This is a genomic window from Streptomyces sp. NPDC042638 (genome assembly GCF_040647235.1).
In the GTDB taxonomy this organism is placed as follows: Bacteria; Actinomycetota; Actinomycetes; order Streptomycetales; family Streptomycetaceae; genus Streptomyces; species Streptomyces rameus.
This window is the reverse complement of sequence record NZ_JBEZBT010000045.1, coordinates 28969-75138: the sequence shown is the minus strand read 5'-3', so window position 1 is coordinate 75138 and position 46170 is coordinate 28969. Positions and strand designations below refer to the sequence as shown.

Below are 46170 nucleotides of genomic sequence, written 5' to 3'. Positions count from 1 at the left end.
AGCGCACCGAGGAGCGGCCCTCGAACTTGTCGTAGCTCCGCCAGGCCCGCACCAGCGTGAGGGCCGCCAGTCGTCCCGGGCGCGGGTCCGCGCGTCGTGCGTGCCCGCGTCGCGGGCGGCCCGGAAGGCGGCCACGGCGCTGCGCTCGGCCTCGGGATCGACGCCCGCGGCACGCAGTGCGGTGCCGAACCGTGTCTCCAGCCCCCGGAGCCCGTGCAGGGCGTCGGCCGGTCCGGGCGCGGCGACGGTGCCGCCAGGGTGCGCGCTCCTGCCACCGGACGACCCGTCGCCGCTGTGCCGTTCACCCATGTCCGTTCCCGTCCTCCTCCGGCTCCGGCCCGCCCGGAATCCCGTCCGCCCGTCCGCCGCCCGCCGCCTGGGCGCCCGCCGCCTGCCGTCCGCCGCGCTCACGCCCCGCCGCCCGCCGCCTGGGCGCCGTACGCCCCTGTACGCGTCCCGCCCCGGTGCCGTTCAGCTCGGTTCGTCGGGCGTCGGCGGGTCGCCGTCCCTCTCGACCGCCTCGCCGGGAGTGCCGAGCCGGCGGGCCAGGCGGCGCAGCCCCCGGTGCGAGGCGGTGCGGACGGCGCCGGGGCGCTTGCCGAGGACGCGGGCGGCGGCCGGGCCGTCGAGGCCGACGACCACCCGCAGCAGGACCGCCTCGGCCTGGTCCCGGGGCAGCGCGCGCACCAGCTCCAGCGCGCGTGCGGTGGACAGGGACTCCAGCGCCTGGTCGTGGGTGCTGTGCCGGTCGGGCAGCTCCAGGGCGTCCTCCTCCAGCCGCATCGCCCGCGGCCGTACCCGTTGCCGGCGCAGATGGTCCAGCGCGCGGTGCCGGGCGATGGTCGCGGTCCAGCCGCGGAACCCCGCGCCGTCGCCCCGGAACCGGCCGAGGTCCCGGGCGATCTCCAGCCAGGCGTCGGAGGCGACGTCCTCCGCGTCCTCGCCGACCAGGCCCCGCAGATAGCCCAGCAGGCCGGGCTGCACGATCCGGTAGGCCACCGCGAAGGCGGTCTCGTCCCCCTCCTGGGCCCGCGCGACGGCCTCGCCCAGCTCCCCGTCCCGCGACTGCGGGCGGCGGGGCTCCCCTCCCTGGCCCAAGACCGTCCTCGCTCATGCCGAGTTCCTGGCCACCGCGTGGCGCTTCCCTCCCGGTGCGACCCGCTCCGGTCCTGCCCGTCGCCCTCCACGATCACCAGCGTCGGCCCAGGCGGAAGTGTCACAGCCGGCCGGCTCGCCCGGCCGGCGGCGGTCAGCCGGCGGCGGTCGCGTCCCGGCAGAGCAGGCGGAGCGAGCCGTGGCCGCCGTAGCAGCGGCGGGCCTCGTCGATCGGGTCCCACAGTCGGCCGTCGGGGGTACGCAGCCAGTGCTCGCCGCCGGTCGCCCACCACTCGGCGCCGGTCCGCCGGGCGATCACCTCGCCGGCGTAGGCGCCGAAGCCGCGCAGCACGCTCTGGACGGCCGCGTACGGGGGGCCTTCACGGCGTATCTCCTCGATCATCCGGTCCACCCGCCACAGACTCTGCGCCGAGTAGTCGAGCCGCACCCGCGCACCCTCCCGCATCGTCGCCACCGCGTCCGCCGCCCACCGCACGGGCTTCGCCGCGGCGGGCGGCCTGGTGTCCTGCTGCGCTGTCACGTACCGAGCTGTCACATGGGCTGTCACATGGGCTGTCACATAGAGGAGAGCGGGGCTGGGAGAGGTTCTGTCACTGCATTTCGAAACGTTTCTCCGACGTTCGGCCAACCGTCGCAGGACCGTCCCGCCTCCCCCGCAGAAAGGTCACAGGTCCCCCTCAAGCGCCCGGTTCCGCGGCGCTGCGCGCCCGGCGGGAGACCACCGCCCGCAGCACCCGGCGGCCCTCCACCGACACCTCAAGCGCCCCGCGCACTCCCTGCGCGCCGTGACCCGCGAGGAGTTCCAGGACCGCTGCCTGGCGGCGCAGCTCGGCGGCGACCAGCGGGGGCAGACCCGCCGTGTCCCCCGCGCGCCCGGCGTCCGGGCCGTCCGGGCCGTCCGGGGCCGGACTGCCGTCGGCGGCCGGGTCGAGCAGCCGGTGGACGCGCAGCGAGGCGACCGAGCAGGCGTCCGCCCAGGGCCGCACCGCGGCGGCGGTGCGCTCGGCCGGGGCCGACTCCAGCATGCGGCGGGTGAGCCGCACGGCCTCGTCCTCGTCGCCGGCGGGTTCCGCGGAGCCGAGCGCGGCACGGGCCAGTGTCAGGCCGCCGGCCCAGTCGGAGCCGTCGGCGAGGCTCGCCCACAGGGGTCGCAACAGCTCGTCGTCACCGCCGAGCAGCGGCAGACACCGATCCAAACAAGCCAAGCCGCTGGCGGCCAGTCCGCGTTCGTCGGCCTGCGCGATCAGGTCCACCAGGCTCATGAATGCCTCCCTCGCCAGGGCGCCGACCGGTACGGAGCCCGCACTTCCCCTTACTGCGTGCGACGGCGCGGGAGTGTCACAGCCACGGGTTTTCAGCCAAGGGCCGGGGTCAGTGGCGTCGGCAGTTCACCGGAGAGGACCTTGCGTTCCTGCATGCGGGTCAGGCGCAGGACCACCACGATGGCGAGGACGGCCGCCGCGATGTCGACCGCGTCGGAGACCAGCATCGCCTTGGCGGCCTCGCGCAGCTCGTCCGCCGTCTCCGCGTGCCGGGAACTGCTGAAGGCGAACCGGCCCACGAACAGGCCGACGAGCCACACCGTCCACCACGCGTTGACCACGCCGTGTCCGCCCCGGGCGCCCCAGGGAGCGCTGGCCTCCCAGGTGTCCGCGACGATCCGGCGCGGGAACCACAGGTTCACGATCGGGCAGAACCAGCCGCCGATCGTCCAGCCGCGGCCCATCCGGTGCCGGGAGGCGTCGAACACCTCGGCGTTCACCCGGACCCGCCACAGCCAGCACAGGTAGACGACGGCCGTGGCCACCAGGACGGTCCCCTGCGCGATGCCGGACGCGCCGTAGAGCGTGTCGGCACGGTCGGCCCGGCCGAGCAGGTCGGAGCCGACGACGCCGTCGGCGATGTCGCCGGTGACGTTCACCTCCAGCACGTCCGCGAAGCAGGCGAACACGTCGGCGGCGACGACCAGGCCGAGCAGCACGGCGGTGGCCCGGGCGAGCCCGGCCGGTGAGCGCAGCCGCGGGCCGCCGGGCGGGCCGGCATACGGCGGCGCGGGCATGGGCGCGGGCATGGGCGCGGGCATGGAGCGGTCCCCCCGGGACAGATGAGAGCTGAGACGGCGCGCGCGGCTCTCCCCGAACCGGACGCGCGAGTAGCCGAACATACGGTCGGGCACCGCCCCGCGTCCATCCGGTTCTCAGCCCAGCCGGTCCGCCAGCTTCCGGAAGTCGGCCCAGGACAGCGCGGGTGTGCCCGGGTCCCAGAGCTTCTGCACGGTGGCCCGCAGCGGCATCCGCACTCCGGCGGCGACCTGGTCCTGGGTCTGCGCGTGCGGGAAGTCACCCCACACCGCGAACGTGCCGCCGAGGACCTGCCCGTCGTAACGCGCCGGTACGGCGGTCGTGCCGCGCACCACCCGCGGGTTCCACTGCTCGTAGATGCGCTGCCCCGTCGGGTACACGAACGTCTGCGGCTGTCCGAGGACGTAGTAGAGGAACTCGTCGTTGTAGTTGACGACCTTCCGTCCCGCGCTCAGGTACTCCGCCGGCTGCCGGGCGCCGATCTCCTTGCCGGTCCAGTAGGCGACCTGGAGGTCCTTGGCGGGCTGCGCGGAGGTGCCGCGGAGGAAGCCGTCGTTCCACGCCCGCATCGTCCTGCCGTGCGCCCGGACGGTGTCGGCGCGGTCGTTCAGCCAGCCGGTGGCCAGGTCGGCGACGGTGCCGCCGGAGCCGTACCGCTGCCGGGCGGCGGCGGCCAGCTGCGGATAGGAGGCCTGCGGGTCCTTCACGGTCAGCGCCTGGTACTCGTCGCCGCCGAGATTCCACTGACCACCGGTGAAGAGACCGGCGTACTCGTTCAGCAGATCGTCGACGATCTTCGCGGAGCCGGGCTTGGAGATGTCGATCGCGCCCCTGGTCGCCACCCCGTTCGCGTTGCGCAGCTGGAGGTCGGGGTGGGCGGCGATGACGGCGCCCAGATGCCCGGGCGAGTCGATCTCGGGCACGACGGTGATGTGCCGGCTGTTCGCCAGCTCCACGATCTTCCCGACCTGCGCCTTGGTCAGGTGGTCCGGGGAGACGATCTCGGGGTGGGTGCTGGACTGGATCCGGAAGGCCTGGTCGTCGGAGAAGTGCAGGCCCAGCTCGTTGAACTTCAGGTCGCCCAGCTCGCGTATCCGGTCCTCGATCCAGGACTCGCTGTACGGCTTGCGCGCGATGTCCAGCATGAAGCCGCGCACCGGCTTGGCCGGCTCGTCCCGTACGACGCCCTCCGGGGCCGTGCCCCCGCCGTGGACCTCCTGCTTCAGGGTGCGGGTGCCGTAGAAGACGCCCGCCTCGGCCGGGCCGCTGATGTCGACCCGCCCGTTCCGGACGGTCATCGTGTACGACTCGCCGTTCCCGCCCCCGCCGAGCGCGAGCCGCACATCGCCCGTGCGGACCTCGTCCGTCGCTCCCGCGTAGGTCAGCCCCAGCTCCCCGGCCACCAGCCGCCCCTCGTCGGCGAGCCCGGCGTCGCTCACGACCACCCGCTCGCCGCTGCGCGGCCGCCAGCCGGGCCCGCGCGCCGGGGTGTGGGAGCGCACCGCGGGTATCGTGCGCGGCGCCCGGGACAGCGGGTAGGACCGGCTCGGGCTGGGGCTCGCCGACGGCGCCCCCGGTTGCGCCGGGTCGGCGCCGGACACCCGGCCGGACGACGAGTGCCGCGCACCCTCCTGCGGCCGCGCGCCGCCGTCCGCCGAGGCCCACATGCCGACGCCCGTGCCGAGCGCGATCGTCCCGACGAAGGCGGCGGTCACCACCGTCCGCTTGCGTATCGCCTGCCGCGCCGGACCCCGGCGCCTGTGCTGGATCACCCTGCCAACGTACGACCACTTCCCGGCCCGGCGGTCACCTGAACGAAGCCAAACTCTCCCGTCCGAGTGAAAATCAGGTATCCCTCGGACACAGCATGACCACTCTCGATAACCTGACGACACACATTTCACAGCATCCCCTGCCACACCACATGTGACGCGAGGACCCACGCTGCCCGCCCACCATCTGCCGTATCTCCCCACGCCCCTCGACGCCTTCAACACCGCCCCCGTCGACGAGGCGCGCGCCCTTCTGCTGCACTGCCTGCACAGCCGGCGCTGGTCCGGCCGGGTCGCCGACCACCGGCCGTACCCCGATCCGGAGGCTCTGCTGGCGGCGGCGGACGAGGCGGCGTACGACCTCTCACCAGGCGATCTGGCCGAGGCACTGGCGGGCGAGTCGCTGCCGGAGCTGCCGGAGGACACCTACTCGGCGGCCCATATGGCCCTCAGCGCGGCACACGCCGCCTACGAGGCGAGATTCGGACATGCGTTCGTCATCTATCTGGGTGACGCCCCCCGGGGCGAGATCATCGACCGGATCCTGGAGGCCATCCGGTCACGATTGGCGAACGATCCGGAGGAAGAGCGGGTGACCGCGGCGGAGGAACTGCGCCGCCTGGCACGGGGGCGGCTGCTGGCCCTGCTGGACGGCGCGAGGAACTGCGCGACCAGGCACAACGCACCCACACCCGGCAGATAACGGGACACCTCACCCCAGAAGCCGCTCCGGCTAGCCCAACCGCGTGCCACTTTGATCACACCGGTAGGCCCGCCGTAAAGCACGGCGCGGCGCATCGCTACGATGCAGAGGGCCGGTGGACCGTACCCGGCCGGGCCCGACCGACAGTGAAGCCGGCGCGGCCCTAGTCCCCGCTCCCGGAGGGTTCTTCCGTGCCGGCTGGAACGCTGTACCGCGGCCGGGAAGGAATGTGGTCCTGGGTGGCTCACCGAGTCACCGGCGTCCTCATCTTCTTCTTCCTGTTCGTCCACGTCCTGGACACCGCACTCGTGCGTGTCTCCCCCGAGGACTACGACAAGGTCGTAGCCACGTACAAGACGCCGATCGTCGCGCTGCTGGAGTACGGCCTCACCGCCGCCATCCTCTTCCACGCGCTCAACGGCCTGCGCGTCATCGCCGTCGACTTCTGGTCGAAGGGCCCGCGCTACCAGAAGACGATGTTCTGGGCCGTCGGCGTCATCTGGGCCGTGCTCATGCTCGGAGCGATCTACCCGCTCCTGGGCCACGCCTACCGTGTCCTGTTTGGGAGCTGACGCCGATGTCCACGACTGAAACCGCCGCGTCCGGAGTCGGCCCCGTCGAGGGCGCCCCCGTCTACACCGTCGACAACCCGGCCCCGTTCATCGAGGCGCCGCGCAAGCGGACCAAGAAGACCCCGAAGTCCACTCGTGGCAACTTCGAGATGGCGGCCTGGCTGTTCATGCGCCTGTCCGGCATCGTGCTGGTCGTCCTCGTCCTCGGCCACCTGCTGATCCAGCTCTTCCTGGACGGCGGCGTCTCCAAGATCGGCTTCGCCTTCGTGGCCGGCCGCTGGGCGTCCCCGTTCTGGCAGGTCTGGGACCTGGTGATGCTGTGGCTGGCGATGCTGCACGGCTCCAACGGCCTGCGCACGATCATCAACGACTACGCGGAGCGCCCGAACAGCCGCCTGTGGCTGAAGGCACTGCTCTACACCGCCACGGTGTTCACCATCCTGCTGGGCACGCTGGTGATCTTCACCTTCGACCCGAACATCCGCTAGGCACGGGGCTGCGAGAAACATGAAGATCCACAAGTACGACACCGTCATCGTCGGCGCCGGCGGCGCGGGCATGCGCGCCGCCATCGAGGCGACGAAGCGCAGCCGCACCGCCGTGCTGACCAAGCTCTACCCCACCCGCTCCCACACGGGCGCCGCGCAGGGCGGCATGGCCGCCGCGCTCGCCAACGTGGAGGAGGACAACTGGGAGTGGCACACCTTCGACACGGTCAAGGGCGGTGACTACCTGGTCGACCAGGACGCCGCCGAGATCCTGGCGAAGGAGGCCATCGACGCCGTCCTCGACCTGGAGAAGATGGGCCTGCCGTTCAACCGGACCCCGAACGGCACCATCGACCAGCGCCGCTTCGGCGGTCACTCCCGCAACCACGGCGAGGCCCCGGTCCGCCGGTCCTGCTACGCCGCGGACCGCACCGGCCACATGATCCTCCAGACGCTGTACCAGAACTGCGTCAAGGAGGGCGTGGAGTTCTTCAACGAGTTCTACGTCCTGGACCAGCTGATCACCGAGGTCGACGGCGTCAAGAAGTCGGCCGGTGTCGTGGCGTACGAGCTGGCCACCGGCGAGATCCACGTCTTCCAGGCGAAGGCCGTGATCTACGCCTCCGGCGGCACCGGCAAGTTCTTCAAGGTGACGTCGAACGCGCACACCCTCACCGGTGACGGCCAGGCCGCCGTCTACCGCCGGGGCCTGCCGCTGGAGGACATGGAGTTCTTCCAGTTCCACCCGACCGGCATCTGGCGCATGGGCATCCTGCTCACCGAGGGCGCCCGCGGTGAGGGCGGCATCCTGCGCAACAAGGACGGCGAGCGCTTCATGGAGAAGTACGCTCCCGTCATGAAGGACCTGGCGTCCCGTGACGTCGTGTCCCGCTCCATCTACACGGAGATCCGTGAGGGCCGCGGCTGCGGTCCCGAGGGCGACCACGTCTACCTCGACCTCACCCACCTCCCGCCGGAGCAGCTGGACGCCAAGCTCCCGGACATCACCGAGTTCGCGCGGACCTACCTCGGTATCGAGCCGTACACGGACCCGATCCCGATCCAGCCGACCGCGCACTACGCCATGGGCGGCATCCCGACCAACGTCGAGGGTGAGGTCCTGGCGGACAACACCACCGTCGTCCCGGGTCTGTACGCGGCCGGCGAGGTCGCCTGCGTGTCGGTCCACGGCGCCAACCGCCTGGGCACCAACTCGCTGCTGGACATCAACGTCTTCGGCCGGCGCGCGGGCATCGCCGCCGCCGAGTACTCCCACAAGGCCGACTTCGTCGAGCTGCCGGAGAACCCGGAGTCGCTGGTCGTCGAGCAGATCGAGCGGCTGCGCACCTCCACCGGCAACGAGCGGGTGGCCACCCTGCGCCGCGAGCTGCAGGAGACCATGGACGCCAACGTCATGGTGTTCCGCACCGAGCAGACGATCAAGACGGCCGTCGAGAAGATCGCCGAGCTGCGCGAGCGGTACCGGAACGTGGCGATCCAGGACAAGGGCAGGCGGTTCAACACCGACCTGCTGGAGGCCATCGAGCTGGGCAACCTGCTGGACCTGGCCGAGGTCATGGCCGTCTCGGCGCTGGCCCGCAAGGAGTCCCGCGGCGGTCACTACCGCGAGGACTACCCCAACCGCGACGACGTCAACTTCATGCGCCACACCATGGCGTACCGCGAGGTCGGCGACGACGGCACCGAGTCCATCCGTCTCGACTACAAGCCGGTCGTCCAGACCCGCTACCAGCCGATGGAGCGTAAGTACTGATGGCTACCCCTGTTCTGGACAAGGCGGACGCGGCCGGCCAGCCCGAGCCCGGCTTCGCCGACTCCCCCTACATCACGGTCACCTTCCGCATCCGCCGGTTCAACCCGGAGGTCTCGGCGGAGGCCGTCTGGGAAGACTTCCAGCTGGAGATCGACCCCAAGGAGCGGGTCCTCGACGGCCTGCACAAGATCAAGTGGGACATCGACGGCACCCTCACGTTCCGCCGCTCGTGCGCGCACGGCATCTGCGGCTCGGACGCGATGCGGATCAACGGCAAGAACCGTCTCGCCTGCAAGACGCTGATCAAGGACATCAACCCCGAGAAGCCGATCACGGTCGAGCCCATAAAGGGCCTGACGGTCCTGAAGGACCTGGTCGTCGACATGGAGCCGTTCTTCCAGGCGTACCGCGACGTCATGCCGTTCCTGATCACCAACGACACCAACGAGCCGACGCGTGAGCGCCTCCAGTCCCCCGAGGACCGCGAGCGCTTCGACGACACGACGAAGTGCATCCTGTGCGCCGCGTGCACGTCCTCGTGCCCGGTGTTCTGGAACGACGGCCAGTACTTCGGGCCGGCCGCGATCGTGAACGCCCACCGCTTCATCTTCGACTCGCGTGACGAGGCCGGGGAGCAGCGCCTGGAGATCCTCAACGACCGCGACGGCGTGTGGCGCTGCCGTACGACCTTCAACTGCACGGACGCCTGCCCGCGCGGCATCGAGGTCACGAAGGCGATCCAGGAAGTGAAGCGCGCGCTGATCACGCGCCGCTACTGATCTTCCACGGCGCACGACGAGGGGCCTTGCCTTCCGGTCACCGGGAGGCAAGGCCCCTCGTCGTCGTGGCCCGACACGGTGGGGCTCCTCGCATCTGGACAGGTCGACTCCTAATCTGACGACATGTCAGACGAAGAGTCGTACGAACTGCTCGGTTTCGACAACGTGCTGCTCCCCGTCGGCGACCTCGGCGAGGCCGTCGCCTTCTACCGACGAGCCGGGTTCACCGTGGGGTACCGGTTCGACGAGGCCGGGATCGCGCAGCTGAGGGTCGGCGGGGAGACGCCCGGCCTCCTGCTGCGCGCGGAGGAGGGACTGGGGCACCGGCCGCCGCACTGGCCCGCGCCGCGGGTCTGGCTGGAGGTGCCGGACGCGCGGGCGGCGGCACGGGAACTGGCCGCCGCCGGCATCGCGCCGCTGGACGAGCTGTCCCAGGGGGTCACGGGCTGGTCCGTGGAGATCGCCGATCCCTGGGGCAACGTCCTGGGCCTCACGGACTACACCAAGCGCCCGGCACTGGGCCGCCGAAGCTGACCCGCCGACCCGGTCGACCGCGTCCGAGCACCGGATCCGCCGGCGGGGCGTGCAGGAGCACGGGAGCAGGTGCCCCCCGGTCCGCCCGCGGGAGCGGACCGCGCCGACGGCCGGGACGTGACCGGCACGACCGCCGCGCCCCCACGCGGGGCCGGGGCGCGGCGGGCCGGGGCATCCCCCGGACGACCCAGCCCGCGGACCGGCCGCCCTGCACACGGCCGAGTGCGCGCTGTGCGCCTTGTGCGCGCAGGGGCGCGCATCCGCGCCACCGGCCGGGGCGCCGGCCACGGCCGGTGCCGTCGGCGCTGCTGCCGGCCGGCTCGGCCGGGGCGCGTGGCCGCCTGCCGGGGCGCGTGGCCGCCTGCCGGGGCTCGGCCACGCCGGCACCCTCGACGAGGCCACCGTCGTCGGCGACCGCGGCGGGCCTACGGGGGCCCGCGCGCCCGGAGCGTCGTCCGGTGGGCGCTGCGCACGGCCGGCCCGGGGCGCGGTACTCGCGGCGGCGAAGTGGCGGGACGCGGCACGGCGGGGTGGCCGGCGGGGCGGGCAGGTGCACCGGCGGGCCGACGCTGGGCCCACCGCCCGGACGGGGGCCGGACCTACGAGCCGCCGAACCGCTCCGGCGTCACTCGTTAGGCTCTTCACCGTGCCCGCGAAGAACGACGGCCCCGAGGCGGCCGGCCCCCAGAGCAGCAAGTCCGAGCAGACCCGCGCACTGATCCTGGAGACCGCGATGCGGCTGTTCCAGGAGCACGGGTACGACAGGACGACGATGCGGGCCATCGCCAGGGAGGCCGGGGTCTCCGTCGGCAACGCCTACTACTACTTCGAGGGCAAGGAACACCTGATCCAGGGGTTCTACGACCGGATCGCCGCCGAGCACCGGGTGGCCGTCCGGGAGGTCCTGGACCGGGAGACCGACCTGGAGGCGCGGCTCGCGGGCGTGCTGACCGCGTGGCTGGACATCGCCCGGCCGTACCACGAGTTCGCGGTCCAGTTCTTCAAGAACGCCGCCGACCCGGACAGCCCGCTCAGCCCCTTCTCACCGGAGAGCGAGCACGCGCGCGAACTGGCCATCGGCGTGCACCGGGAGGTGCTGGCCGGCTCCAAGTCCAAGGTCGTCCCCGAACTGCGGAACGTCCTACCGGAGTTGCTGTGGCTCTCCCAGATGGGCCTGGTGCTGTACTGGGTCTTCGACCGCACGGAGGGGCGCGAGCGCAGTTACCGGCTGGCCCGGCGCGGGGCCCGGCTGACCGCCCGCGGTGTCTCCCTGGCCCGCTTCCGTACCCTGCGCCCACTGGTGCTGGAGGTCCACGAGCTGTTCACGGACTTCCTGCCGGGGATGACGAAGGCCCTGCCGGACCCTGCCCGGAAGAAGGCCGACTGATCAGATCCACCCCAGCCGCCACAGCCGGAACACGCCCGTGCCGTCCACCAGGTACTGGCTGCCGCCCACGTCCTCGGTGCTGACCACGTAGTCCTTGCGCTGCCACAGCGGGATCAGCGGGACGTCATGGGCCACGTCCGCCTGGATCTCCTCGAAGTCCTTCGCGGCCCGGCTGCGGTCGGCGAACTGCTGGCTGTCCAGGATGAGGTGGTCGACCAGCTTGTTGCTGTACCCGGTGCTCATCGCGGAGCCGGTGCCGACCAGCGGGGCACCGAAGGTGTCCGGATCGGGATAGTCGGCCACCCAGCCGACCGCCCACGCGTCCATCTTCCCGGCCGCCCAGCGCTTCTGGAAGTCGGTCCACTCGTAGCCCTTGACGTCCACCTTGAACAGGCCGCTCGCCTCCAGCTGCTTCTTCAGCTCCGCGGCCTCCGGCGCGCTCGCCTCCCGGTTGACGCCGTAGCCGAAGGTGAAGCGCACCGGCAGGCTCACCCCGGCCTCGGTGAGCAGCTCCCGCGCCTTCTGTGTGCTCGGCTTCGGGTAGTCGTCGAAGAACGAGGTGGTGTGGCCGGTGATGCCGGTCGGGATCAGCGAGTACAGCGGATCGACCGTGCCCTCGTAGACCGTCGAGGCCAGCTGTTCGCGGTTGACCAGCCAGGCCAGCGCCCGGCGCACGCGCGCGTCGTGCAGCGGGGAGCCGGGGCGGGTGTTGAGGTACAGGTTGCGGGTCTCGGCGCTGTCGGAGTCGGTGACCCGCTGGCTGGGGTCGCTCGGGTTCAGCGCGGAGAGCACGCGCGGCGGCAGGGTGCGGGTGGCGACGTCGATCTGACGGCTCTTCCACGCGCGCTGGAGCTTCCCGGAGTCGGCGTAGTAGCGCAGCGCGACCGGGCGGCCGGTGCCGCTCAGGTACCCGCGGTAGTTCCTGTTCGGCTCGAGGTCTGCCTCGCGGCCCTTGGTGTACGCCGTCAGCGTGTACGGACCGGTGCCGTCGACCCCGCTGTCCGTGCGCAGGGCGTCGGCCGGGTACTTGTCCTTGTCCACGATCACACCGGCGCCGGTGGCGACCTTCAGCGGGAAGGTGGCGTCCGAGGACGACAGGTGGAAGGTCACGGTGTGCTCGTCGTCGGCGCTGACCGAGCCGAGCGTGCCGAGCAGTGAGGCCGGACCGACATCGGAGTCGATCTTCTTCACCCGGTCGAAGGAGTACTTCACGTCCTCGGCCGACATGGCGCGCCCGCTCGGGAAGGTGATCCCGGAGCGCAGGGTGCACCGGTACGTCCTCAGACCACTGCCCTCGAACGCGCAGCTCTCCGCGGCGTCCGGGACCGGTTCCACGCCGCCGGGCTCGAACGTCAGCAGCGACTGGAAGACGTTGCTGAACAGCGCCCAGGATCCGGCGTCGTAGGCGCCGGCCGGGTCGAGTGCGGTGACCGCGTCCGTCGTACCGACGGTGATGGCCCTGTCCTTGTTCCCCCGCGACGGCAGCAGCTGCCAGCCTCCGACCCCCACGACTGCGAGCACGAGCAGCGTCAGAAGAATCCGCATGCGAACAGATCGCACGGTGGTGCCCTCCCCGGGGCCGTCAAGGCCCTACCCCTGGCCCAGCACGAATCGGCCACTCCCCCTCGAGTGACGCGGCTCACCTAACCACACGGGTTTCACCGCGCGGAAGGGCTTTCTGTCCAGTTGTGGAAGAACTTACCGAGGTCTTGTTCCGCCGGGTTCACAGCTGCTCCACAGCCATGGCAGGCGGCCGGCCGGCTCCCGGCTATGACGTCCGGCGCAGTGCGCGCAGACCGCGCAACCCGATGACGCCGATGACCGTCCCCCATACGAAGGACACGACCGCCAGCAGCAGATGCACCCAGAAGTACGCGGTCGGGTGACCGTCGTCGAAGGCGAGCCCGCTACCGTCCTTGACGAGATTCTTGACGAAAGTGATCCAGATGATCCAGCTCCACACCCCGAAGGCGAGCAGGAACCAGGAGACGGGGCGGCTGAGCTTCATACCCCCAGTATCGCCGTCCACCGCCGGGTTCCGTGTCGGGGGTGGGGCCGCCGGAACTTCACGGCGGGGTGCCGGTACGTTCTCGACCGTGCCCGCACCGAAGAAGACCGGCCGGCGATCCTCGCTGGTCACCTCCGCCACGCTGCTCCTCCTGTCCGTCACCACGCCCGCCGCCCTCGCCGCGCCGACGCCCGCCGCCACGACGAGTCCGACGGCCACGCCCCCGGCCCAGATGTCGACGCTCGGCGGCGCCCGGCTCGGCCGGCCGGGCACGCAGGTCAACCTGGCCCCGGGCGTCCCGGTGCTGCCCAAGGACCTGACCGCCCGCTCCTGGATCGTCTCCGACGCCGAGTCGGGCGAGGTCCTCGCCGCGCACAACGCGCACTGGCGGCTGCCCCCGGCCAGCACGCTGAAGATGCTGTTCGCGGACACCGTGCTGCCCCGGTTCCCCAAGGACACCCGGTACAAGGTGGCGCCCTCGGACCTCAAGGGGGTGGGCGTCGGCTCCAGCGTGGTCGGGATAAAGGAGGGCGGCACCTACTCGGTCCGCGACCTGTGGCTCGGCGTCTTCCTGCGCTCGGGCAACGACGCCGTGCACGTGCTGTCGTCGATGAACGGCGGTGTCGAACAGACCGTCAAGGACATGCAGGACCATGCCGGGGAACTCCAGGCGCTGGACACGCACGTGGTCTCCCCCGACGGCTACGACGCGCCGGGACAGGTGTCGTCGGCGTACGACCTGACGCTGTTCGCCCGCTCCGGGCTGCAGAAGAAGGACTTCCGCGACTACTGCTCGACCGTGAGCGCGAGGTTCGGCTCCGCCGAGATCCGCAACACCAACCGGCTGCTGAGCGGTGACAGCGACGTCCCCGTCTACCAGGGCATCGCGGGCGTGAAGAACGGCAACACCAGCCACGCGGGCGCCACCTTCACCGGGGTCGCCGAGCGGGGCGGCAAGGTGCTGCTGGTCACGGTGATGAACCCGGAGAAACACGAGCACAACGAGGTCTACAAGGAGACCGCGAAGCTCTTCGACTGGGGTTTCCAGGCGATCGGCAAGGTCGACGCGGTGGGCGAGCTGGTGCCGCCGAGGAGCGCCTCGTCGGCCACCGCACAGCCGGATGCCGGCGTGTCCCCCGGGCAGGGTGCGCAGCCGTCGTCCGGCGGCGGCGGGACGGGCGCGAAGCCCGCGGCGAGTGCCACCGCCCGGTCCGCGTCCAGCGGCGCCGGGATCGCCCTGGCCGTCGTGGGCGGGGTGCTGGTGCTGCTCGGCGGCGGGGCGTTCCTGGTCAACCGCCGGTGGCCACTGCCGGACCTGATGCGCCGCCGGACGCGTCCCTGAGGGCGTCCCCCTCGTCCTCCTTGCTCGGCGTCGCCGTCCAGGCGGCGCAGAACAGCACCAGTTTCGCGGTGAAGTTGATCCACAGCAGCAGGGCCACGGGGACTCCGAACGCCCCGTACATGCTTTTCGCGGCGATGCCCTGGATGTAGCCGCTGAGCAGCAGCTTCAGCAGTTCGAAGCCGATCGCGCCGAGCAGTGCGGCGACGAGCAGGCGGCGGCGCGACGGCTCGACCCCCGGCAGCAGGGTCAGGACGTAGAGCAGGACCAGGAAGTCGGCGAGGACGGCGACGACGAACGCGGCGATCTGGAGCAGCACGGTGCCCCAGCCGTGTTCGTCGAGCCCGACGTCCCGGGACAGCCGGCCGACGGCGGCCGAGGCGAGGGTGGACGCGGCGAGGGTGACCAGCAGGGCGCCGCCGAGACCGAGCAGGATGCCGGTGTCCTTCGCCTTGGTGAGCACCGGGTTCTCCTCGCGGTCCGGCAGTTCCCACACCGAGCGCAGGCAGTCGCGCACCTGGCCGACCCAGCCGATGCCGGTGAACAGCAGGGCCGCGCCCGCGATGATGCCGACGGTGCCGGCGTTGTCGACGAGCGACGTGAGGTCCAGCCGGCTGGAGACGACACCGGGGAACTGCTCGGCGATCTTCTGCTCGACCGCCTTCTGCCGGGCGGGGCTGAGCGTGGCGGCGCTGACGGCGGCGGCCACGGTCAGCAGCGGGAAGAGTGCCACGAAGCTGACGAACGTCATGGCGGCGGCCAGCCGGGCCCACTTCACCCGGTCCAGCCGCTCGTAGGACCGCCACGCGTGCGTGGCCGTCAGCCGGATGACGATCGGCCCGATACCGGGAAGCTTCTTCAGCCAGTCCATGGTCCGACTGTGCCCGCTGCACCGGAGCGTCAACACCGCGTTTCTTCGCCGAAACGGTCATATGCGGGCTATACGGTCAGCTGTCATGAAGGATGCCTGCGAACCGCCCACCGCACTGCCCCGGTCGTTGCTCGTCCTCGGCGGCACGTCCGAGATCGCGCTGGCCACCACGCGCCGGCTGATCGCCCGCCGCACCCGCACGGTGTGGCTGGCGGGCCGACCCTCCCTCGCCCTGGAACAGGCCGCCGAGAGCCTGCGCGCGCTCGGCGCGGACGCCCGTACCGTCGCCTTCGACGCGCTCGACCCCGAGTCCCACGAGACCGCCCTCGGCAAGGTCTTCGCCGAGGGCCCCGTCGACATGGTGCTGCTCGCGTTCGGCATCCTCGGCGACCAGGCGCACGACGAACGCGATCCGGTCCGCGCGGTGCAGGTCGTGCAGACCAACTACACCGGGGCCGTCTCGGCGGGGCTGGTGGCCGGCCGGGCCCTCCAGGCGCAGGGTCACGGCTCCCTCGTCGTGCTGTCCTCCGCCGCCGCCGAACGCGCCCGCCGCGCCGACTTCATCTACGGCTCCAGCAAGGCCGGCCTCGACGTGTTCGCCCAGGGCCTCGGCGACGCCCTGCACGGCACCGGCGTGCACGTCATGGTCGTACGGCCCGGGTTCGTCCGGACGCGGCGGACGGCGGGCCGGCCGGCGACACCGCTCGCCACCACGCCGGAGGCGGTCGCCACGGCCGTCGAACTCGGCCTGCGCCGGCGCTCGGAGACGGTCTGGGTGCCGGGCGCGCTGCGGCTGGTGATGTCGGCCCTGCGGCACGCACCGCGGGCACTGCTGCGCCGGCTCGGCTAGAGAGGTCCCGAGCCGCCCGGAGGGGCGCGGCCGGCTACGCCGGACCGGCGGCCGGACGGGCGCGCGTCACGGCGCGACCCGCGGGGCGTACAGGTCGGCGTGGCCGGGCTGGGGCGGTACGACGCAACCCCCGAAGGTGTACTCGCGCAGCTTGCGCCACACCCCGTCGGCGCCCTGCTCGTACAGCGCGAAACCGGTGCAGGACCACTCGGCGTCGTAGCCCGACAGCTCCTCGAAGGCGCGGTCCATCGCCGCGTCGTCGATGCCGTGCGCGACGGTGACGTGCGGGTGGTACGGGAACTGCAGCTCGCGCGCCATCGGCCCCGAGGCGTCCCGGACCTGCTGCTGGAGCCGGCCGCACTCCTCGGCGCCCTGGACGACGCGTACGTAGACCACCGGTGACAGGGGCCGGAAGGTGCCGGTGCCGGACAGCCGCATCGGGAACGGCCGGCCCGCCGTGGCGATCGAGGCCAGGTGCGCGTCGACGGCCGGCAGGTCGGCCTCGTCGACCTCGGTCGGCGGCAACAGCGTGACGTGCGTGGGGATTCCGTGGGCCGCGGGGTCGCCGAAGCCCGCGCGCCGCTCCTGGAGCAGGCTGCCGTGAGGCTCCGGGACCGCGATCGACACGCCGATCGTTACGGTCCCCACGTCGTCTCCTGTCGTCGCGTCTGTCGTCTTCTCGGCCGTCTCGTCCCGGCCGTCGGATATCGACTGTACGGCCACGGATGTCCTGTGGGCAGGCGCAGCGGAAGTGATGTGCAGCGCTCTGCCCGCGCGGGCCCCTGCGGTCGTACGCCTCAGTGCTTGGCCGGGAGGAAGCCCACGCGGTCGTACGCCTGCGCGAGGGTCTCGGCGGCGACGGCGCGCGCCTTCTCCGCGCCCTTGGCGAGGATCGAGTCCAGCGTCTCGGCGTCGTCCAGGTACTGCCGGGTGCGCTCGCGGAACGGGGTGACGAACTCGACCATGATGTCGGCGAGATCGGTCTTGAGCGCGCCGTACATCTTGCCCTCGTAGTCCCGCTCCAGCTCGGCGATCGTCCTGCCGGTGAGCGTGGAGTAGATGGTGAGCAGGTTGGAGATGCCCGGCTTGCTCTCGGTGTCGAAGCGGATCACCGTGTCGGTGTCGGTGACCGCGCTCTTGACCTTCTTGGCCGTGGTCTTCGGCTCGTCGAGGAGGTTGATCAGGCCCTTCGGCGTGGACGCCGACTTGCTCATCTTGATCGACGGGTCCTGGAGGTCGTAGATCTTCGCCGTCTCCTTGAGGATGTACGGCTTCGGGACGGTGAAGGTCTGGCCGAACCGGCCGTTGAACCGCTCGGCGAGGTCGCGGGTCAGCTCGATGTGCTGGCGCTGGTCCTCGCCGACGGGCACCTCGCCCGCCTGGTACAGCAGGATGTCCGCGACCTGGAGGACCGGGTACGTGAACAGGCCGACGGAGGCCCGGTCGGCGCCCTGCTTGGCGGACTTGTCCTTGAACTGGGTCATACGGCTGGCCTCGCCGAAGCCGGTGAGGCAGTTCATGACCCAGGCCAGCTGGGCGTGCTCGGGGACGTGGCTCTGCACGAAGAGCGTGCAGCGGTCCGGGTCGAGGCCGGCGGCCAGCAGCTGGGCGGCGGCGAGCCGGGTGTTGTCCCGCAGCTCCTTCGGGTCCTGCGGGACCGTGATCGCGTGCAGGTCGACGACCATGTAGAACGCGTCGTGGGACTCCTGCAGGGCCACCCACTGGCGGACGGCGCCGAGGTAGTTGCCGAGGTGGAACGAGCCTGCGGTCGGCTGGATTCCGGAGAGCACGCGGGGTCGGTCGTTGGCCATGGTCCCCATTCTCTCAGAGGGTGCGGGTGACTACGTCCGCCGAGGCGGGGGGGGCGGGGCGCGGCGGACCGCGGGCCGTCCATGGCCGCCCGCGCGGTCCCCCGCGCCCCCTGCGGGAAGCGTCAGCCCAGGTCGACTTCCGGGTACAGCGGGAAGCCCGCCACCAGGTCCGTCGCCCGCCGGGCGATCTCCTGGGACACCTTCTCGTCCAGGACGTGGGCCGCCTTCGAGGGGGCGCCCGACTTGGTGGTGCCCGGCTCGGTGGTGGTGAGGACGCGGTCGATGAGGCCGGCCACCTCGTCCATCTCCGCCGTGCCGAGACCGCGGGTGGTGAGCGCGGGGGTGCCGACGCGGATGCCGGAGGTGTACCAGGCGCCGTTCGGGTCGGCCGGGATGGCGTTGCGGTTGGTGACGATGCCCGAGTCGAGCAGGGCCGCCTCGGCCTGGCGGCCGGTGAGGCCGTAGGAGGTGGCGACGTCGATCAGGTTGAGGTGGTTGTCCGTGCCGCCGGTGACCAGGGTGGCGCCGCGGCGCATCAGGCCCTCGGCGAGGGCGCGGGAGTTGTCGACGATGCGCTGGGCGTAGTCCTGGAAGGCGGGCTGCCGGGCCTCGGCGAGGGCGACGGCCTTGGCGGCCATGACGTGCGGGAGCGGGCCGCCGAGGACCATCGGGCAGCCGCGGTCGACCTGGTCCTTGAGGGAGTCGTCGCACAGCACCATGCCGCCGCGCGGGCCGCGCAGGGACTTGTGGGTGGTGGTGGTGACGATCTGGGCGTGCGGGACCGGGTCGAAGTCGCCGGTGAGGACCTTGCCCGCGACCAGGCCGGCGAAGTGCGCCATGTCGACCATGAGGGTGGCGCCGACCTCGTCGGCGATCTCCCGCATGATCCGGAAGTTCACCAGGCGGGGGTAGGCGGAGTAGCCGGCGACGAGGATCAGCGGCTTGAAGTCGCGGGCCTGGGCGCGCAGGGCGTCGTAGTCGATGAGGCCGGTGGCCGGGTCGGTGCCGTAGGAGCGCTGGTCGAACATCTTGCCGGAGATGTTCGGGCGGAAGCCGTGGGTGAGGTGGCCGCCGGCGTCCAGGGACATGCCGAGCATGCGCTGGTTGCCGAAGGCCTGGCGCAGCTCGGCCCAGTCGGCGTCGGTGAGGTCGTTGACCTGGCGGACGCCGGCCTTCTCCAGGAAGGGGGCCTCGACGCGGTCGGCGAGGACGGCCCAGAAGGCGACGAGGTTGGCGTCGATGCCGGAGTGCGGCTGTACGTAGGCGTGGCGGGCGCCGAAGAGCTCGCGGGCGTGCTCGGCGGCGAGGGCCTCGACGGTGTCGACGTTGCGGCAGCCGGCGTAGAAGCGGCGGCCGACGGTGCCCTCGGCGTACTTGTCGCTGAACCAGTTGCCCATCGTGAGCAGGGTCGCCGGGGAGGCGTAGTTCTCGGAGGCGATCAGCTTGAGCATCTCGCGCTGGTCGGCGACCTCCTGGCCGATGGCGTCGGCGACGCGCGGCTCGACGGCGCGGATCACGTCGAGAGCGGCGCGGAAGGCCGTGGACTCGACGGAGAGAGGGGCGGAATTCTCGGGCATGGGGACCTCCGGACGGTGTGCGTACGGCATTCACGTTCGGCCCAGGCGCACGGCACTCTTCCCGCTCGGGCCGCTCCCTGATGGTCCGTCCCATCCCAGCGCGCCAGTCACGGCCCGCACGTCAGCCTACCGGCCACGCCGGTGGGCGCAGGTCCCGCGTCCATCATCCGGGCGGGGACGGGAGGGGGGGCACCGCCGCACCCGGGAGCGGCCGTGACCACGGGAGAAGACCTGATCAGCGCAGTGGGATGTCGGTGCCGTGCTCGTCGGCGGGCCGGGGTCCGAAGATGCGCCGGTCGCTCTCGCGGATGGGCACGTCGTTGATGCTCGCCTCGCGGCGGCGCATCAGGCCGTGCTCGTCGAACTCCCACAGTTCGTTGCCGTAGCTGCGCCACCACCGGCCGTCGGTGTCGCGGCACTCGTACTGGAAGCGGACGGCGATGCGGTTGCCGTGGAAGTCCCAGAGGCTCTTGCGCAGCGCGTAGTCCAGTTCGCGCTCCCACTTGTCGGTCAGGAAGGCGATGATCTCCTCCCGGCCGGTGACGAACCGGTCACGGTTGCGCCAGACGGAGTCGGGTGTGTAGGCCAGGGCGACCCGGTGGGGGTCGCGGGTGTTCCAGGCGTCCTCGGCCGCGCGCACCTTCTGGCGGGCGGTCTCCGGGGTGAACGGCGGGCAGGGCGGGCGGCCTTCGGGCACGGCGACCTCCTCAGGTCGAGAACGAGCGTTCTCTATCGCTGCGACTAAAGTAGAGAACGACCGTTCTCACGTCAAGGAGCCCGGATGCCCGCCCCGATCACCGAGGAACAGAACCGCCTGGACCGCGAAGCGCTCCTGGACGCGGCGGAGACGCTCTTCTACGCCCACGGCATCCAGGCGGTCGGCATGGACCGGGTCCGGGAGGCGTCCGGACTGCCGCTGAAGCGGATCTACCGGTTCTTCGCGACCAAGGAGGACCTCGTGGTCGCCATGCTGCGGCGGCGTGACCGGCGCTGGCGCGCGAGCCTGGCCGCCCACGTGGAGAGCGTCCCGGACCCGCGCGGACGGGTGCTCGCGGTCTTCGACTGGCTGGCCGCGTGGTTCGCGGAGCCCGGCTTCCGCGGCTGCGCCTGGATCAACGCCCATGGCGAACTCGGCCCGTCGTCCGAGCGGGTCCTGGCCGAGGTCCGGTCCCACAAGCGAGCCTTCCACGACCAGCTCTCGGCCTGGGTGCGCGCCACCGGCGTGCCGGTGGCCGACGGCGTGTGCCTGCTCGCCGAGGGAGCCATCGTCACGGCCGGCATCGACGCCGACCCGTCCCCCGCCGGCCTGGCCCGGGCGGCCGTCGAGAGGCTGCTCGGCGACTGACCCGGCGGGGGACGGGTCGCCGGGACGGGCCGGACGGACAGGCCCTAGAGGATCACGTGCGGCAGGAAGCGGGCGTACTCGTCGGTGATCAGGCCGGTGGACTCGCGGATGCCGAGGCCGGCCGGCTCGTCGCGGACCACCCAGGCGCCCAGGACGACGTGGTTGCCGTCGAAGGCGGGAAGGGGGGCGAGTTGCTGGTAGCAGCAGGGCTCGTCACGCAGGACGGGCGGCGATCCCGGCTCGTGCACCGTGATGCCTTCCCCCTCGCGGCCCAGCAGGGGCTTGGCGACGTAACCGGCCGCACCGGCCAGCTCGCGGGGGCCGTCCAGATAGGCGGGCAGGAGGTTCGGGTGGCCGGGGTACAGCTCCCAGAGGATCGCCAGCAGGGCCTTGTTGCTGAGCAGCATCTTCCAGGCGGGTTCGATCCACAGGGTGCTGCCGGTGCCGCCGCCGTTGTCCAGGGTGTCCAGGACGTGCCCGCCGAAGGCGTCGGTGGTCAGCCACTCCCAGGGGTAGAGCTTGAAGATGCCGCGGATGAAGCGCAGCCGGTTGTCGACGAAGCGGCCGGAGAGGGCGTCCCAGCCGATCTCCTCGACGGCCAGCCAGTCGGTGGCGAGGCCGGCCTGTTCGGCGGTCTCCTTCAGATAGGCGACCGTCATCAGATCCTCGCCGAGTTCGTCGGCGGCGGAGTGCGCGAAGTGCAGCGGGCTGCCGGGAGGCAGCAGGGCGGCCTGCGAGCGCCAGGCGTCGACCAGCCGTTCGTGCAGGGAGTTCCACTGGTCCGCGCCGGGGAAACGCTCCTCCATCCAGAACCACTGCGGGGAGGCGGCCTCGACCAGTGAGGTGGGGGTGTCGGCGTTGTACTCCAGGAGCTTCGCCGGTCCCGTGCCGTCGTAGCGCAGGTCGAAGCGGCCGTAGACGGACGGGAGTTCGCCGCGGCGCCGCCATGCCTCGGCGACCGCACCGGCCACCCGCGGGTCGGTGATGCCGAGGTCGGCGAGCCGGTCCTCGGTCACCAGGTGCCCGGCCGCCGCGAGGCACATGCGGTGCAGTTCCTCGACGGTCCCCTCCAGCGCCTCGACCTCGTCCAGGGAGAAGACGTAGTACGCGCTCTCGTCCCAGTAGGGGTGCAGGGAACCGTCGGGCCGGCGGGTGAGCGGATAGATCAGGCCCTGCTCCTCGACGGTCCGCTGCCAGCCGGGGCGGGGGGTGATGGTACGGCGTTCCATGTCGGTGCTCCGGTCAGCCGCCGGAGCTGCCCTTGCCGCCGCCGAAGCCGCCGCGGTGGACTCCGCTCCCGCCGTGGTGGTCGTCGTCGTCCGAGGATCCGCCGCCCGAGCCCCCGCCGGACTTGGTGAAGGAGCCGCCGTCGACCCAGCCGCCCTTCTCCTGGCCCCCGTAGTACCAGGCGCCGTCGGGCTGCTTCGCGCGGCCCTTCCGCACGGACCTCTTCTTCCCCGTCGACGTCCCGGACCCGCCGGTGGTCTTGCAGTTCTTGTCGGCGACGGCCTGGTAACCCTTGTCGAGGCGGTAGCTTTCGCGGTCGACGCAGCGCTTGTCCGGATCGGACGAGCAGGCGGTGAGCGCGGTGGCCAGCAGGCCCACGCTGCCGAGGACGACCGTGCCGGACCGGAGCTGCCTGCGTGCCTGCGCCATCGTGTGTCTCCCCCGTCGGATGCGCTGTTCCGGCGGCCAGCCTAGAGACCGCCTCCGGCCGAGACACCGGTGGCCCCCGCCATCTCCCCCTCGCCTAGAGTCGCTTCGTGCTTTTTGGAATGGTGTGCGCCCTGGGCGCTGCGGTCTGTTTCGGTACGGCGACGGTGTTGCAGGCGGTGGCCGCGCGGGCGGCCGGCGCCGGCGGGGAGGGCGGCGGCGACGCGGCGCTGCTGCTGCGGGCGCTGCGGCAGTGGCGGTATCTCGCCGGTCTGGCACTGGACGGGCTGGGCTTCCTGCTCCAGATCGCGGCCCTGCGGTCCGTGCCGATCTACGCCGTGGGCGCCGCGCTGGCGGCGAGCCTCGCGGTCACGGCGGTGGTGGCGGCGCGGCTGCTGCGGGTCCGGCTGAGCGGGCTGGAGTGGGGCGCGGTGGGGGTGGTGTGCGCGGGCCTGGCCATGCTGGGCGCGGCCTCGGGCACCGAGGGCGAGCGGACCGGGCCGGACTGGCTGGGATACGCGATGGTGGCGGTGGCGGTCGGGGTGCTGCTGCTCGGCGGGCTCGGCGGGCGGCTGTCCGGCCGGACCCGGGCACTGCTGCTGGGGCTCGGCGCCGGGTTCGGGTTCGGCGTGGTGGAGGTGTCGGTACGGCTGATCGGCTCGCTGCGGCCTGCGGATCTGCTGGCCAACCCGGCGGCGTACGCCCTGCTGATCGGCGGCGGCGCCGCGTTCCTGCTGCTCACCTCGGCCCTGCAACGGGGCTCGGTGACGACGGCCACGGCCGGCATAGTGATCGGCGAGACCCTCGGCCCGGCGGCGGTGGGCGTCATCTGGCTCGGCGACCGCACCCGGGAGGGCCTGACGTGGCTGGCGGCGCTGGGCTTCGCGGTGGCGGTGGCGGGGGCACTGCTACTGGCGCGGTTCGGGGAGGCGCCGGCGGAGGAACCGGCCGAGGAACCGGCCACCTAGGCTCACTGCCGGGGCGAAGCCGTCCGCCTCAGGGGGTCGGGCCTCCGTTCCGGTCGGCGGCCACAGGCCGTTCGGGTCGGGTCGCTGCCCCGCCCGGCCGCCACAGGCGTTCACGGACGCCCCAGACCGTTCGCAGCTGGCCGGCCGGTGCGTCGGGGTCCTGTTCGTGGGGCCTCTCGCTACGGCAGCACCCGGCACAGTGCCTCCAGTGCTCCCGCCCACGCGCTGTCCGGGGGTGTGCCGTAGCCGACCACCAGCGCGTCCAGGGGGCGGGTGGTGGCCTCGGGGTGCCGGTGGCAGGCCAGGCCGTGCAAGGCCAGGCCCTGCCAGGCCGCGGCCCGCACCACCGGCTCCTCGGTGCCCGGGGGCAGCCGCAGGACCGCGTGCAGGCCGGCCGCGATGCCGGTGACCCGTACCTCCGGTGCCCGCTCGACCACCGCCGCGGTGAGGGCGTCTCGGCGGCGCCGGTAGCGCAGGCGGGCCGAGCGGACGTGCCGGTCGTAGGCGCCGGAGGTGAGGAACTCGGCCAGCGTCAGCTGGTCGAGCACCCCGCAGGTGTCGATGTGCCCCTTGGCCGCGGTGGCCTCCTCCGCCAGGGACGGCGGCAGCACCATCCAGCCCAGCCTGAGGCCGGGCGCGAGGGACTTGCTCGCGGTCCCGAGGTAGACGACCCGGTCCGGGTCGAGGCCCTGGAGCGCGCCGACGGGCTGGCGGTCGTAGCGGAACTCGCCGTCGTAGTCGTCCTCCAGGACCAGCCCGCCGGTGCGCCGCGCCCAGTCCACGACGGCCGCCCGCCGGTCGGGACGCAGGGCCGTGCCCATCGGGAACTGGTGGGCGGGGGTGAGCAGGACGGCCCCCGCACCGCCCGGCGCGCCCGGGTCGGTGCCCAGGTCGTCGTACGGCAGGGCGGCGGTCGCGAGGCCCGCGTCCCTCAACAGGTTCCAGTGGACGTCCAGGCCGTACGACTCGACGGCCACCGTCCGCGTGCCGCGGGCCCGCAGGACGGTGCCGAGGACGCGCAGGGCGTGCGCGAAACCGGCGGTGATCACGACGGTCTCGGGGGTGGCGCGCACGCCACGGGCGCGGGCGAGGTAGCCAGCGAGGGCGGTGCGCAGTTCCAGGCGCCCGCGCGGGTCGCCGTAGCCGAGGGCGTCGAAGGGGGCGGCGGCCAGGGCGCGGCGGGCGGCCTTGAGCCACTCGGCGCGGGGGAAGGCGGCGAGGTCGGGGGTGCCGGGGATGAGGTCGTAGGTGGGCCGGCCGGGGACGCGACGGTGGCGCGCGGTGTCCGCGGGGCGGACGACGGCCCGTTCCGCGACCCGGGTGCCGGAGCCCTGCCGGGCGGTGAGCCAGCCCTCCGCCACCAGGTCGGCGTAGGCCTCGGCGACGGTGTTGCGGGCGATGCCGAGGTCGGCGGCGAAGGAGCGGGAGGACGGCAGCCGGGTGCCGGGGGCGAGCCGGCCGGAGCGCACCGCGTCCCGCAGGGCGTCCGTCAGGCCCCGGCGCAGGCCGCCCGGCGCGTGTGGTTCGAGGTGCAGGTCGACACCCGAAGTGGCCCACTGATTCGCCATGGAAATGGACCATACTCCTGGGCTGCCCGGCTCCTAGGGTCGAGTGCATGAGTACTGCACAGGACATCGCACAGGACACCGTCGAGTACGCACCCGAGCACGCGCCCCGGCTGAACTGGGCCGAGCACTCCCCCGAGGTCTATAAGGCGATGATCCGCCTGGACACCGCCGCCAGGCAGGGACTGGACCCCAAGCTGTACGAGCTGGTGAAGATCCGTGCCTCGCAGGTCAACCACTGCGCGTTCTGCCTCGACATGCACACCAAGGACGCCCTCGCGGCCGGCGAGAGCGTCGAGCGGATCGTCCAGCTCGGCGCGTGGGAGGAGTCGCGGCACTTCTACACCGAGAAGGAGCTGGCGGCGATCGAGCTGACCGAGGCGATCACCGTGCTCACCGACGGGTTCGTGCCTGACGAGGTGTACGAACGGGCCGCCAGGCACTTCGAGGAGGGCGAGCTGGCCCAGCTGATCGCCGCGATCACGGTGATCAACGCCTGGAACCGCTTCGGTGTGACCACGCGGATGGTCCCGGGCCACTACCGGCCGGGCCAGCACAAGTGAGCAGGGCGGAGGTGTTCCGCGCCCTGCACCAGGGGCGCGCCCCGGGCGACCCGCTGGTCCTGCCCGGCCCCTGGGACGCGGCCAGTGCGCGGGCCCTCGTGGCGGCCGGGTTCCCGGCGCTGGCCACGCCGAGCGCGGGCGTGGCCGCCTCCCTCGGGTACGAGGACGGGGACACCCCGGCCGACGAGATGTTCGCGGCCGTCGCCCGGATCACGCGGGCGGTGGACGTGCCGGTGTCGGCGGACGTCGAGGGCGGCTACGGACTGGCACCGAAGGAGCTGGTCGAGCGGCTGCTGGAGGCGGGGGCCGTCGGCTGCAACCTGGAGGACTCCGACGGGGGTGTCCTCAAGGACGCGCACGAGCAGGCCGCTTTCCTCGCCGAGGTGCGGGCCGCGGCCGGCGACGGGCTGTTCGTCAACGCCCGCGTCGACGTCTTCGTCCACGGTGACGGTGATCCGGAGCAGGCCGTCGAGCGGGCGGCGCTGTACCGCTCGGCGGGGGCCGACTGCGTGTACCCGATCCTCGCCCCGGCGGCCGTGGTGCCGCTGCTGCGGTCCGGGATCGAGGGCCCGCTGAACCTGCTGGCCCGGCTGGACGGGGAGGGCCCCTCGCCCGCCGCGCTCGGCGGGCTCGGGGCCACCCGGGTCACCTTCGGTCCGGGACTCCAGCGACGGGCGTCGGCCGCGCTGCGCGAGATCGCGGCCGGCCTGCTGCCGTGAGTCCGGTCAGGACAGCCACTCCTTCCACACGCCGGGGTGGCTGTCCACCCACTTCGCCGCCGCGTCCTGCGGGCTCAGCTTCTGGTCGGCGATCATCAGGGAGACCTCGTTCTGGTCCCGCGTCGTCCACTTGAACTTCCTCAGGAACTCCGCGGCCTTGCCGCCGGAGCGCGCGAAGTCGGCGTTGAGGTACTTCTGCAGCGGGGTGTGCGGGTAGGAGCAGGCGACCTTCGCCGCGTCCGCGTCGCAGCCCTCCTTGTACGGCGGCAGCTTCACCTCCGTCATGGGGACCTTCTCGAACAGCCACTGCGGCGAGTACCAGTACGTCAGGAAGGGCTTCTTCTCCTTGGCGAACTGCTTCATCTGCGTGATCTGCGCGGCCTCGGAACCGGCGAAGACGACCTGGTAGTCCAGTTTCAGATTGTCCACCAGGGCCTTGTCGTTGGTGACGTAGGACGGGGAGCCGTCCATCAGCTGGCCCTTGCCGCCGCTCTCCGCGGTGCGGAACAGCGGGGCGTACTTGTCGAGGTTCCTCCAGTCGGTGATGTCGGGGTGCTGCTTGGCGAGGTACGTCGGCACGAACCAGCCGATGTGCCCGGTCACCCCGAGGTCTCCGGCGCGCGCGATCGTCTTCTTGTCGTCGACGTACCGCTTCTGCTGGTCGGGGTGGCCCCAGTCCTCCAGGAGGGCGTCGACCCGGCCCTGGCTGAGCGCGTCCCAGGCGGGCACCTCGTCGACCTGCACGGTGTCGACGCGGTAGCCGAGCTTGTGCTGCAGGATGTACTGGGCGACGGCCACGTTGGACTGCGCGCCCACCCACGACTGCACGGACAGGGTGACCGTCCTCGCGCCGCGGGCGTTGGCGAACGGGCTGGCCTGCTTGGTCATGTCGGCGGCGCCGCAGCCGGTCAGCAGCGCGAGCGCGGATGCCCCGGCGGCCACCGTGAGGGTCGTACGGAATCGCATGTCACGCTCCCTTCTTCGGGCGCCGTCCGGTGGGCTGGGTCACCCGGTCGAGCATCAGGCCGAGGCAGACGATGGCCGCGCCGGCCACCAGGCCGGTCGCCAGGTCGCCCTGGGCGAGTCCGAAGGCGACGTTGTAGCCGAGGGCACCGCCGCCGACCAGGCCGCCGATGATGACCACGGCGAGGACCAGGACCACGCCCTGGTTGACGGCGAGCAGCAGTGCGCGCCGGGCCAGCGGGAGCTGCACCTGCCACAGCTGCTGCCGTCCGGTCGCGCCGAGCGAGCGCGCGGACTCCAGCGCCGCCTGGTCGACCTGGCGCAGGCCCTGCGCGGTGATCCGGACGACGGCGGGGAGGGCGTAGACGACGGCCGCGGCGACGGCGGGCGCGCGGCCGACGCCGAACAGGGCGACGACCGGGATCAGGTAGACGAACTGCGGCATCGTCTGGAAGACGTCCAGGACGGGGCGCAGCGCGCGTTCGACGCGGTCGCTGCGGGCCGCGGCGACGCCGGTCGCGAGGCCGAGCACGAGGGTGACGGCGACGGCCGCCAGTACCTGGGAGAGGGTGTCGAGCGACGGCTCCCACACGCCGAGCACGCCGATCGCGGCCATGGCGAGGACGGCGGTCAGCGCGGTGCGCCAGGTGCCGATCAGCCAGGCCAGGGCGGCGACGATCAGCAGGACCGACCACCAGGGCAGCCACTGCAGGCCGTCGCGGACGGGGTCCAGGATCCAGGTGGTGAAGTGGGCGGCCCAGTCGGCGGTGCCGCCGACGACCGGGACACCGGAGTACAGGTGGCCGGTCATCCAGTCGACGGCGCGGTTGACCGGCTCGGCGACGTCGAGGCTCCAGCCGGCGGGCCAGTCGAGCGCGCCCAGGAGTCGGGTGGCGAGGGCGACGGCCACGGTGACGGCCAGGGCGTAGGGCCAGCCGATGGTGCGGGGCCGGTCGGCCGCGGGGGTGCCGTCGCCGGCCGCGGCGGTGACGCGGTCCAGGACCACCGCGAGCAGCACGATCGGGATGCCGGCCGCGAGGGCCGCGCCGACGTCGACGGAGGCGAGGGCCTGGTAGACGCGGTCGCCGAGGCCGCCGGCGCCGATGACCGCGGCGATGACGGCCATGGACAGCGCCATCATGATCGTCTGGTTGAGGCCGAGGAGGAGTTCCTTGCGGGCCAGGGGGATCCGGGCGGTCAGCAGCCGCTGGCGGTGGGTCGCGCCGAGCGACTCCACGGCCTCCAGGACTTCGGGGTCGGCGCCGCGCAGACCGAGCGCGGTGAGGCGGGCCATCGGCGGGGCGGCGTAGACGACGGTGGCGAGGACGGCCGCGGGGACGCCGATGCCGAAGACCAGGACGACGGGGAGGAGGTAGGCGAAGGCCGGGAGCACCTGCATGGTGTCCAGGACCGGGCGCAGGGCGCGGTCGAGCCGGTCGGAGAGGCCGGCGGCGAGGCCGAGGAGCGCGCCGACGATCACGGAGGCGCAGACCGCCACGACCATCAGCGCCAGGGTCTGCATGGTCGGGATCCACATGCCGAGGGCGCCGCAGGCGAGGAAGGCGACGGCCGTGCCGACGGCCAGGCGGACACCGGCGACCCGCCAGGCGACCAGGGCGCCGAACGCCGTGACACCTGCCCAGCCCCCGGCGAGGAGGACCAGGTAGACGGCGCGGACGGCCAGGACGACGACGTTGCTGACGTGGCCGAAGAAGTACAGGAACAGCGGGTGGCTGTCCCGGTTGTCGATGACCCAGTCGCTGGCCGTGGTGAGGGGTTTGTCGAGGCTCACGGTCAGCTCGTGGGGCCAGGTGGCGCCGGGCCAGTGGGTGGCGGCCCAGGGAGCGAGGACCGCGGCGACGAGCGCGAGCAGGAGGAGCTTGCCCGCGGCCCGGCTCTTCAGGACGCGCCGTTCACCACTGGCGGAGGTCGGGACACTGAGCGTCGCCATCAGACGGCCTCCGAACTGGTACGGGAGCCCTCCGCGCTGGTACGGGCGCCTTCCGGGCTGGTGCGCGCGGCGGGCGGGGTCGCCGCCCTGCGCCGGCCGGGTGCCGGCTCCTTGCGGCCGGGCGTCGCCCCGGCGGCGCGGCCACTTGCGGAGGCGTCGAGTGCGGTGGACGCGGGGCCGTCGGGGGCGGCGGACGCGGAGACGCCGCCGGGCGCGGCGGGTGGCGGCGCCTGCCGGCGCCGGCCGGATGCCTGCTCCCCGGGGCCGGGCGTCGCCCCGGCGGCGCGGCCACCCGCGGAGGTGTCGGGCGCGGAGACGCCGGCGACGACGTCGAGCAACTGCTCGCGGTCGACGACGCCGAGGCACCTGCCCTCGGCCATCACCCGGGCCGGTGCCCCCGCCCGGGCCACCGCCTCGATGGCCTCGGCGACCGTGGCCTCCGGGCGCACCGCCGGGCCGGTCTGCGTGTCGTGCGACGACAGCGGGCGCATGGCCGTACGGCAGGTCATCACCTGTTCGCGCGGCACGTCCCGGACGAACTCGCGGACGTAGTCGTCGGCCGGGGAGCCGACGATCTCCTCGGGGGTGCCCAGCTGGACCACGCGGCCGTCGCGCATCAGGGCGATGCGGTCGCCGAGCTTCAGGGCCTCGCTCAGGTCGTGGGTGATGAAGACCATCGTGCGGCCCTCTTCGCGGTGCAGGCGGGTCACCTCGTCCTGCATGTCGCGGCGGATGAGGGGGTCCAGGGCGCTGAACGGTTCGTCGAAGAGCAGGACCTCGGGGTCGACGGCGAGGGCCCGGGCCAGGCCGACGCGCTGACGCTGGCCGCCGGAGAGCTGGCCGGGGCGGCGCTTCTCCATGCCTTCCAGGCCGACCTTGGCGACGAACTCGGCGGCCCGCTCGCGGCGTTCGGACTTTCCGAGGCCCTGGATCTCCAGGCCGTAGGCGACGTTGTCGAGGACCGTGCGGTGCGGGAGCAGACCGAAGTGCTGGAAGACCATCGCGGCCCGGTGGCGGCGCAGTTCACGCAGGCGGGACCTGTCCATCGCGCGGACGTCCTCGCCGTCGATGGAGATGCTGCCCGCCGTCGGTTCGATCAGCCGGGTCAGACAGCGCACCAGGGTGGACTTGCCGGAGCCCGACAGGCCCATGACGACGAAGACCTCGCCCTTGCGGACGTCGAAGGAGACGTCCCGGACGGCGGCCGTGCAGCCGGTGCGGGCGCGCAGTTCGGCGGGGTCGAGCGCGCTGAGTTCGGGGTCGGCCGGGATGCGGTCGGCCTTGGGTCCGAAGACCTTCCACAGGCCGGACACCGAGAAGACGGGCTCGGTCGCGGTGGGGGGCTTGCGGGTGGGGACGGTGAGAGTCATCGGGGGTCGCCTCCGATCAGGTCGACGGCCTTCTCCCCGACCATGAGGACCCCGATCATCGGGTTCACGGCGGTCATGGTCGGGAAGACGGACGCGTCGGCGATGCGTATGCCGTCGAGGCCGCGGATCCTCAGCTCCGGGTCGACCACGGCGAGTCGGTCGTCGGCGGCGCCCATCCTGCAGGTGCCGGCCGGGTGGTAGACGGTGTGCGCGACCTTGCGGGCGTACTCGCTCAGCTCGGCGTCGCCGAGGATCTCCGGGCCGGGGCAGACCTCGCGCTTGAGCCAGCCGGCCAGCGGCTCGGTTTTGGCGATCTCGCGGGCGATGCGGATGCCGTCGACCAGGGTCCGGGCGTCGTAGTCGTCCTCGTCGGTGAAGTACCGGAAGTCCAGGGCGGGCTTCACGGACGGGTCGGCGCTGGTCAGGTACAGACGGCCGCGGGACTTCGGCTTGGGGATGTTCGGGGTCATCGACACGCCGTAGGACGGGCGTTCGTAGCCGAGGCGCTCGGGGTTGTCCGTGAACGGGATCTGGTAGAAGTGGAACATCAGGTCCGGACCCGCGTGGTCGGGGTCGCGGCGCACGAAGAGGCCCGCGTCGGAGTCCATGGCGGAGTTCTCCGGGATCGGACCGTGGGTCTCCCAGACGATCACCGACTCGGGGTGGTCGAGCAGGTTCTCGCCGACGCCGGGCAGGTCGTGCACGACGGGGATGCCGAGCGCTTCGAGGTCGCCCCGGGGGCCGATGCCGGAGTGGAGCAGCAGGCGCGGGGAGTCGACGGCGCCCGCGCACAGGACCACCTCGTTGCGGGCCCGTACCAGGAGTTCCTCACCGTCCCCGGTGCGCACGTGGACGCCCTCGGCGCGGGTGCCGTTCAGCTCCAGCTTGTGGGCCCAGGTCTCCAGGAAGATGTGGAGGTTGGGGCGCTCGTCCATCACCGGGTGCAGGTAGGCCACGGAGGCGGAGGAGCGCTTGTTGTCCTCCGGGTGGTAGGCCAGGTCGAAGAATCCGGCGCCCTCGGTGAAGGGCTTGCGGTTGAAGCCCTCGACCCTGGGTACTCCGAGCGCCGACCGGGCGGCGTCGACGAAGTCGCGGGCGATGGCGTTCCGGTCCTTCTCGTCGACGGAGACGATGTTGTTCTTCAGCCGGGCGAAGTAGGCCTCCATGGGGACGGCGCCCCAGCCCCTGGCGCCGGCGGCCTCCCATTCGTCCCAGTCGGAGGGCAGGGGCTTGAAGGAGATGAGGGTGTTGTGCGAGGAGCAGCCGCCGAGGACGCGGGCGCGGCTGTGCCGGATGTGGGAGTTGCCGCGGGGCTGCTCCACCGTCGGGTAGTCGTAGTCGAGTTCGCCGCCGAGCAGGCCCATCCAGCGGCGCAGGGTGAGCACGTCGTCGCGGCCGACGTCGCTCGGGCCGCCCTCGATGACGGCGACGGTGACGTCGGGGTTCTCGGTGAGGCGGGAGGCGATGACGGAGCCCGCCGTGCCGCCGCCGATGACGACGTAGTCGTAGACATGGGGGGTGTGGGACATGGTGGTACTGCTCCAGGGGTGAGGAGAGGTGCTGCGCGCGGCGGCCGGGTCAGCCGGCGAACCAGCGCACCGGGCGGGGCGCGAGGTTCTGGTAGACGTGCTTGGTCTCGCGGTACTCGGCGAGTCCGGCGGGGCCCAGCTCGCGGCCGGTGCCGCTCTTTCCGAAGCCGCCCCACTCCGCCTGCGGCAGGTAGGGGTGGAAGTCGTTGATCCAGACGGTGCCGTGCCGCAGCCGGCCCGCGACCCGGCGGGCCCGGCCGGCGTCGGCGGTCCACACCGCGCCGGCGAGGCCGTACTCGGTGTCGTTGGCGAGGGCGACGGCCTCGTCCTCGGTGCGGAAGGTCTCGACGGTGAGGACCGGGCCGAAGACCTCCTCGCGGACGACCCGCATCTCGCGGTGGCAGGCGTCGAGGACGGTCGGCTCGTAGAACCAGCCGGACGCGGGGCGTTCCGGTGACGGCTCCGGCCGCTTGCCGCCGCAGCGCAGCACCCCGCCCTCGGCCAGCGCGGAGGCGACGTACGCCTCGACCTTGGCGCGCTGCTGCTCGGAGACGAGGGGGCCGCACTCGACGCCGTCCGCCGTGCCGCGGCCGAGCCGGATCTTCTGGGCGCGGCGGGCGAGTTCGGCGACGAAGCGCTCGCGGACCGACTCCTCGACGATGAGGCGGGCGCCGGCCGAGCAGACCTGGCCGCTGTGGATGAAGGCCGCGTTGAGGGCCTGGTCCACGGCGGTGTCGAAGCCCTCCTCGGTGGCGCAGGCGTCGGCGAAGACCACGTTGGGGTTCTTGCCGCCGAGTTCGAGGGCGACCTTCTTGACGGTGGGCGCGGCGGCCTGGGCGACCTTGGTGCCGCTGGCCAGGCCGCCGGTGAAGGAGACCAGGTCGACGTCGGGGTGCTCGGCGAGCCGGGCGCCGACGGTGTGGCCGGGGCCGGTGACGATGTTGGCCACGCCCGCGGGGAGGCCGGCTTCCGCCAGCAGCTCGATCAGTGCGACGGTCGTCATGGGGGTGATCTCGCTGGGCTTGATCACGAAGGTGTTGCCGGCGGCGAGCGCCGGGGCGATCTTCCAGCTGGCCTGGAGGAGCGGGTAGTTCCAGGGGGTGATCAGCGCGCAGACGCCGACCGGCTCGTGCACGACCACGCTGTGGATGTCCGGCGAGCCCGCGTCGACCACCCGGCCGGGGGCCTCGGCGGCGACCAGGTCGGCGAAGTAGCGGAAGGCGTCGGCGACACAGTCGATGTCGACGCGGCCCTCCTCGGCGGTCTTGCCCGCGTCCCGGCTCTCCAGCAGGCCGAGTTCCTCGCGGTCGCGCACCAGCAGGTCGGCGACGCGGCGCAGCAGGGCGGCGCGTTCGGCGACCGGGGTGTGCGGCCAGGGGCCGTGGTCGAAGGCGTGCCGGGCGGCGGCGATCGCGCGCTCGGCGTCCTTCTCGTCGCCCTCCGCGACCACGGTGAAGGGGCGGGCGTCCGCGGGGTCGAGGATCTCCCGGGTCGCGCCGGAGATCGCTTCCAGCCACTCACCGCCCGCGTGGATGGTCGCCTGGGCGTGTCGTTCCGTTCTGTCCGCCATGATCGGTATTGCCTTCCGTTCCTGTTCCGTGCCCCTGTGTCACAGGCGAGTCACGCTCGGGGACCGTCGCCACCTGCCCAGGGCTCGGCGACGCATGCGGAATCCATGGCCGAAAGTGCGCGGGGTCACTGAAAAGGCACCGCAAAACGGACGAAAGCGGGCAACACTCCGATCTTGGCTACCGGTCCGGTGGTCCCGAGACCATGAGTTCCCGTACACAGCCGCGCAGCCAGGCGTGTGCCGGGTCGGCGTCGTGCCGCGGATGCCAGGCGAAACCCACGCCCACGGTGGGCAGGCGGAGCGGGATCTCGAAGGTGACCAGGCCGAGCGCGTCGGCCAGTGGCCGCCCCCACTGGCTGATCAGCCCGATCAGCCCGGACTCGCGCAACACGAACAGGGAGGCCGGGTAGGTGCCGACACTGCCCACCACCTGGCGCTCCAGGCCCAACTCGGCGAGGGCGTCGTCGATCGGCCCGCGCTGCCTGCCGCGCCGGGAGACGATGAGGTGCCCCGCCGCCCCGGCGAACCGCTCGGGCGTCAGCTCCCCTTCGAGCAGCGGATGGCCGGCCCGTACGACGCCCAGTATGCGGTCCTCGTAGACCGTCTCCACATGCACCTCGGGCGCGACCGAGTCGATCACCCCGACCTCCAGGTCGGCCGTGCCCTGGCGCAGGAACGGGGCGTCCACGTGGCTCTCGCTCAGGAAGCGCAGGCGGATGCCGGGCGCCTCGCGGGCGGCGCGGGCGAACAGGGGCGGCCCGTGGGTGGCGGCCATCGCGTCGTGGCCGAGGATCGTGAAGGTCCGGCTCACCGTGCGCAGGTCGGCGTCCCGGCCCGGCGCGAACAGCGCCCGGGCGCGCTCCACCACGGCGCTCACCTCGGCGCGGACGGCCAGCGCGTGCGGTGTCGGCACCATCCGCCGGCCGGCCCGGACCAGCACGGGATCGCCGAGCGCCTTGCGGACACGGCCGAGAGCGCGACTCATGGCCGGCTCGGACAGGTGCAGACGGCGGGCCGCGCCCTGCACGCTCTGCTCCTCCAGCAGCACGTCCAGTGCGACCAGCAGATTCAGGTCCAGGCCGGCGGATTGCGTCATGTGCAGGTATCCCTTGCAAAGGTTGCACTGGAAGGCAGGTCGCTGCCGAGCCTACGGTGAAGGCGCACCCCACACCACCCACCAGCTCCCCGGGAGGAGCCGTGCCCCCGCACGCCCTGAAACGCCCCACCCTGCTCACGCTGTGCGCCTGCGTGCTGGTCGCGCAGAGCATGGTGGCCGCCGTCAACCTGCTGATACCGCAGCTCGGCTCGTCCGGCCTGCACCCCTCGCACACCGAGATCCTGTGGACGGTCGACGCCTACGTCATCGTCTTCGCGGGCCTGCTGATCCCGGCCGGCGCGCTCGGCGACCGGTACGGCCGCAAGGGCGCCCTGCTCACGGGCCTGGCCCTGTTCGCCGCCGGCGCCGCGACCAGCGCGCTCGCCCCGGACCCGGCGCTGCTGATCGCGGGCCGGGGCCTGTCCGGCGCCGGGGCCGCGCTGATCACCCCCGCGACGATGTCGATCCTGATCCAGCTGGCCGGACCCGAGCGCCGCGCCCAGGCGCTGGCCTCCTGGACGCTGGCCATGGGCCTGGGCGGCCTGGCCGGCAATCTGGGCGGCGGCCTGGCCGGTCAGTTCCTGTCCTGGCGGGCGCTGTTCGCCGCTATGGTGCCGCTGGCCGCCGTCCTCGCCGCCGCGGTGGCCGTGACCACCCCGCGCACGGCCCGCTTCGCGCCGGCCCGCCCGGACGCGGTCGGCGCCCTGCTGCTCACCGCGGGCCTGGCGGCGGTGCTGTTCGGCATCATCGAGGGCCCCGGGTACGGCTGGACCTCGGTCCGCATCGTGACCGCGTTCGGCACCGGCGCCCTGCTGGTGGCGGCGTTCACCGCCCACGCCCTGCGCTCGGGTGCCCCGCTGTTCGACCCGCGTGTCTTCCGCTCCGGTGAGCTGCGCGCGACCACGCTGGGCCTGGCGACCGGCTTCTTCGGCCTGTTCGCGCTGTTCTTCGTCAACTCCCAGTACCTCCAGCAGGTCAAGGGCTTCACTCCGGCGGTGACCGGGGTCGCGATCGCGCCGCTGATCGTCGGCATGGCCCTGGTCCCGAAGTTCGCGGCCCGCTGGCCGGCGCGTCCGGTCGTCGGCACCGGGCTCGCGCTGATCGGTCTGGGTCTGCTGGCCGCGTCCCTGGCGGACGCCCACACGCCGTACGCGCTGTACGCCTGCTGGCTGCTGGTCATCTCGGCGGGCGCCGGCCTCGCCCTGCCGGCGCTCACCCTGGGCGTCGCGGTCTCCCTGCCCCCGCACCAGGCGGGCCTCGGCTCCGGCCTCGGCACCTCGGCGCGCGAGATCGGCGCGGCCCTCGGCGTCGCCGTCGCGGGCACCGCCCTGGCCGGCCACGCCGACTTCGCCCACGCCATGGGGCCGGCGCTGCGGGTGGTGGGAGTGACGGTGCTGGTGGCGACGGCCGTGGTCATGGCGGGTTACCGCGGCTCCGGCCGGTCCGCCCTGGCGGCGTCGGGGACCCCGGCGCCGGCCGAGGAACCGGTGGCCTGAACCCGACGGTGGGTCACGGCCGCCGGCACAGAATGCGGATCCCGACCGAGAGGACCGCCGTGCGCCGCATCCCGACCTGTGTACTGACCGACGCGGGCCCGCCCCGGGTGACCGGCGGGCACGCGGTGGACCGGTACGTCCAGATCGGGTCCCTCACGAAGGCGCTGACCGGCACACTGCTCTCCCGGATGGCGCGGGCGGGCGTGGTCGGGCTCGACGACCCCGTCGAACGGTGGCTCCCGGCGCCGCCCGGCACGGGCGTCACCCTGCTGAACCTGGCCCGGCACACCTCGGGACTGCCCCGGCTGCCGCCGCGCCTCGGACGCCGGGATCCGTACGCGGACTTCGACCGTGCGGAGCTGCTGCGGCTCGTGCGCGGACTGGACACGGTCGCGGTACGCCCGCCGGGCGACGAGGAGTACTCCAACCTGGGGTACGCCGTCCTCGGCGCGGCCCTGGCCGCCGCGGGCGGCGCCGCCTACGAGGAACTTCTGGACGACCACGTCCTGCGGCCGTCGGGCGTCACCGAGGTGACCGCCCGCCCCGCCCCCGGGCAGCGGCTGACGGCACCGGGCCTGCTGCCGGGCGTACGGCGCAGGCCGTGGACGATGGACGGGGCGATCCTCCCGGCCGGCGGCCTGTGGGCCACACCGCGCGCCGTCGCCGATCTCGTCGTACGGCTGCTGGTGGAACGGCGGCTGGGCGAGCCCTCGGTGAGCTGGCAGTCGTCCGGGCCGCTGCGCTGGCACAACGGCGCGACCGGGGACGCGTCCGTGTTCGCCGGGGCGATGGACGACGGCCGCTGGGTGGTGGTCCACCGGCTGAACGGGCGGGCGGACGACACGGACCGGGCCGGGATCGAGGCGCTCAGGCCGGGGGTGTGACCCGGCCGGACACGCCGGATACGACGAGGTCCCCTCCCGCTGCTGCGGGAGGGGACCTCGTGCGTGGAGCGCCGGGCAGGCCTTGCACCTGCATCTCCCCGCAGGAAGCGGGGCGTCTTTCCTTGGACCACCAACGCATCACCTGGTGCCGGGTTTCCGGCGGCCGGTGCGTGATCAACTATAGCGCACCGGCGCCGGGGGCGACCACGTCAGGTCAGATGAGGCCGAGGCCGCGGACCGCGTCGCGCTCCTCCGCCAGCTCCTGCACGGAGGCGTCGATGCGGGCGCGGGAGAAGTCGTTGATCTCCAGGCCCTGGACGATCTCGTACTTGCCGTCCTTGCAGGTGACCGGGAAGGAGGAGATCAGGCCCTCCGGGACGCCGTAGGAGCCGTCCGACGGGATGCCCATGGAGGTCCAGTCGCCCTCGGCGGTGCCGTTGACCCAGGTGTGGACGTGGTCGATGGCGGCGTTGGCGGCGGAGGCGGCCGACGAGGCACCACGGGCCTCGATGATCGCGGCACCGCGCTTGGCGACGGTCGGGATGAAGTCCTCGGCCAGCCACTTCTCGTCGTTCACGACCTCGGCGGCGTTCTTGCCGGCGACCGTGGCGTGGAAGATGTCGGGGTACTGGGTGGCGGAGTGGTTGCCCCAGATGGTCAGGCGCTTGATGTCGGCGACCGTGGAGCCCGTCTTCTTCGCCAGCTGGGTCAGGGCGCGGTTGTGGTCCAGGCGGGTCATCGCGGTGAAGCGCTCGGCCGGGACGTCCGGCGCGGCGGCCTGCGCGATGAGCGCGTTGGTGTTCGCCGGGTTGCCGACGACGAGCACCTTGATGTCGTCCGCGGCGTGGTCGTTGATGGCCTTGCCCTGCGGCTTGAAGATGCCGCCGTTGGCCTCCAGCAGGTCACCGCGCTCCATGCCCTTGGTGCGCGGGCGGGCGCCCACCAGCAGGGCGACGTTGGCGCCGTCGAAGGCGACGTTCGGGTCGTCCGTGATGTCGATGCCCTGCAGCAGCGGGAAGGCGCAGTCGTCCAGCTCCATGGCCGTGCCCTCGGCGGCCTTGAGCGCGGGGGTGATCTCCAGCAGGCGCAGCTTGACCGGCACGTCCGCGCCGAGCAGCTGGCCGGAGGCGATGCGGAAGAGCAGGGCGTAACCGATCTGGCCGGCCGCGCCGGTGACGGTGACGTTCACGGGAGTGCGGGTCATGGCGTTCTCCGTATGACAGCTGGCGGTGGGGCGTCCCTGCCCCGGGCGGATGATCGATCTCTTGGCATCAAGAGAGATCCAGCGGTCAGGCTATCGCGCATCCGGCATGCGAGACGTCCGGGGCCATGTGGCTCAGCCCACAAGGGGTCAGGGGGTGACGTACCGGCCCGGCACCAGGAACTCGGCACCGGCTCGGCAACACGAATCGGCGGCCGTCCGTCGTCCGGGGAGAGGAGGGACAGAGACGGGACGGCCGCCGCCGGGGTACCGGTGTCCCGGAATCCCGTGGGGGTGGCGTTCGCGTGCCCAGGAACCGGCCGGCTATGCGGGCGTTGCGGAATTTCCCCCTCCGCGCTCTCCGCTCTCCCTGCCCGCGGCCGTCACTCGGTGCATCCGGTGCGGCCAGAGGCGAGAGTGGCGCAGGCCCTGGCCTGCGCCGGGCCCCCTACGGCGACCATCGGGGTGTACCCGATCGTGTCCCCGACGGCGGTGATGTCACCCGTCTGCCGCTCCTTGCCGACGGTGACCCGCACGGTGTCCCCCGGTGCGCCGCCGGTGATCCGGCCCCAGGCCGTGCCGCAGGCTCTGCTGTAGCGGACCTCCAGGGTGGTGGTGCCGACGGTGGCGGTCTTGGCGGTGGTCACCAGGTCGCCGCTGCACCCCATGGCCTCGGCGTCCTTGCCGGTGCAGGCGGAGCCGGCGCACTTGACCCCGGGCGGGGGGCTCGTGCGGGGGCGGGCCGACGGGGAGGGTGAGGTGGCCGCGCCCCGGGTCCCGTGGCCGTCGCCGCCGTGGTGGGTGAAGAAGAAGACGCCGGCGATGAGGGCGAGCACGCCGAACAGGCCCGCGAAGAACATCGTGACCTGCTGCCGGCGCACGGACCACCCGGCGGCCGACGCCGGTCGCGGGGCCTCGGACTGTGCGCCGTAGGGGCCGGGGACGCCGACCGTGCCGGGGGCGCCTGGGACGCCGATCGTGCCGGGGGTGCCGGGGGTGCCCGGGACGCCGGCCGTGCGGGGGGCGCCGGGGGCGGCAGTCGTGGCGCGAGCACCAGCCGCGCCGGGGCCACCGGCCGTGCCGGGCGGGGTCGGCGTGCCCGGCGGGACGGATCCGGTGCGCGGGCCGGGCGGGACCGCCGTGCCGGACGGGGTGGAGGCGGGGCCCGGCGGGGTGCCGGCCCGGCCGGTGAGCGGGCCGGCCGGGGGCCGGCCCCCCGCCTGCGACGGGCCGCGGTAACCGGCCAGCCCCCAGGAGTTCTTGACGGGCAGCGACGCCCCGGCGCCCTCCGGGCCTTCGGCACTGTCCCGGGCACCGGTCTCCGGGTCCGCCGACTGGGCGGGGATCGTCGGCGAGACACCGGCGGGGCCCGCGATCCCCGGCACGGCGGCGGACCCGCCGGCGCGCCGGGCGGCCGTCCTGGTGCCCTTCTCCGGGGACGCCCCGGCCTCGCCGAGCGCGGCTCGCGCCTGCGAGACGCGCAGCGCGTCCATGGTGGTGTCGTGCCGCATCTCCGCCCGGCTCCAGGCACGTTCGGCCAGCTCCCACAGGGTGGTCAGATGGCCGGGGTGGGTACCGGTCGCCTCGGCGAGCGCGATGACCGCGCCCTTGGGCGCGAGGAGCCCACCGCCCAGGTACCGCTCCCAGGACGTCTTGCTGTAGCCCGTCCGGTCGGCCAGTACCGCGACACTCAGACCGCTGCCGTCCACCAGTTGCCGTAGCCGGCCGGTGAACTCCCTGATCTGCGGGTCCAGATCCTCCGGCAGGGCTTTCCAACGAGGCATGGGTTCCCCCTCTTCCCCCGGTCGTGCTGTCGATCTCGCGCACGGCCCCGAGCCACCCACAGGGACGCGCCGACCAAGGATCCCAGGTCCGGGGGCGGGGTGCACACGAGCGGGTGGCGCACCGCCGCCTCGCGGGAGGTCAGCACGCCGAGGCCGGCGGGGGTCCGGCGCCGGCAGGCACCGCGACCGCGCCCGGCACCGCGACCGCGCCCGGCAGGGCGGCCGGGAGGGCGGCGAGGGCGACCGGGAGGGCGGCGAGGGCCGCGAGGGCGTGGGGACGGGGGGTGAGTTCCGGCCATCCCTGTGACCGGGGCTCCCGTCCGAGCAGGTCCGAGCAGGTCCGAGCAGGTCCGGGCAGGTCCGGGCAGAACGGCCGCCAGGCCATGGCCGCCGCGACCGACGTGTCGATGCGTGGACGACGAGTGGGCGCGGGGTCCTCGGTCGCATCGCCGCGGGTAACCCGCACGGGCGACACCCGCAGGCAACCGGAGCTACTTCCGCAGAAGTTGCGGCTACCGACCTGCTACCGCCCTGCGATGCCGGGGTGGTTCAGCCCGGGGACGGACGCGGGCCGCGGTCGGGCGGCCGTAGCGCCGGGAGGGCGACACGGCAGACGGCCCGCGCCCCCGGGGGCGCGGGCCGTCTGCCGTCGTGCAAGCGCTACTTGGCCAGCGTGAAGTGCAGGATGTCCTTGAGGAACGGCAGCTTCAGCAGCGGGTCGGGCTGGATCATCAGTGCCAGCAGGGAGATCGCCAGACCGAGGACGCCGTAGGTCACGATGTCCGTGAAGCGGGAGCGTACGGCGAGCATGCCGACGTCCGGCAGCAGCCAGCGCAGCACCGCGCCGCCCAGCAGCGCCACGCCGATGAGCAGGGTCCCCGGACGGAACGCGTCCAGCGCGGTCACCAGCAGGCCGATCGCCACCAGACCGGTGACGGCGAGCATCGGCCACTGCCGGGCGGGCGCCGGGGCGTCGCGGGCCGCGGCCCGGCCGCCGCCCTCGGGCCGCGCGGTGTCCTTGGTGAACAGCGGGAAGCGTCGGGTGGTGCGGCGCGGGCGCCCGTCGGCGTCGGGGGCGCTGATGGCGTCGCGCACGGTCGGTTCCGCGGGCCCGCGGGAGTCGTCAGCCGGCACTGCGCTCCGCCGCCTCGACCACGTTGACCAGCAGCTGCGCCCGGGTCATCGGACCGACGCCACCGGGGTTCGGGGAGATCCAGCCGGCCACCTCGGCGACGTCCGGGTGGATGTCACCGACGATGCGGCCCTCGGCGTTGCGGGAGACGCCGACGTCCAGGACGGCCGCGCCCGGCTTGACGTCCTCGGCGCCGATCAGGTGCGGGGACCCGGCCGCCGCGATGACGATGTCGGCCCGCCTCAGATGGGCGGAGAGGTCACGCGTGCCGGTGTGGCACTGGGTGACGGTGGCGTTCTCGCTGCGGCGGGTGAGCAGCAGCGGCATCGGGCGGCCGATGGTGACGCCGCGGCCGACGACCACGACCTCGGCGCCCTTGATCTCCACTCCGTGCGCCCGCAGCAGGCTGAGGATGCCGTTGGGGGTGCAGGGCAGCGGGGCCGGCTCGTTCAGGACCAGGCGGCCGAGGTTCATCGGGTGCAGGCCGTCGGCGTCCTTGTCCGGGTCCATCAGCTCCAGGATGCGGTTCTCGTCGATGCCCTTGGGCAGCGGCAGCTGGACGATGTAGCCGGTGCAGGCCGGGTCCTCGTTCAGCTCGCGGACGACCGCCTCGATCTCCTCCTGCGTGGCCGTGGCCGGCAGCTCGCGCTGGATGGAGGCGATGCCCACCTGGGCGCAGTCGCGGTGCTTGCCTGCGACGTACTTCTGGCTGCCGGGGTCGTCCCCGACCAGGATCGTGCCGAGGCCGGGCGTGACGCCCTTCTCCTTCAGCGCCGCCACGCGGGCGGTCAGATCGGACTTGATCGCTGCTGCGGTGGCCTTGCCATCGAGAATCTGGGCGGTCATGGTCCCATCCTCGCGGATGACCCGGCCCCGGTTCCAATCCGGGTGTCACGACATGATCAGTGATGTTGCACTTGCACAACACCTGACGTATCCGGCTGGACAAGTAAGAGCCCGTTAAAGAACGATGAGCACACAGTGCCGCGGGCAGTGCCGGGGGGACGGACCGCATCTGTAGAACTCTCCTCCGAACCGTGCCGCGTGTCGTCCCCGCACTTGAGCAACGCAACGGAGGAAGACCGCCATGAGCTTTGGCGACCCGAACAATCCCTACGGCGCACCGCCGCAGCAGCAGCCGCCGGCCGCCCAGTACGGCTACCCGCAGGGCCAGCAGCCCGGTTACGGCTACCCCCAGGCGCCGCCCGTGGGCGCGTACGGCATGAGCGCGCCCCAGACCATGCCCGGCAACGTCAGCGCGGCACGCGTGATGATGTGGGTGATCGCCGGACTGCAGGTCCTCGGCATCGCGCTCTTCGCGTTCAGCGCCGCCAGCGTGAGCGCCGCCAAGAACGACAACGCCGTCAAGGACGACGCCGCGTTCCAGCAGCTCGCGGACTACTCCTCGGGCCTGCTGTGGGGCATCACCCTGTTCGCGGTGGCCTGGGCGGTGTTCACGGTCGTCCTGGCGCTCAAGTTCAACACCGGCGGCAACGGCGTCCGCATCACGGTCCTGGTGTACGGCATCATCACGGCGGTCCTCGGCATCTACCCGTTCGTGATCGTCGGCCTGATCCACACGGTGCTCGCCATTCTGATCGCCTGCTTCGTCGGCGGTTCCAACGGCTCGGCCTGGTTCAACCGCCCGCGGTACTGACCCGCCAGGGCCCCTCGCGCGCCAGGGCCGCGTTCCGTCCGCCCGGACGGAACGCGGCCCGTTGCGTCTGGCGAAGCCGGTGGAGACACAAGCCGGTGGAGACACATCCCCTCCGCCCCTCCGCACCTCCGCCCTTGCGCACTTGCGCACTTGCGCACTTGCCGGTGCCGCCGCGTGTCCGGGAGGGGTGCCGTCCGGACACGCGTGGTCCCGCCCGTCGGAGGACGGGCGGGACCGGACCGCTCAGAGCGGTGGGCGCTCAGCGCGGTCGGCGGCTCAGCGCCGTCGGCGGCTCAGCGCGGTCGGCGGCTCAGTGGAAGAAGTGGCGCGTGCCGGTGAAGTACATCGTCACGCCCGCCTTCTTCGCGGCCTCCACGACCTGCTCGTCCCGGATCGAGCCGCCCGGCTGGACGATCGCCCGGACACCGGCGGCGATGAGGATCTCCGGGCCGTCCGGGAAGGGGAAGAAGGCGTCGGAGGCCGCGTAGGAGCCCCGGGCCCGCTCCTCGCCGGCCCGCTCGACGGCCAGCTTGCAGGAGTCGACGCGGTTGACCTGGCCCATGCCGACGCCGACCGAGGCGCCGTCCTTGGCGAGCAGGATCGCGTTGGACTTCACAGCGCGGCACGCCTTCCAGGCGAAGGCCAGCTCCCGCAGCTCCTCCGGGGAGAGCGCCTCACCACTGGCGAGCGTCCAGCCGGCCGGGGCGTCGCCCTCGGCCTGGAGCCGGTCGGCGACCTGGAGCAGCGCGCCGCCGTCGATCGGCTTGACGTCGACCGGGTGGGCCGGGGCGCCGGGGCAGCGCAGCACGCGGATGTTCTTCTTCTTGGTGAGGGCCTCCAGCGCGCCCTCCTCGTAGTCCGGGGCGACGATGACCTCGGTGAAGATCTCGGCGACCTGCTCCGCCATCTCCTTGCTGACGGGGCGGTTCACGGCGATCACACCGCCGAACGCGGACAGCGGGTCGCAGGCGTGCGCCTTGCGGTGCGCCTCGGCGACGTCCGAGCCGATCGCGATGCCGCAGGGGTTGGCGTGCTTGATGATCGCCACGCAGGGCTCGTCATGGTCGTACGCGGCACGGCGGGCGGCGTCCGTGTCCGTGTAGTTGTTGTACGACATCTCCTTGCCGTGCAGCTGCTCGGCCGCCGCGAGCCCGCCCTCGCCGGAGGTGTAGAGGGCGGCGGGCTGGTGCGGGTTCTCGCCGTAGCGCAGGGTGTGCGCGCGCTCCAGGGTGGTGCCGATGAACTCGGGGAAGGCCGAGTCGTCCGCGGGCGCGTAGGCGGAGGCGAACCAGGAGGCGACCGCGATGTCGTACTCCGCGGTGTGCCGGAACGCCTCGGCGGCCAGGCGCTTGCGGGCGGCGAGGTCGAAGCCGCCGTCCTTCACCGCCGCGAGGACGTCGGCGTACCGCTCCGGGCTGGTGACCACGGCCACGGAGGGGTGGTTCTTGGCGGCGGCGCGGACCATCGAGGGGCCGCCGATGTCGATCTGCTCGACGCACTCGTCGGGCGAGGCGCCGGAGGCGACGGTCTCCTGGAACGGGTAGAGGTTGACCACGACCAGGTCGAACGGCTCCACGCCCAGCTCGGCGAGCTGCTCGCGGTGGCTGTCCAGGCGCAGGTCGGCGAGGATGCCCGCGTGCACCCTGGGGTGCAGGGTCTTGACCCGGCCGTCCAGGCACTCGGGGAAGCCGGTCAGCTCCTCGACCTTGGTGACGGGGACGCCGGCGGCGGCGATCCGGCCGGCCGTGGACCCGGTGGAGACCAGCTCCACACCGGCCTCGTGCAGCCCGCGGGCCAGCTCCTCCAGGCCGGTCTTGTCATAGACGCTGACGAGCGCGCGACGGATGGCCCGCTTGTTGCTCTCGGCGGTCACTGGATAACTACCTTTCGTCCCTCGATGCGATAGCCGTTGCGGGCGAGCCGCCCCACGACCTCGACGAGCAGCCTTCGCTCGACTTCCTTGATGCGCTCGTGCAGCGCGCTCTCGTCGTCCTCGTCCCGGACCTCCACCACGCCCTGGGCGATGATCGGGCCGGTGTCGACGCCGTCGTCGACGAAGTGGACGGTGCAGCCGGTGACCTTGGCCCCGTACGCGAGCGCGTCACGGACGCCGTGGGCGCCCGGAAAACTGGGGAGCAGGGCGGGGTGGGTGTTGACGAGGCGTCCGCCGAAGCGGGCCAGGAACTCCTTGCCCACGATCTTCATGAAGCCGGCGGAGACGACGAGGTCGGGCTCGTGCCCGGCCACGGCCGCGGTGAGGGCGCCGTCCCACTCCTCCCGGGAGCCGTGGTCCTTCACCCTGCACACGAAGGTGGGGATCCCGGCGCGCTCGGCACGGGCCAGCCCCTCGACACCGCTACGGTCGGCGCCGACGGCCACGACCCGGGCGCCGTACGCCTCGGCACCGAGGGCGGCGATCTCGTCCAGCAGCGCCTGGAGATTGGTGCCGGAGCCGGAGACCAGCACGACGAGGCGCTTGACTGCCGGGCCGGCGGAGGTGGCGGCCACGATGGGGCCCTTTCTCGGGTTGCGATCCGTGTACGGCCGGTTTGTACAGTCGTACGAATGCTTCGCGCCCCGGTATACGGGGAAGTCTACGAAGCGGCCGACCGCCAGCAACGATACCGGCACTCCGGAAGGGCCCCTCGGGACGGGTGCCCGGCCGGAAGGTAGCGTTCGCACGGATCACGAAAGAGCAGCCTCGGGAACGCGGTCGTCGTGCGGTGCGTTCACGGGGTGGAAGCTCACGTCGGACTGCCGTAGTCACCTAGGGGAAGACGCTCTTTTGATGCCCGATCGCAGCCTGCGACTCCTCACGTTCCCGCCGCGCCCGGTCCAGGGAGGCGAGCGTGGCGCCGCACTGCTGCGGGAGCGTCCGGCCTGGCCCCCGGCGCAGACCCCACGGGGTGGCCCCGACGGCTCCGGGCAGGGCGGCACGGGGCACGGCGGCTCCGGGGCGGGCGGTTCCGGGCAGGGCAGCGGTTCCGGCGTGGGTGGTTCCGGGCAGGGCGGTTCCGGGCAGGGCAGCGGTTCCGGCGTGGGTGGTTCCGGGCAGGGCGGTT

44 protein-coding genes, 2 pseudogenes and 1 riboswitch are annotated in these 46170 nt (G+C 72.8%); of the genes and pseudogenes, 16 read left to right on the top strand and 30 right to left on the bottom strand.

Going from position 1 to position 46170, the window contains the following annotated elements; genetic code table 11:
- From AB0B40_RS28940 to AB0B40_RS28915, 6 genes and pseudogenes are all read right to left on the bottom strand, one after another.
- Window positions 1-309 (bottom strand): annotated as a pseudogene (locus tag AB0B40_RS28940) (hypothetical protein); the annotation flags it as partial.
- A 162-nt stretch (window positions 310-471) separates the two neighbouring features.
- Complete coding sequence (locus tag AB0B40_RS28935) at window positions 472-1098, bottom strand: RNA polymerase sigma factor (protein WP_362266356.1); 627 nt, start codon at window positions 1096-1098, stop codon at window positions 472-474.
- Window positions 1099-1249: 151 nt separating this feature from the next.
- The gene (locus tag AB0B40_RS28930; protein ID WP_345053185.1) at window positions 1250-1636 is read right to left on the bottom strand and encodes a hypothetical protein; all 387 of its coding nucleotides are present in this window, start codon (window positions 1634-1636) and stop codon (window positions 1250-1252) included.
- A 157-nt stretch (window positions 1637-1793) separates the two neighbouring features.
- Window positions 1794-2378, bottom strand: a complete 585-nt coding sequence (locus AB0B40_RS28925; protein ID WP_345053183.1) for a hypothetical protein — start codon at window positions 2376-2378, stop codon at window positions 1794-1796.
- A gap of 92 nt (window positions 2379-2470) precedes the next feature.
- Window positions 2471-3292: a DUF4328 domain-containing protein gene (locus AB0B40_RS28920; protein WP_362266353.1), complete on the bottom strand. Its 822-nt coding sequence runs from the start codon at window positions 3290-3292 to the stop codon at window positions 2471-2473.
- A 21-nt stretch (window positions 3293-3313) separates the two neighbouring features.
- A complete protein-coding gene (locus tag AB0B40_RS28915) occupies window positions 3314-4969 on the bottom strand; it encodes a glycoside hydrolase family 20 protein (RefSeq protein ID WP_362266351.1) in 1656 nt (551 codons plus the stop codon).
- A 154-nt stretch (window positions 4970-5123) separates the two neighbouring features.
- Here AB0B40_RS28915 and AB0B40_RS28910 point away from each other — a divergent pair, with 154 nt between their 5' ends.
- From AB0B40_RS28910 to AB0B40_RS28880, 7 genes are all read left to right on the top strand, one after another.
- Window positions 5124-5672, top strand: coding sequence for a 2-oxo-4-hydroxy-4-carboxy-5-ureidoimidazoline decarboxylase (locus AB0B40_RS28910; RefSeq protein WP_345053176.1), 549 nt, complete (start codon window positions 5124-5126; stop codon window positions 5670-5672).
- 191 nt (window positions 5673-5863) lie between these two features.
- On the top strand, window positions 5864-6244 hold the full coding sequence (gene sdhC, locus AB0B40_RS28905) for a succinate dehydrogenase, cytochrome b556 subunit (RefSeq protein ID WP_345053174.1): 381 nt from the start codon (window positions 5864-5866) through the stop codon (window positions 6242-6244).
- A gap of 5 nt (window positions 6245-6249) precedes the next feature.
- On the top strand, window positions 6250-6732 hold the full coding sequence (locus AB0B40_RS28900; RefSeq protein WP_345053172.1) for a succinate dehydrogenase hydrophobic membrane anchor subunit: 483 nt from the start codon (window positions 6250-6252) through the stop codon (window positions 6730-6732).
- A 19-nt stretch (window positions 6733-6751) separates the two neighbouring features.
- Window positions 6752-8506, top strand: a complete 1755-nt coding sequence (gene sdhA / locus AB0B40_RS28895; RefSeq protein WP_345053170.1) for a succinate dehydrogenase flavoprotein subunit — start codon at window positions 6752-6754, stop codon at window positions 8504-8506.
- Window positions 8506-9285: a succinate dehydrogenase iron-sulfur subunit gene (locus tag AB0B40_RS28890; protein WP_345053168.1), complete on the top strand. Its 780-nt coding sequence runs from the start codon at window positions 8506-8508 to the stop codon at window positions 9283-9285. Before sdhA ends, AB0B40_RS28890 begins: the two co-directional genes overlap by 1 nt.
- A 123-nt stretch (window positions 9286-9408) precedes the next feature.
- Window positions 9409-9819: a VOC family protein gene (locus AB0B40_RS28885; protein ID WP_345053166.1), complete on the top strand. Its 411-nt coding sequence runs from the start codon at window positions 9409-9411 to the stop codon at window positions 9817-9819.
- 646 nt (window positions 9820-10465) lie between these two features.
- Window positions 10466-11206, top strand: coding sequence for a TetR family transcriptional regulator (locus AB0B40_RS28880; RefSeq protein WP_362266348.1), 741 nt, complete (start codon window positions 10466-10468; stop codon window positions 11204-11206).
- Here the strand turns inward: AB0B40_RS28880 and AB0B40_RS28875 are convergent, their stop codons facing one another.
- Complete coding sequence (locus AB0B40_RS28875) at window positions 11207-12751, bottom strand: ABC transporter substrate-binding protein (protein ID WP_362266346.1); 1545 nt, start codon at window positions 12749-12751, stop codon at window positions 11207-11209.
- 223 nt (window positions 12752-12974) lie between these two features.
- Window positions 12975-13214 (bottom strand): SCO4848 family membrane protein, encoded by a 240-nt coding sequence (locus tag AB0B40_RS28870; RefSeq protein WP_345053722.1) that lies wholly within the window; start codon window positions 13212-13214, stop codon window positions 12975-12977.
- Between the two features lie 88 nt (window positions 13215-13302).
- Here AB0B40_RS28870 and AB0B40_RS28865 point away from each other — a divergent pair, with 88 nt between their 5' ends.
- Window positions 13303-14556: a D-alanyl-D-alanine carboxypeptidase gene (locus AB0B40_RS28865; RefSeq protein WP_362266344.1), complete on the top strand. Its 1254-nt coding sequence runs from the start codon at window positions 13303-13305 to the stop codon at window positions 14554-14556.
- Here the strand turns inward: AB0B40_RS28865 and AB0B40_RS28860 are convergent.
- Complete coding sequence (locus tag AB0B40_RS28860; protein ID WP_345053718.1) at window positions 14504-15424, bottom strand: YihY/virulence factor BrkB family protein; 921 nt, start codon at window positions 15422-15424, stop codon at window positions 14504-14506. The genes AB0B40_RS28865 and AB0B40_RS28860 overlap by 53 nt on opposite strands.
- An 85-nt stretch (window positions 15425-15509) precedes the next feature.
- Between AB0B40_RS28860 and AB0B40_RS28855 the strand changes: the two genes are divergently transcribed.
- A complete protein-coding gene (locus AB0B40_RS28855; protein WP_345053715.1) occupies window positions 15510-16274 on the top strand; it encodes an SDR family NAD(P)-dependent oxidoreductase in 765 nt (254 codons plus the stop codon).
- 66 nt (window positions 16275-16340) lie between these two features.
- On the opposite strand, the gene AB0B40_RS28850 is transcribed toward AB0B40_RS28855, so the two are convergent.
- From AB0B40_RS28850 to AB0B40_RS28835, 4 genes are all read right to left on the bottom strand, one after another.
- Window positions 16341-16922, bottom strand: coding sequence for a 2'-5' RNA ligase family protein (locus AB0B40_RS28850; protein WP_345053713.1), 582 nt, complete (start codon window positions 16920-16922; stop codon window positions 16341-16343).
- A gap of 149 nt (window positions 16923-17071) precedes the next feature.
- Entirely contained in the window at window positions 17072-18085 is a 1014-nt protein-coding gene (trpS, locus tag AB0B40_RS28845; RefSeq protein ID WP_345053711.1) for a tryptophan--tRNA ligase, read from the bottom strand.
- 122 nt (window positions 18086-18207) lie between these two features.
- Window positions 18208-19662, bottom strand: a complete 1455-nt coding sequence (locus tag AB0B40_RS28840) for a glycine hydroxymethyltransferase (protein ID WP_345053708.1) — start codon at window positions 19660-19662, stop codon at window positions 18208-18210.
- 32 nt (window positions 19663-19694) lie between these two features.
- Window positions 19695-19783: riboswitch (ZMP/ZTP riboswitch) on the bottom strand.
- A gap of 114 nt (window positions 19784-19897) precedes the next feature.
- The gene (locus AB0B40_RS28835; RefSeq protein WP_345053706.1) at window positions 19898-20359 is read right to left on the bottom strand and encodes a nuclear transport factor 2 family protein; all 462 of its coding nucleotides are present in this window, start codon (window positions 20357-20359) and stop codon (window positions 19898-19900) included.
- An 84-nt stretch (window positions 20360-20443) separates the two neighbouring features.
- Here AB0B40_RS28835 and AB0B40_RS28830 point away from each other — a divergent pair, with 84 nt between their 5' ends.
- Window positions 20444-21007 carry a TetR/AcrR family transcriptional regulator gene (locus AB0B40_RS28830; protein WP_345053704.1) on the top strand — a complete coding sequence of 188 codons (564 nt, stop codon included), beginning with the start codon at window positions 20444-20446 and terminating at the stop codon, window positions 21005-21007.
- A 44-nt stretch (window positions 21008-21051) separates the two neighbouring features.
- On the opposite strand, the gene AB0B40_RS28825 is transcribed toward AB0B40_RS28830, so the two are convergent.
- On the bottom strand, window positions 21052-22236 hold the full coding sequence (locus tag AB0B40_RS28825) for a glutathionylspermidine synthase family protein (RefSeq protein WP_362266341.1): 1185 nt from the start codon (window positions 22234-22236) through the stop codon (window positions 21052-21054).
- 13 nt (window positions 22237-22249) lie between these two features.
- The gene (locus tag AB0B40_RS28820) at window positions 22250-22663 is read right to left on the bottom strand and encodes a hypothetical protein (RefSeq protein ID WP_345053699.1); all 414 of its coding nucleotides are present in this window, start codon (window positions 22661-22663) and stop codon (window positions 22250-22252) included.
- A gap of 119 nt (window positions 22664-22782) precedes the next feature.
- On the opposite strand from AB0B40_RS28820, the gene AB0B40_RS28815 reads away from it, so the two are divergent.
- Complete coding sequence (locus AB0B40_RS28815; protein WP_345053728.1) at window positions 22783-23628, top strand: hypothetical protein; 846 nt, start codon at window positions 22783-22785, stop codon at window positions 23626-23628.
- A 179-nt stretch (window positions 23629-23807) separates the two neighbouring features.
- Here the strand turns inward: AB0B40_RS28815 and AB0B40_RS28810 are convergent, their stop codons facing one another.
- Complete coding sequence (locus tag AB0B40_RS28810; protein WP_362266339.1) at window positions 23808-25196, bottom strand: PLP-dependent aminotransferase family protein; 1389 nt, start codon at window positions 25194-25196, stop codon at window positions 23808-23810.
- Between the two features lie 47 nt (window positions 25197-25243).
- Between AB0B40_RS28810 and AB0B40_RS28805 the strand changes: the two genes are divergently transcribed.
- Window positions 25244-25756, top strand: coding sequence for a carboxymuconolactone decarboxylase family protein (locus AB0B40_RS28805; RefSeq protein ID WP_345053694.1), 513 nt, complete (start codon window positions 25244-25246; stop codon window positions 25754-25756).
- A complete protein-coding gene (locus tag AB0B40_RS28800; protein ID WP_362266337.1) occupies window positions 25753-26475 on the top strand; it encodes an isocitrate lyase/phosphoenolpyruvate mutase family protein in 723 nt (240 codons plus the stop codon). The genes AB0B40_RS28805 and AB0B40_RS28800 overlap by 4 nt, the downstream gene beginning before the upstream one ends.
- Window positions 26476-26481: 6 nt before the next feature.
- Here the strand turns inward: AB0B40_RS28800 and AB0B40_RS28795 are convergent, their stop codons facing one another.
- From AB0B40_RS28795 to AB0B40_RS28770, 6 genes are all read right to left on the bottom strand, one after another.
- A complete protein-coding gene (locus AB0B40_RS28795; RefSeq protein ID WP_345053689.1) occupies window positions 26482-27441 on the bottom strand; it encodes an ABC transporter substrate-binding protein in 960 nt (319 codons plus the stop codon).
- Window position 27442: 1 nt separating this feature from the next.
- Window positions 27443-29389, bottom strand: a complete 1947-nt coding sequence (locus AB0B40_RS28790; protein ID WP_345053687.1) for an ABC transporter permease subunit — start codon at window positions 29387-29389, stop codon at window positions 27443-27445.
- Window positions 29389-30759 carry a betaine/proline/choline family ABC transporter ATP-binding protein gene (locus tag AB0B40_RS28785; protein WP_362266335.1) on the bottom strand — a complete coding sequence of 457 codons (1371 nt, stop codon included), beginning with the start codon at window positions 30757-30759 and terminating at the stop codon, window positions 29389-29391. Before AB0B40_RS28785 ends, AB0B40_RS28790 begins: the two co-directional genes overlap by 1 nt.
- A complete protein-coding gene (locus tag AB0B40_RS28780; protein ID WP_345053682.1) occupies window positions 30756-32288 on the bottom strand; it encodes a GMC oxidoreductase in 1533 nt (510 codons plus the stop codon). Before AB0B40_RS28780 ends, AB0B40_RS28785 begins: the two co-directional genes overlap by 4 nt.
- 49 nt (window positions 32289-32337) lie before the next feature.
- Window positions 32338-33858 (bottom strand): aldehyde dehydrogenase family protein, encoded by a 1521-nt coding sequence (locus AB0B40_RS28775; protein WP_362266333.1) that lies wholly within the window; start codon window positions 33856-33858, stop codon window positions 32338-32340.
- Between the two features lie 178 nt (window positions 33859-34036).
- On the bottom strand, window positions 34037-34954 hold the full coding sequence (locus AB0B40_RS28770) for a LysR family transcriptional regulator (RefSeq protein ID WP_345053675.1): 918 nt from the start codon (window positions 34952-34954) through the stop codon (window positions 34037-34039).
- A gap of 101 nt (window positions 34955-35055) precedes the next feature.
- On the opposite strand from AB0B40_RS28770, the gene AB0B40_RS28765 reads away from it, so the two are divergent.
- Both AB0B40_RS28765 and AB0B40_RS28760 read left to right on the top strand, forming a co-directional pair.
- The gene (locus tag AB0B40_RS28765; RefSeq protein ID WP_345053673.1) at window positions 35056-36450 is read left to right on the top strand and encodes an MFS transporter; all 1395 of its coding nucleotides are present in this window, start codon (window positions 35056-35058) and stop codon (window positions 36448-36450) included.
- A 59-nt stretch (window positions 36451-36509) separates the two neighbouring features.
- Window positions 36510-37334, top strand: coding sequence for a serine hydrolase domain-containing protein (locus tag AB0B40_RS28760; RefSeq protein ID WP_345053670.1), 825 nt, complete (start codon window positions 36510-36512; stop codon window positions 37332-37334).
- A gap of 214 nt (window positions 37335-37548) precedes the next feature.
- Here AB0B40_RS28760 and AB0B40_RS28755 read toward each other — a convergent pair whose 3' ends face one another.
- From AB0B40_RS28755 to AB0B40_RS28735, 5 genes are all read right to left on the bottom strand, one after another.
- Complete coding sequence (locus AB0B40_RS28755; RefSeq protein WP_345053668.1) at window positions 37549-38538, bottom strand: malate dehydrogenase; 990 nt, start codon at window positions 38536-38538, stop codon at window positions 37549-37551.
- A 380-nt stretch (window positions 38539-38918) separates the two neighbouring features.
- Window positions 38919-40319, bottom strand: a complete 1401-nt coding sequence (locus tag AB0B40_RS28750) for a DUF2690 domain-containing protein (RefSeq protein ID WP_362266330.1) — start codon at window positions 40317-40319, stop codon at window positions 38919-38921.
- Between the two features lie 139 nt (window positions 40320-40458).
- Window positions 40459-40785 carry a hypothetical protein gene (locus AB0B40_RS28745; RefSeq protein WP_345047289.1) on the bottom strand — a complete coding sequence of 109 codons (327 nt, stop codon included), beginning with the start codon at window positions 40783-40785 and terminating at the stop codon, window positions 40459-40461.
- A 194-nt stretch (window positions 40786-40979) separates the two neighbouring features.
- The gene (locus AB0B40_RS28740; protein ID WP_345047287.1) at window positions 40980-41453 is read right to left on the bottom strand and encodes a DUF3017 domain-containing protein; all 474 of its coding nucleotides are present in this window, start codon (window positions 41451-41453) and stop codon (window positions 40980-40982) included.
- Window positions 41443-42297 (bottom strand): bifunctional methylenetetrahydrofolate dehydrogenase/methenyltetrahydrofolate cyclohydrolase, encoded by an 855-nt coding sequence (locus AB0B40_RS28735; protein WP_345047286.1) that lies wholly within the window; start codon window positions 42295-42297, stop codon window positions 41443-41445. Before AB0B40_RS28735 ends, AB0B40_RS28740 begins: the two co-directional genes overlap by 11 nt.
- A gap of 241 nt (window positions 42298-42538) precedes the next feature.
- On the opposite strand from AB0B40_RS28735, the gene AB0B40_RS28730 reads away from it, so the two are divergent.
- A complete protein-coding gene (locus AB0B40_RS28730; RefSeq protein ID WP_362266328.1) occupies window positions 42539-43108 on the top strand; it encodes a hypothetical protein in 570 nt (189 codons plus the stop codon).
- 310 nt (window positions 43109-43418) lie between these two features.
- Here AB0B40_RS28730 and purH read toward each other — a convergent pair whose 3' ends face one another.
- The 3 genes and pseudogenes from purH to AB0B40_RS28715 form a co-directional block, all read right to left on the bottom strand.
- Window positions 43419-44981, bottom strand: a complete 1563-nt coding sequence (gene purH, locus AB0B40_RS28725; RefSeq protein WP_345047282.1) for a bifunctional phosphoribosylaminoimidazolecarboxamide formyltransferase/IMP cyclohydrolase — start codon at window positions 44979-44981, stop codon at window positions 43419-43421.
- Window positions 44978-45616: a phosphoribosylglycinamide formyltransferase gene (purN, locus tag AB0B40_RS28720; protein ID WP_345047281.1), complete on the bottom strand. Its 639-nt coding sequence runs from the start codon at window positions 45614-45616 to the stop codon at window positions 44978-44980. Before purN ends, purH begins: the two co-directional genes overlap by 4 nt.
- A gap of 259 nt (window positions 45617-45875) precedes the next feature.
- Window positions 45876-46170: pseudogene (locus tag AB0B40_RS28715) on the bottom strand (hypothetical protein); the annotation flags it as partial.

Bases quoted from the DNA above. Each gene is read 5' to 3' on its own strand.
- AB0B40_RS28815 (WP_345053728.1), top strand. From the start codon at position 22,783: ATGGTGTGCGCCCTGGGCGCTGCGGTCTGTTTCGGTACGGCGACGGTG.
- AB0B40_RS28785 (WP_362266335.1), bottom strand. From the start codon at position 30,759: ATGACTCTCACCGTCCCCACCCGCAAGCCCCCCACCGCGACCGAGCCC.
- AB0B40_RS28750 (WP_362266330.1), bottom strand. From the start codon at position 40,319: ATGCCTCGTTGGAAAGCCCTGCCGGAGGATCTGGACCCGCAGATCAGG.
- AB0B40_RS28855 (WP_345053715.1), top strand. From the start codon at position 15,510: ATGAAGGATGCCTGCGAACCGCCCACCGCACTGCCCCGGTCGTTGCTC.
- AB0B40_RS28770 (WP_345053675.1), bottom strand. From the start codon at position 34,954: ATGACGCAATCCGCCGGCCTGGACCTGAATCTGCTGGTCGCACTGGAC.
- AB0B40_RS28780 (WP_345053682.1), bottom strand. From the start codon at position 32,288: ATGTCCCACACCCCCCATGTCTACGACTACGTCGTCATCGGCGGCGGC.
- AB0B40_RS28805 (WP_345053694.1), top strand. From the start codon at position 25,244: ATGAGTACTGCACAGGACATCGCACAGGACACCGTCGAGTACGCACCC.
- AB0B40_RS28730 (WP_362266328.1), top strand. From the start codon at position 42,539: ATGAGCTTTGGCGACCCGAACAATCCCTACGGCGCACCGCCGCAGCAG.
- AB0B40_RS28830 (WP_345053704.1), top strand. From the start codon at position 20,444: ATGCCCGCCCCGATCACCGAGGAACAGAACCGCCTGGACCGCGAAGCG.
- AB0B40_RS28810 (WP_362266339.1), bottom strand. From the start codon at position 25,196: ATGGCGAATCAGTGGGCCACTTCGGGTGTCGACCTGCACCTCGAACCA.
- AB0B40_RS28795 (WP_345053689.1), bottom strand. From the start codon at position 27,441: ATGCGATTCCGTACGACCCTCACGGTGGCCGCCGGGGCATCCGCGCTC.
- trpS (WP_345053711.1), bottom strand. From the start codon at position 18,085: ATGGCCAACGACCGACCCCGCGTGCTCTCCGGAATCCAGCCGACCGCA.
- AB0B40_RS28735 (WP_345047286.1), bottom strand. From the start codon at position 42,297: ATGACCGCCCAGATTCTCGATGGCAAGGCCACCGCAGCAGCGATCAAG.
- AB0B40_RS28775 (WP_362266333.1), bottom strand. From the start codon at position 33,858: ATGGCGGACAGAACGGAACGACACGCCCAGGCGACCATCCACGCGGGC.
- AB0B40_RS28925 (WP_345053183.1), bottom strand. From the start codon at position 2,378: ATGAGCCTGGTGGACCTGATCGCGCAGGCCGACGAACGCGGACTGGCC.
- AB0B40_RS28900 (WP_345053172.1), top strand. From the start codon at position 6,250: ATGTCCACGACTGAAACCGCCGCGTCCGGAGTCGGCCCCGTCGAGGGC.
- AB0B40_RS28755 (WP_345053668.1), bottom strand. From the start codon at position 38,538: ATGACCCGCACTCCCGTGAACGTCACCGTCACCGGCGCGGCCGGCCAG.
- AB0B40_RS28840 (WP_345053708.1), bottom strand. From the start codon at position 19,662: ATGCCCGAGAATTCCGCCCCTCTCTCCGTCGAGTCCACGGCCTTCCGC.
- AB0B40_RS28790 (WP_345053687.1), bottom strand. From the start codon at position 29,389: ATGGCGACGCTCAGTGTCCCGACCTCCGCCAGTGGTGAACGGCGCGTC.
- sdhA (WP_345053170.1), top strand. From the start codon at position 6,752: ATGAAGATCCACAAGTACGACACCGTCATCGTCGGCGCCGGCGGCGCG.
- AB0B40_RS28875 (WP_362266346.1), bottom strand. From the start codon at position 12,751: ATGCGGATTCTTCTGACGCTGCTCGTGCTCGCAGTCGTGGGGGTCGGA.
- AB0B40_RS28860 (WP_345053718.1), bottom strand. From the start codon at position 15,424: ATGGACTGGCTGAAGAAGCTTCCCGGTATCGGGCCGATCGTCATCCGG.
- AB0B40_RS28885 (WP_345053166.1), top strand. From the start codon at position 9,409: ATGTCAGACGAAGAGTCGTACGAACTGCTCGGTTTCGACAACGTGCTG.
- AB0B40_RS28825 (WP_362266341.1), bottom strand. From the start codon at position 22,236: ATGGAACGCCGTACCATCACCCCCCGCCCCGGCTGGCAGCGGACCGTC.
- AB0B40_RS28890 (WP_345053168.1), top strand. From the start codon at position 8,506: ATGGCTACCCCTGTTCTGGACAAGGCGGACGCGGCCGGCCAGCCCGAG.
- AB0B40_RS28870 (WP_345053722.1), bottom strand. From the start codon at position 13,214: ATGAAGCTCAGCCGCCCCGTCTCCTGGTTCCTGCTCGCCTTCGGGGTG.
- AB0B40_RS28820 (WP_345053699.1), bottom strand. From the start codon at position 22,663: ATGGCGCAGGCACGCAGGCAGCTCCGGTCCGGCACGGTCGTCCTCGGC.